The sequence below is a fragment of the Corynebacterium tuberculostearicum SK141 genome, from assembly GCF_000175635.1.
GTDB classification, from domain to species: Bacteria; Actinomycetota; Actinomycetes; order Mycobacteriales; family Mycobacteriaceae; genus Corynebacterium; species Corynebacterium tuberculostearicum_C.
On the sequence record NZ_ACVP01000004.1, the window covers coordinates 1 to 57174 of the forward strand.

Here is a 57174-nt window from a genome sequence, read left to right on the forward strand (position 1 = left end):
CTTTTCGAGACTGCCTTAGTGCTGTCTTCAACGATATCGTCCATCCAAACCTCAATTTTCGTCGACAGTTTTGCCGGTTTATATGGACGAAAATGGTGATCCGAGTGGAGCGCTCGCCATTGAGTCACTTCTCAGAGCGCTTGGGAATGAGCGCAGAAATGAAAAATGTCCGGCCCCTCCGAAGAGGAAGCCGGACTTCATGCTGTGGAGCATAGGAGAATCGAACTCCTGACCTTCTGCTTGCAAAGCAGATGCTCTACCAATTGAGCTAATGCCCCATTGTTCCGTGGTGGGCCTAGCTGGAATCGAACCAGCGACCTCATCGTTATCAGCGATGCGCTCTAACCGACTGAGCTATAGGCCCTTGTGCGGAACGAGAATTAACTCTACATACTATCCCCGGATTTACACAAATCGCCTGCTCAACAAATATTTCTTGCAACTCGAAAGAGGGGAAAGATTTGCACGGAAGAAAGAAAAATGCCGACACCCGAAGGTGCCGGCACCTTCCAGAACGAGAGAGGCGCTAGCGGTTGTCTAGGTCGACCCGCAGGCCGCCAAAGACGTCCACTATGGCGTTATAAATAACCGCCATCAGTGGTGCCAGCAACGTAAGGAGAACGGCGAAAATAACGCCGATGAGCGCGGAGGCGGAGATGACGACACCGAAGGTGACCTCGAATCCGCCGCCCACGCCGCCGACGAGGCTATTGAGCGATTCCCAGATGCCCACCTGGTTCAGGCCGATGTAGAGCAGGCATACGGCCAGCATCCAGGCAATGAGTCCGACGAGTGACAAGGCCAGACCAACGCGGAACGCGGAGGTGGGCGAGATTCGCGTAATCGTTACGTCTCGTCGTGCCATTAATTACTCCTCATCCTTGGAAGCATCGCCAGCCTTGTGCTCCTGCTGGACCTCATCCACGGTCTTTTCACCCTTGGCTACAGCCTGAGCGTCTTCCTCACCATCTTCTTCGACGTTGCGGTCGATGGCAAGCAGTTCGACGTCGTCGGCCAGGTTCACCAAGCGCACACCCATGGTCGCACGGGAGGACGGACGAATCTGGTCCACCTCGGTGCGGATGACGCCGCCGGCGGAGGTGATGGCGAAGATCTCGTCATCCTCATCGACGGAGATGGCGCCGATGAGCTTGCCGCGCTTCGGGGTGTACTTGAAGGTCATAACACCCAAGCCACCGCGGCCCTGCGGGGTGTATTCCTCGATGGCGGTGCGCTTGCCGTAGCCGCCAGAGGTGGCTACCAAAAGGAACTCGCCATCGTGGACCACGGACATGGATAGCAGCTGGTCATCGCCACGGAAGCGCATGCCCTTCACACCGGCGGTAGCGCGGCCCATGGGGCGCAGCTGGTCGTCGTCGGCAGTAAAGCGGATAGCTTGACCCTGCTCGGAGGTAAGCAGGATGTCATCGCCCTCAGAGACGAGCTGTGCGCCGATGAGCGCATCGCCCTCGTTGAGGTTGATGGCGATAAGGCCAGCGGAACGCGCGGACTCATAATCGGTCAGGCGGGACTTCTTTACGCGGCCCTGCTGGGTGGCGAGGACCAGGTAAGGAGCGTCCTCGTAGGACTGAATCTGGATGACCTGGGCAATCTTTTCCTCCGGCTGGAATTCCAGCAGGTTAGCCACGTGCTGGCCGCGTGCGGCGCGACCGCCCTCGGGCAGCTCATAGGCCTTAAGACGGTAGACACGGCCGAAGTTGGTAAAGAACAAGATCCAGTCGTGCGTGGAGCAGACGAAGAAGTTCTTCACAATATCGTCCTGCTTGAGCTCAGCGCCGCGCACGCCCTTGCCACCGCGCTTTTGCGCCTTATAGGAATCCACCTTGGTGCGCTTAGCGTAGCCGGTAGAGGTAATGGTGACCACGACGTTCTCGCGGGCGATGAGGTCCTCATCGGTGACGTCGCCGGTGGCAGGGATGATCTCGGTGCGGCGTTCATCGCCATACTTATCGACGATCTCTGCCAGCTCATCGTGAACAATCTGGCGCTGGCGCTCCTCGCGGGCGAGGATGTCCTTCAGGTCGGCGATCTCGCGCTCGATCTCGGCCAACTCGTCGATAATCTTCTGGCGCTCCAGTGCAGCCAGCTTGCGCAGCTGCATGGCCAGGATGGCATCAGCCTGGATATCGTCGACGTCGAGAAGCTCCTTCAAGCCTTCGCGCGCCTCGTCCACGGTGGGAGAACGGCGGATAAGGGCAATGACCTCATCCAGCATGTCCAGGGCCTTAACCAAACCGCGCAAGATGTGGGCGCGCTTCTCGGCCTCGTTCAGGCGGTACTGGGTACGGCGAACGATGACCTCGATCTGGTGCTCCACGTAGTAGCGCAGCATTTGATCCAGGCGGAGGGTGCGCGGCACGCCGTCAACAATGGAGAGCATGTTGGCGCCGAAGGAGGTCTGCAGCTGGGAGTGCTTGTAGAGGTTATTGAGCACCACGCGAGCCACGGCGTCGCGCTTCAGGGTGACCACGATGCGCATGCCCACGCGGTCGGAGGACTCATCCTCGATCTTGGAAATGCCCGCAATCTTGCCGCTGGCCACGGACTCCGCGATATTGGAGATGAGGTTATCCGGGTTGACCTGGAACGGCAGCTCGGTAATGACGATGGTCTGACGGGAGCCAGACTCCTCGATGGAGGTCACACCGCGCATGCGGATGGAGCCGCGGCCGGTGGTGTAGGCATCCTTGATGCCCTGATCGCCCACAATGAGGCCGGCGGTGGGGAAATCCGGGCCCTTGACGCGTTCCATGCAGGCTTCCAGCGCAGCCTCTTCATCGGCGTCTGGGTTATCCAGCATCCAGTAGATGGCCTCGGCCAGCTCGTTGAGGTTATGCGGCGGAATATTGGTGGCCATACCCACGGCAATGCCGCCAGAGCCGTTCATGAGCAGGTTCGGAACGCGGGACGGCAGGACGTCTGGCTCGCTGGTCTTGCCATCATAGTTGGGCGAGAAGTCCACGGTGTTCTCGCGGATATCGCGCACCATCTCCATGGCCAACGGGGTGAGCTTACACTCCGTATAACGCATTGCTGCCGGGCCGTCGTTGCCGCGGGAACCGAAGTTACCCTGGCCATCCACCAGCGGATAGCGCATGTTCCAGGACTGGGCCAGACGCACCAAGGTGTCATAGATGGCGGAGTCACCGTGCGGGTGGAACTGACCCATGGTGTCCGAGACCGGGCGGGCGGACTTCACGTAGCCGCGCTCCGGGCGGTAACCGGAATCGAACATCGCGTAGAGGATGCGGCGGTGCACCGGCTTCAGGCCATCGCGCACCTCCGGCAGGGCGCGGCCGACGATGACGGACATGGCGTAGTCGATGTAGCTCGACTCCATCTCCTCATTAATGTCAATGGGAAATATGCGATCAAAAAGATCGTCGTTATTGTCACTCATAGCCCCAAATTCTACCCTCTAGCGCTTTTCAGGACTCGAATTGCCGCACGGGTGGTATCACCATGGTATCACTTGGGGCATGGCGATGACATTGCGACTTACGGACGAACAGGATCACGCGCTGACGCTACTGGCCTCCGCGCAGGGCACCTCCAAGCACGAGGCGGTGGTACGCGCCATCGTTGCGGCGGCAGCCCGCACGCTTGCCGACGCCCACGTGCAATCCACCGCCCGCGCCCTCCTCCCCGGCCGCGCTGAGCTGGAGGCGGAAATCCGCCGTGCCCGGCCCGCACAGTCTTAGGCAAGCATGACTACTGAACAGCTCTACCTCTTGGCCCGCGAGTTTTGCGCTCGCTTTAACGTCCGCATCACCAACTTCGCCGCCCTGGCGGCCGCGGCGGCAGCCAGTACCGCCAAGGTGGAAGGAATTGCCATTCACGACAACCACCGCGATGCCGCCCGCGCAATGGCAGAGGTATTAGCCCGCGTGCCGGTGCTGAGCGGGTATAACGCAGAGTTCGCAAAGTTCAGCGCGCGCGTCTACCTTAGTGTTAAAGAAGTTACCTAAGTTACTGGGGATAGTGACCCAAGAAAGGAACTACCACCATGTCCCGCTGCAAGAAGATTGCCGCCTCGAGCCTGACCGCCGTAGCGCTAGCTATCACCGCCGTGACTGCTCCTACCGCTACCGCCGCTGATGCCGATTCCTGGAAAGAAACGGTAAATCCGGACTTTAAGCCAGGCGAGGCCGGTGGTTCCTCTACCGGTTCTTCCCAGCTGGACCTCACCCTGATTATCACCGCAGCGGCCGCCGGCGTCACCGCGCTGGCCAGCGCCGTGGCCCTGTACTCCCCTAACGTCGATCTGGAGAAAGCTGCCCGCGATGCCGGCTTGGGCCAGATCGCCGATCAGATTGCTGCCATTCAGGCCAACCTCCCTGGCCTGCCGGGCCAGCCCGCCTAACTCGCGTAAGGTGGTGCAGCATGGCACATCTTTCTGAACTTATGTCAGGTCCGCAGCGCACTGCGGTGATTAACGATTGCGGCGAGCTGGTTGAGGGGGTCGTCGCCAAGCAATCGGGCATTACCGGCATGGCGCTCAAGGGCGCCGTCGCCGCCGCGAAGAAGGTAGACTCCGCCATCATCACCAAGGCGCTAGGCCGCGTGTTGCCGGATATCCTCGACGCTTTAGATCCGCACTGGCAAGAGTTTGCACGCAGCTCCGAGCAGGATTTCGGTTCCTTCCTCGAGCCCCGCAGCACCCAGGTGAGCGATTCCATCATGTCGGTGGCCGATAAGCACGCCGAGCAGATTAACTCCCCCGCGCTGTCTAAGCCTTATAACTCCTTGCGCGGTAAGGCCTCGAAATTCCTCACCCCTGCGGTACCGGATTTCGGCCGCGTGCTGCAAAAACACATGTAATTTCCACGCGGTTGAACCTAGAACAAACCGCAGAGTATAAGTGTGGAAGTGACTACTTCCGCAGCTAACCAAACCGAGTACCCCGCCGGCCAGGATCCCGCCCGCTGGCGGGTACTTATCGTTTTGCTCACGGCACTCTTCATGTCCCTGCTGAGCGTGTCGATCGTGAACGTAGCCCTGCCCTCGATTCAATCGGGCCTGGGAGCCTCTGAATCCGATGTGCAATGGGTGCTCTCCGGCTATGCGCTCACCTTTGGCGTCATCCTTGTGGCGGCCGGCCGCGCGGGAGATCTCGTCGGCCGCGGCGGCATTTTTCTAGCGGGCATCGCTATTTATTCCATCAGTGCTGCGGTCGCCGGCTTTGCCCCCAACGCGGAAGCACTCAACGCCGCCCGCTTTATCCAAGGCATAGGCGCTGGCCTGCTCAACCCGCAGGGCGTGGGCATGATCCAGCAGTACTTCCGCGGTCCGGAACGCGCCCGCGCCTTCGGCTACTTCGGTTCCACGGTGGGCATCGCCGTGGCCATCGGTCCGGTACTGGGCGGCCTGCTCATTCGCCTCGGCGGCGCGGACCTAGGCTGGCGGCTGACCATACTGGTCAATTGCCCCGTCGGCCTTATTGCCATCATCTTAGGATTGCTGTGGTTTCCGCGGCCGCTGTTTTCCCGCGTGCGCGATGACAATGGCAATAAACTGGGCATCTTCAAGGCCCTCGCCACCCTGGATCCCATCGGTGCGGTGATTCTCGGTGCTGCGGTGTGGGCCATCCTCTTCCCCTTCATGGAATCGTCCGCCTCCCCGGCCGTGTGGTGGCTCCTTCTGCTGGGCGCCGTCCTCCTTGTGGGTTGGGTGCTATGGGAGCGCCGCCACAAGGCCACCGGCCATCCGCCAATGGTGGATCTCACTATCTTCGCCACCCCGAGTTTTCGCAATGGCACCATCATCGCCACCTTGTGGTTTATGGGCATTACCAGCATTTGGGTGCTCGTGGCGCTCTACTTCCAAAGCGGGCTCGGACACTCCGCCCTGGCTGCCGGCTCCGTAGGCATTCCGGCTGCCTTGTTGAGTTCCATATCTGCCACGCTGGCCGGCCGATCCGTATCCGTCCACGGCCGCAAAGTCGTGGTGCTGGGCATGCTCGTGACCATCTCCGGCCTCATTGCCACCATTGCGCTTATCTGGGCCACCGAGCAGTGGGGAGCCAGCGAATGGTGGATGGTCCTTTCGCTGGCCTTAGTTGGCGGCGGCCAAGGCTCGGTCATCTCCCCCAACCAAACGCTCACCTTGGCGCATGTTCCACAGGCCTACGCCGGATCGTCCGGCGCCGTCCTCCAAACCGGCCAGCGCATCGGTACGGCCATTGGGCTTGCCGTTATTACGGCCATCGTTTTTGCCACCTTGCACGGCACAAGCGCGGACTGGCCGCTGTCCATCATTGCCGGCTTCGGCGTCATCCTCGCCATGTGCCTCGCTTCCCTAGGATTCGCCGTAGCGGATCAGCACAGATCCCAGGCCTAGGCCCGGCGCTTTCCGACGCCACAATTAAAGCCCACCGCGGTAAATTCCACGGTGGGCTTCATGCTGCGCTCTAGATATCCAGGAAGCGGACGTCCTTCGCGCGGCGGGTAATGAAGGAGCGGCGAGCCGAGACATCATCACCCATGAGAATGGAGAAGAGCTCATCGGCGCGCTGCGCGTCTTCCAAGTCCACACGGCGCAGGATGCGGGTGCTCGGGTCAAGCGTGGTCTCCCACAGCTCGGCGGCGTTCATCTCGCCCAGACCCTTGTAGCGCTGGATGCCGTCATCCTTGTTGATCTTGCGGTTTTGCTCCAGGCCCTCGGCCAGAAGCTTATCGCGCTCGGCGTCGGAAAAAGCATAGCCCGGAGTACCCTTAGACCACTTGAGCTTGTACAGCGGCGGGTTAGCCAGGAACACGTGGCCGTCCTCAACCAGCTGCGGCATAAAGCGGAAGAGCAAGGTCAGAAGCAGCGTCGCAATGTGCTGGCCGTCCACGTCGGCATCGGCCATGAGCACGATCTTGTCGTAGCGCAGCTTCTTGATATCGAATTCCTCGTGAATGCCGGTACCCAGCGCGGTAATGATCGCCTGGACCTCGGCATTCTTGAGGACCTTATCCATGCGGGCCTTCTCCACGTTCAGGATCTTGCCGCGCAGCGGCAGGATGGCCTGGAACATGGAATCGCGGCCGCCCTTAGCGGAGCCACCTGCAGAGTCACCCTCCACGATGTAGAGCTCGGAAATCTTCGGATCCTTCGAGCGGCAATCGGCGAGCTTGCCTGGCAGGCCGCCGAGGTCGGTGGCGGACTTGCGGCGCACCATCTCGCGAGCCTTGCGGGCTGCCATGCGAGCATGCGCGGAGGACACGGCCTTATTGATAATGGCCTTGGCCTCTGCCGGGTTGGCATCGAACCAGTCATTGACGTGCTCGTTAACCGCGCGCTGGACAAAGCCCTTGATCTCGGAATTGCCCAGCTTGGTCTTGGTCTGGCCCTCGAACTGCGGATCGCCTACCTTGACGGAAATGACGGCCGCCAAGCCTTCGCGGCAGTCATCGCCGGAGAGATTGCCGTCCTTTTCCTTGAGGAGCTTATGCTCCTTGGCGTAGCGGTTCATTAGGGAGGTTAGGGCCGCACGGAAACCCTCTTCGTGCGTGCCGCCCTCGTGGGTGTTGATGGTATTGGCAAAGGTGTGAACGGACTGCTTATAGCCCTGGTTCCACTGCAGCGCTACCTCTACCTCGTGATCCTCGCCCTTCGCATCGAAGGAAACGATGGTCGGGTGGATCGCGGTCTTGGACTTATTGAGGTACTTGACGTAGTCGGTCAAGCCATCTGGGTAGTGGAAGGTTACCTTCTTGCGGCGCTTCTTCTCTGCCGCAGCGTCCTCCGCCTCGCCGGATTCTTCGTTGAAGGTATCGCCGGCGTCTGGGGCATCATCGAAGGAGGTTTCATCCGCGCTGGTCTCGCCGGATTCTGCATCGGCGATTTCCTCCAGCTCGATCTGCTCTTCGGTGACGCGCTCGTCAATGAGCTCAATGCTCAGGCCCTTGTTCAGGAAGGCCATTTCCTGCAGGCGGCGGGCGATGGTGTCGTAATCGTACTCGGTGGTTTCAAAAACTTCCGGGTCCGCCCAGAAACGAATCTTGGTGCCCGTGCCGCGGGCATTGCCACCCTCAACGAGCTCGTCTGGGATGGCGTTCTGGAAGTTTTGGTACCAGTGCTTGCCGTCGCGCTTAATCTCCGCCTCCACGCGGGTAGAAAGCGCGTTCACCACGGAAATGCCGACGCCGTGCAGGCCGCCGGAAACGGCGTAGGAGTCGGAGTCGAACTTACCGCCGGCGTGCAGCTGGGTCATGACCACCTGGACGGTAGGCGCGCCAGAGGCGTGCATTTCTACCGGGATGCCACGGCCATTATCGATGACCTCTACGCCGCCATCTTCCAGCAGCTTGACGGTAACCTTGTCGGCGTAGCCGGCCATGGCCTCATCGACGGAGTTATCAACGATCTCCCAAATGAGGTGGTGCAGGCCGCGCGAACCGGTCGAACCAATGTACATGCCGGGGCGCTTACGAACGGCCTCGAGGCCCTCCAGGATCGTAATTGACCCGGCATCATATGCGTGTTCTTCAGCCACGGATTCGTGCTCTCCTTTTGGCTATAGCTAATTCTAAGACCTTGACTATTCTACACGGATACCCCCTACTGAAAGACACCCCACACCCGTGAGAGATAGGAATCTGGCGCGCTCTGAGGTTATTTACATTGTGCAGGTCTGAGTAAACCTCAGCCTATTAGCCGTAGGTATCTTGTGATCCTTGCGGTTTGACCCACTGCCGCCCCTCATAATTGCGCCTTTGCTTCGGTCCGTGAATCCGCAGTTCCACAATGACATCGGGGCCTAGGCGGTCAGAGATTTTGCGCAGGATTTGCCGCTGCAGGTAGCGCAGCTCCGTTGCCCACGTGGAGTTATCGCAGGATACATAGACAATCTTGTCCTTAATCCGCTGCGGCTGCGTATGCGCGGCAATGCGCTCGCCCACCAGATGCTCCCAATTGCCCATCACCCAGCCATTAGCCAGATCATGCTCCCACCCACGATTGACCACCTCGCGGTTAATTTGGGACCCCAGGCTCGGCACGGCCAGCGTGCGCCGTTTCTTCCTGCCATCTGGTCCTGTGGGAATGCCCCGTTGATAGCCCATATACCCCTGCTTTTGCGCCTTCTCCAGCGAAGGCACCGGCATCTTCGGCACCGGGCGGGTCAGCTTCGGCGGGTTTTTGGAGGTGGACCGAACCAGCTTGAAGTACTGGGTGACGGGATCGATGCGCTGCTTGCCGACGCCCCCTTGATCCTCACTCATTCCCCTCACCTTCCTCAGCGGCATCTTGAGCACGATCTTCGGCAGAATCTTCGGCGCTGAGCTTGGAAATGCGGCCGGTCTCGGTATCTTCTACGCTCACGCGGTAGCGCACGATGGGTTCCAAGTTTCCGGGCAGATCCTCATCCACGGCCGCCGTAATGAGCACCTGTTCGGCCTCGGCGGCCAAGTGGACCAGCTGCTTGCGGCGCTTGGCATCGAGCTCGGCAAAGACATCATCCAAGATGAGCACCGGATCGGATCCTCCCTCCTGGCGCAGGAGGTTGAATTCCGCCAGGCGCAGCGCGATGGCATAAGACCACGTCTCGCCGTGGCTAGCAAAGCCCTTGGCCGGCTGATCGCCCAGGTTGAGCACCAGATCATCGCGGTGCGGACCCACCAGGGAAATGCCGCGTTCGATCTCGCGCTGCCGGGCGGCGGCCAACTCGGTGAGCAGCACGGCCTCTAGCACCTCGCGATCGGAGGTATCGATCGTGGACTTATACTCCACGTGCGCTGGTCGCGATTCTGGCGCCAGGCCGGAATAGGCGGCGGGGATGTGGTCCAAGAGGGCGTCGACAAGCGCAAGGCGTGCGGCGATCACCTGGGCGCCAAGCCGGGCAAGCTGCGCATCCCAGGTATCCAAGGTGGCCAACGCAGCGGCGCCATCGCTATTGGAATAGCCGCGGCGCAGGCTGGCGGAGGCCGATTTCAGCAGGGCATTGCGTTGCTTGAGCACCTTGTCGTAGTCGGCCTTCACACCCGCTAAGCGCGGAGTCCGCGAGGCAATGATGCTATCGAGGTAGGCGCGGCGCCCAGCCGGCTCCCCGCGCACCAGGGCCAAGTCCTCCGGGGAGAAGAGCACAGTTTTTACCACGCCCAGCAGCTCACGAGGGCTGCGCAGGCGGGTGCGATTAATCTGCGCCTGGTTGGCCGCATGGGGCTTAATCAGCAAATGGGTAGTAAGCTCGCGGCCCTGGTTCACCGCGGTAATGGATACCCGCGCGCTATCCGCGCCTTGGCGCACCAGCGGTGCATCGTAGGAAACGCGGTGGGAGGAAAGGTGAGCGGTATAGCCAATGGCCTCAACGATATTGGTCTTGCCAAAGCCATTGCGACCGACAAAAAGGGTGATCCCCGGCCCTAGCTGCACATTAAGTTCGGGCCACGAGCGAAAATCCCGAACATCGAGATCCCTGACGTACATTAGCCCGGCAGGCGAACCGGCATGAGCAGGTAGGTGAAGTTGGTCTCCGGCGTGGGGAAGTTGCCATCTTCATCGGCCTCAGGCAGCTCTTCCGGTTCTGGGATCATGATGGCTGGGCGCGAAGGCTCGGTAAAGCCGAAGACCACGCGGTCGGTATTGATGACGCCCAAGCCATCCTTGAGGTAGCCCGGATTGAAGGCGATGAGGAATTCATCGCGGCCATGGAACGCACACGGCAGGGTCTCGGTCGCGTTACCAGCATCCGCACCGGCGGAAAGGGTCACCTGGCCATCGGCGAATTCCATCCGAATCTGTGCGTTGCGATCCGTCAGCAAAGACACGCGGCGAATTGCTTCCTGCAGCGGGGCGACCTCAATGGAGGCAATATTGGTGTGATTCTTCGGCAGCAGGGGTTGCACATTAGGGAAGTCCGCATCCAGCATGCGCGTGGTGGTCTCGCGATTATCCGCGTGCAGGCCAAAGAGACCATCGGCACCAATATTGTCATCGGTTCCCACAGCGATTTCGACTGGGATATTCAGGTGCGGATCCAAGGAACGACCAGTTTCCTGCAGGGTCTTCGCAGGCACCAAGAGTTTCGCTTCTACATCCGGCGACTTCGGCTCCCATTCCAAGGTGCGCATGGCCAGGCGGAAGCGGTCCGTTGCCGTCATCTCAATGTCCTTGCCACGGATATCCATGTGCACACCGGTGAGCATGGGCAAGGTGTCATCCTTGCCGGCCGCAGCGGCGACCTGATGGATGGCCTCGACGAATAGCTGTGGCTGAATGGTGCCGGTAACCTCCGGCAGGACCGGGAGCTGCGGGTAATCATCCAGAGGAATCAGTGGCAGCTCAAAGCGGGAAGAACCACAAGTAACCAGAGCCTTGGAATCTACCTGGGAGATCTCCACTTCCTTGTTGGGCAGGGAAGCGACGATGTCAGAGAGGAGCTTGCCGGCTACCGCGATCTGTCCGGGCTCATCCACCATTCCGGCGATTCGGACGCGGGTGGACACCTCGTAATCGAAGCCAGTGAACTCAAGACCATTGTCATCCGCGGTGATCAGCATCGCGCGGAGCACAGGCTGGGTGACCTTGGACGGCAGGCTACGAGCAACCCACGCTACGGCGTTGGCAAGGTCATCTTTGGCCACGCGAAATGACACGGCTTCATCCATGGTGCGAAGAGCTCCTCTGGGGCAAGTAGGAAATTTGTTACTTACAAAAGACTGGCTTCCAACTTACCGCATCGGGCACGGTGCGCCACAACGTGTAATTCCATCTTTGCCTGTCCGATCCGCGCTTGGCCGAAGGCAGGCCGGGCCGAATTCCACACACCCTCTTTCTTCTATACAGATCAGAGAAATAATTTAGTAGTAGTAATAAGCGCTGTGGGATCTGTGGGTAACTAGGTAAACGACAAGTTCAGGACACAGATCCGGGGTGTGCCAATTCTTGTGATCTTGCTGTGATCAATCGGGGCGAAATGTGGACAACTAACGGGATCGCCGGTTTATCCACAGGTTTTGTCATTTGATCACCGATCTACACACAGTGCTGATCACAGGGTAGTTCTCCCAGCATAGAGCCTGTGGAATTTAAAACTGTGAGTAAGATCTACGAATTACAAAGATGGAATTACACAAGTGTGAATAACGCTGTGGATAACTCTTTTCGCAGTTAAGAGAGTACTTTTCGCGGACCTTCTGGGTTCTTTGTGGAATTACACGAAGGTGTAGGCGGCTGTGTGGACGGTTTGAACCAGGTTTCGGCGTCTCAGTCAAGAATCTCTGATCTGGTAGTTCTGGTCTCACCTTTAAGTAGTGCGAGCAGAATCCCCGAAGTGACAAAGGTCAGACAAAAGCGCCCTCCTTTATATAAGGAAGGCGCTGAACCAGCGGTAGAGAAATTTAGGCGCGGCCGCGATTCGTGATGCGCTGGGTAAGCGCCTGGATCTCGTCGTAGGTATTGCGCTTTTCAGTCATCTCTTTGCGGATCTTGCGATCCGCGTAAATGACGGTGGTGTGGTCTTTGCCGCCGAACTGTTCACCGATCTTGGGAAGGGATAGCTCCGTGAGCTCGCGGCACAGATACATAGCTAACTGGCGTGCATGTGCCACCGCACGCTTTTTGCCAGCGCCGCGCAGAGTCTCTACATCAATATCGAAGAATTCTGCAGTGACCTCCATGATCGAGGTAGCGGTGATTTGCCTATCGGCGGAATCTGGGGCCAAATCGCGCAACGCGATTTCTGCCATCTCCACGTTGATTGGCTCATTCACCAAGGAGGAATAGGCCGAAACGCGGATCAGTGCGCCCTCGAGCTCACGAATAGATGACTCAAAACGAGAGGCAATGAGCTCAAGCACGGAGCGATCCACTTCGGTGCCGTCATTGGCCGCCTTCTTCATCAAAATCGCGATACGCGTTTCTAGATCTGGCGGCTGAATATCGGTGATAAGACCGCCTTCAAAGCGGGTGCGGAGGCGATCTTCCAGCGTGGTTAGCTGCTTCGGTGGGCGGTCCGAAGACAAAATGATCTGCTTATTGGCTTGGTGCAGCGCATTGAAAGTATGGAAGAACTCTTCCTGGGTGGATTCTTTGCCTTCCAAGAACTGGATGTCATCGACCATCAAAATGTCGAGATTGCGGTAGCGCCGCTTGAATGATTCCTGACGGTCATCGCGCAGGGAATTAATATAGTCATTCGTGAATTCTTCCGAAGACACATACTTTACGCGCAGACCCGGATGCAGTACTTGGGCGTAGTTGCCGGCGGCATGCAAAAGATGCGTTTTACCCAGACCAGAGCCACCCCAGATAAATAGTGGGTTGTACGCACGGGCGGGATTCTCGGCCACAGCCACGGCGGCACCATTGGCAAAACGATTCGAAGAACCGATCACGAAGCTATCGAAGGTGTGCTTCGGATTGAGGGAAGTCTCACGGTTGGGATCGTGCGCCGGGGCCTCGCGCGGGATGCGGGCAGAATTGGTGGCAGCACCGGAGAAATTTCCCGCGGATTCTGCCTGCTGTTGGTTATAGTGCTGGGCCAGCTCATCCAGGCTTGCAGGGGCGTGACTCGACTGCCAATTGTTCTGGGAAGGGGCCTGCTGTGCAGCGGCATCCGTTTGCTGCGGGCGCGGAATGTAGTTCTGGGTAGCTTCCGTGTTCTGCGGCGGTTGCGCTTGAGGCGGTTGCTGTTGTTGAGGGGGCGTTGGCTGTGGTGCAGGCTCCGCGGCCGGCGGCTGTGGCTCTTGCGGGGTGGCAAGGGTAACAGCAAAGGAACACGGCCGGCCTAGGTGGCGGGTTAATGCCTTGGCAATGTGCTCGCCCAACTCATTTTCGACCACATTTTTGGCATCCAGGTTTTCGGCGGCAACGAGGGTGTAGCCCTCAACCATCATGATGGGGCGAACCAGTTGGAGGTAAAGGCGCTGTGAGTGCGAAAAACTGGGGACCTCGGAATTGGGTTGCTCGGATTGTGCGAGCAGGTCATCAACGACCGCGCGCCAAACGGCATGCAGGTTCGCTTGTGGGTCAGTCACAACAGGCTACCTTTGTGGAATTTAGTCGGGGACGGGTGGACATTGAATAACAATTTTCACTGCGGATTCCACCGTGGTTTTCACATCGGTTTTTATCGAGTCACCTCGATCTCCACAGAGTTATCCACAGGTGTGGATGAAATAGTTATTCACAGCTTAGTTCATGACTGTGGATAACTCTTCATTGGTCAATTTATGGCCCTATGCTGCGGAAACTGCAAAAGTCTCAAGCGTTGATTTAGAGTTATCCACATGACCGGTTGGGCTGTGGAATTTGATTCTTCTGTTCTACCGCCGAAATGGCGGGTGTGTCTAGCGAGAAAAATTCACCACTCGGGTGTGGGTTGGGGTGGGTCTTACTGCGTGATGGATTAGGTGCAGTAAGAGCGCAGAATCTGGCCCTCTAGCTGCAGGAAAAAACATTTATGTAATTTCGGGTGTACCCGGGTGTCGATTTGTTCCCAGCGGCAGAAATCACGTAATCTGGCATGGTCTATTGCAACAAAGAGTTGCGCGTGAAAGTGACAGCGTCACCTCGCACCGGCTGGGCCCGTCGGCTCGCCGTGCACCGGAGAGACTGTGATGCGTCAGGTTCATGGAATCTATTCATCAGTGGGCGTGCCGCTGCATTGCGGTGGTGTGCCTACGCACAACTTCAAGGAGAATTAACGTGGCAAAGGGTAAGCGCACGTTCCAGCCGAACAACCGTCGTCGTGCTCGCAAGCACGGCTTCCGCACCCGCATGAGCACCCGTGCAGGTCGCGCCATTGTTGCAGCTCGTCGCAAGAAGGGCCGCGCAAAGCTGACTGCATAAGTTATGCTTCCAGCCCAGCACAAGCTCACGTCGCCGACGCAATTTCGGCGCACGATGAAGGGTAGTCGCCGGGCGGGCACTCGTACGGTCGTCGTGCATGCGCGCGACAACGCAGGTACGGACAAAGCAGCCGATATCGCCGCCACTGGGCCGCGATTTGGGCTGATTGTTTCGAAAGCCGTCGGGAATGCAGTGGTTCGCCACCGCACCTCCCGGCGGCTTCGCCATGTGTGTATGACATTCATTCCCAAGCTGCCCGCCAGCGTGGACGTTGTTATCCGTGCCTTGCCCGCCAGCGCCACTGCTAGCAGTGAGCAATTAGAAAAAGATCTTGCCAAAGCACTGCGCAAGCAATGGGATATCTAAATTCCCGCGGGGAGGAAATTCCCCCAGCCAGAGGATTGGCCAAACCAATGGTCAAAGTGGTTCGTTTCTACCAAAAACATGTCTCTGGCCTTAAAATGGTATCGACCTGTCGGTTCGAGCCGACATGCAGTGCTTATGCCCTAGAGGCGCTTTCTCAACACGGCGCAATCAAGGGTACGGCGATGGCAATAGCCAGGGTCTGCAAATGCGGCCCCTGGCATCCGGGCGGATTCGATCCGGTCCCGGGTACCAACAACAATTGAGGATTAAACACTCGTGCTTAATTTCATTTACTGGCCAATTTCGGCCGTTTTGTGGTTCTGGCACTGGCTGCTGTCCCTCGTAATGGACCCTGCCTGGGGCATTACCTGGATTCTGGCCATTGTGCTGCTGACCTGGACGCTTAAGGCACTAATGGTCAAGCCGACCATTAGCCAGATTCGTTCCTCGCGCAAGATGCAGGAAATCCAGCCTAAGGTGCAGGAAATCCGCGCGAAGTACGGTAATGACCAAACCAAGGCCGCGCAGGAAATGCAGAAGGTCTACAAGGAGTCCGGCGTTCGTCCGATGGCCGGCTGCCTGCCGGTCTTCGTGCAGATTCCAATGTTCGTTGGTTTGTTCCACGTGCTGCGCTCCTTCGACCGCACCGTTGCGGTAGCCGGTGGTATTGGCCACCCCAGTGGTGACCCAATGTCCATTGAGGATAACGCCAATACCGCGAACTACATCTTTAAGCCGGACCTGGTCCAGCAGTTCTTGGATGCCAAGATTTTCGATGTCCCGTTGGTGACCAACCTGCGCTTGAACTCGCCGATTGTGGAGGGTGTTACTACCAGCCAGGCCGCCGTCATCATCGTTCCGATGATCGCCATCATTGCGGTCATGACGCACTTCAACGCCCGCATGAGCCTCAACCGCCAGGAAAAGCGCCGCGCTGCTGGCAAGACCCAAGCACCGCAGGGCCAGAACGCGGAAATGATGCAGCAGCAAATGGCCATGATGTCCAAGATGATGCTGTGGGTCATGCCGGCCATGCTGGTCTTCTCCGGCTCCATCTGGCCGATTGGTTTGCTGTTCTACATGATGGCCAATACGGTCTGGACCTTCTTCCAAACCCGCATCGTCTATGCCAAGATGGACCGCGAGGAAGAAGAAGAGGAAGCCGCTAAGGTTGAGGCCAAGCGCACTTCCGCGCCTAAGCCGGGTGCCCGCAAGAAGGACAACCGCACCAAGAAACAGCGCAAAAACAAATAAACACGGAGGAGAACCCCATCGTGTCCGAGATGGACCCGTCAGTAGTATTCGGCTCCCGCTTGCCCCTCGCGCAGGCTTACCATGATTCGCTCGCTACAGACGGGTCCACTCGTGGTTTTATAGGCCCCCGCGAGGTGCCACGCTTGTGGGAAAGGCACATTATTAACTGCGCCGTCGTCAAGCAAGCAATCCCGGAGGGCGCCACGGTTATCGACGTCGGCTCAGGGGCCGGATTGCCCGGCATTCCGCTGGCCATTGCGCGCCCGGACCTGCAGATCACCCTGATCGAGCCGCTGCTCAAGCGCTATAACTACCTCAACGAAGTCGTAGAAGAGCTTGGCCTAGACAACGTGACGGTCCTGCGTGGCCGTGCCGAGGAAGGCCCGATTAAAAAGGCCGTGGCGGGAGCAGACGTGGTCACCTCCCGCGCCGTCGCGCCCCTGGGCAAGCTGGCGAAATGGTCGCTGCCGCTCGTGCGCAAGGGTGGTGAAATGATCGCGCTGAAGGGTTCTTCGGTACACGAGGAACTGGAACGCGATGCCGCTGATATTAAGAAGGCCGGCGGTGGAAAGGCCGAGGTCAGCACCATCGAGGGAACCACGATCATTCGTGTCCCGCGCGTGAACTAAAGTAGACGGCATGACTAATCCGCGCCTTATCACCATTGCTAACCAGAAAGGCGGCGTAGGCAAAACCACCTCCGCCGCCAACTTGGCCGCAGCGCTAGCCACAGAGGGCAAAAAAGTGCTGGTGATCGACCTCGACCCGCAGGGAAACGCCTCCACGGCCATGGGCGCGGAACATAATTCCGGCACCGATTCCAGCTATGAGGTGCTCCTTGGTGATTGCACCGCCGAGAAGGCTATGCAGGCCTCCTCGCACAACGAGAATCTTTTTTGCATCCCCGCCACCATTGATCTGGCTGGTGCGGAGATTGAAATGGTCTCCTTGGTACGCCGAGAATTTCGGCTCTATGACGCCCTGCATAATGGCTTCCTTGAAGAGCATGGTTTTGAATATGTCTTCATTGATTGCCCGCCATCACTTGGCTTGCTCACCATCAATGCGATGACCTGCGCTGAAGAGGTCATCATCCCGATTCAATGCGAGTATTACGCGCTGGAAGGCGTGGGCCAGCTGCTAGGCAATATCTCCATGATTCGTGAGCATCTCAACGAGGATCTGCATATTTCCGCCGTGCTGCTGACCATGTATGACGCTCGTACACGTTTGGCCGAGGATGTGGCAGATAACGTCCGCGAACAGTTCGGAGCCGTGGTGCTGGCCAATGTTATCCCGCGCTCCGTGCGCGTTTCCGAGGCACCGGGGTACGGTACTACGGTTATTGATTACGCTCCCTCGTCCACCGGTGCCCGCGCGTACCTTGCGGCGGCGCGCGAACTTAACCGGCGTGGCGATTACCGCCCGCACCCGACCACCGGGGCGATTGGCGTGAGCCCAGAGATTTACGCGGAATTGGAAGGATAGGAACTCATGGCAGAACAGAAGCAAGGCGGCCTTGGCAAAGGCCTAGCCGCACTCATCCCGTCCGGTCCTGATGCCCCTACCCGCAAGCCGCGCTTGGGCGATTCCGCCGCGGATATCATCTTGGGAAATTCCACCCCGCAGCCGGGCCGGAAGGGTGGCGAAGGCAAGCGCGTAAAGGGCGCTCCCACCATTCAGCAGGGTTCTGGCTCTAAGTCCTCCAAGAAGCGCCAGGCCACCCCGGCTCCTATCGGTGCGACCTACCGCGAGATTTCCATTGGGGATATCATCCCCAACCCGAAGCAGCCGCGCACGGTCTTCGACGAGGATGAACTCGGCGAGCTCGTCCACTCGATCCGCGAGTTTGGCCTGTTGCAGCCTGTGGTCGTTCGTCCTTCCGAGGAAGGCGGCTTTGAGCTCATCATGGGTGAGCGTCGTTGGCGCGCTTCCTCCAAGGCGGGCCTGGCCACGATTCCGGCCATCGTGCGCGATACCAAGGACGACAACCTGTTGCGCGATGCCCTGCTGGAGAACATCCACCGCGTACAGCTCAACCCCTTGGAAGAGGCGCACGCCTACCAGCAGCTGCTGGAAGAATTCGGTGTTACCCAGAACGAGCTGGCGGACCGCATTGGCCGTTCGCGCCCACAGGTGACCAATATGTTGCGCCTGCTCAAGCTGCCGGTAGAGGTACAAAAGCGCGTAGCTGCTGGTACCTTATCTGCCGGCCACGCGCGTGCCCTATTGTCCTTGGATGACACCGAGGCCATGGAATACATTGCCAACCGCATCATCGCGGAGGGCCTGTCCGTACGCGCGACCGAGGAGGCAGTCACCCTCTACAAGCGCGATGGTAAGCCGGCCGAATCCAAGAAGAAGCAGCCGGCACCGCAGCCGCAGTACTTTACCGATTCCGCTGAGCGCCTGTCTGATCGTTTCGATACCAAGGTCACCGTGACCATGGGCAAGCGCAAGGGCAAGATGGTCGTGGAATTTGGTGACCAAGAAGATTTCGAGCGCATCATGGCGCTCATTGAGGGCCAGCACTAAACCGGGGCGATGATCCTCGAGCCGGTACGCGAAGGCGCGCGCATTCACCGCCAGGCCGCGCGCAGCACCTTTTGGGAGCTGGAGGCCGCCGTGGTCGATCCCGCCTTTGAAAAGGAAGCGTGGCTGGCCACTACCCTGCTCTCCTTTGGTCAGTGCGGCTTTACTGTGGGTGAGGACGCCACCATTCTCTTTTGCTCCCGCGAGGATGCTGCCGGCGCCGCCAAGCTTCCCACCGCCCCCATTTCAGACGATGCGGAGATCATTACCTCGCTCTTCGTCAAAGCACATTTAATGGGGCGTGGCATTGAAGCAGTGCTTGTCGACGCCGCCATTATGCACCTCACCAACCGCGGCAGCACCGCCGTGGAGGCCTTTGGCTATTACGGCGATCCAGCGGCAGCGGCGGATTTCTTGGGCCACAAACCGGCCTATATCGGGCTGATGTCTTATGAGACTTTGCGCTCCGCCGGCTTTGAGGTAGCCGCTGATCACCCAGTACTCCCCCGCTTGCGGCTCGAGCTGCCGCCCGAGCACGATATGCTCAGCGCGGCAGCGGCCGAAGATCTCCTAGCCCGCGCTTTGGCCTAGATTCGAGGCCTAGGACTGTTCGGCCTGGAGCAGCTCGGAGAACTTATAGGTGCCGGTTACGGCGGTGTCCTGCTCCATGAGGTACATGCGCTTTACGGCAATCACGATCGCCTCCGCAATGTCATCGCGGCGGGACGGGTTGGTGAGGATCTTTATGTCCTCTGGGTTGGTCAGGTAGCCCAGTACGATCTGGATGACCGGCATCTGGGTCAAGCGCAGCAGGTCCCAGGTGCGGCCGTGGTTGCCGCAGTCCAGCAGCTCAGTGCGCGCGACAATCTCGCGCTGGATGAAACCGGAAAGGGTCTCACCAATGAGTGAGGAGTTGCCGGATTCGGAACCGAAGTAGAAGGTGGCAACACCATTGGCCTTCTCATTGGGGTAGGAATCGCAGGCTAGGGAAATGACCATGTCCGCATCGAAGGCGTTTGCCAGTTCGGCGCGGGACTTGACGTCCGCATCGGAGGTCCGAGGACGGGAGATGATGGTTTCCATGCCCGCGGCAATCATGCGCCCCTCGATGCGCTGGGTGAGGTCCCACAGGATTTCCTGCTCGGAAATATCACCGAAGCGACCCTTGACCAGCTGGCCGGCTTCGCCGCCGCTCAAGGCGGGATCGATGACAACGCGCTTGCCCGCCAGCTTAGGGCCGGCATTGCGGACGCGCTCACGCTCTTGGATATTGTGCGCGGAACCACCGGTAATACGGCGGCCGAGCAGTCCAAGGGCGCGGATGGTGGCCGGGCCGCACACACCATCTTCTTGCAGGCCGCAGTTGTGCTGATATTCCTTCAGGGCCGCGTGGGTATTAGTACCGAAGTGGCCGTCCACGCGCTGCTGGTAGAAGCCGAGCTCCTGCAGTTGTTGCTGGAGCTGCGAGATATCGTCACCCACCAGCTCATTCGCAGGCTCGTAGCTAAGGACGCGGCTGCCGAGCGTGTATGAGGCTTGGCGCAGTTCGCGCAGGGTGAGATCGTCGATTTCGCCCGTGGGCACGATACCGCGGGATTGCTGGAAGGCCTTGAGGACCTCAGACAAATTGGCATCAAAGCTCTTGTCGCTCTCGGAGTACTTCTGCTTCTTCCACGCAGAAAGTTCCCCCTTGAAATCTGACAAGAGGCCGAGACGGGCCAAGGTAGCGCGAGCCTCAGCTACACGCACGCTTGTATCGCCGACTCGAAGAACGCGATTCACGCCTTATACCCCTTTCACAGCCCGCTTTAGTTAGGGCCGCATTCCAGAATTTCTACACGCTTAATCTAATAGGAATTAGATTAACAGTTAAAGCTGCTTTTTCACTTGCGCCACGATGTCATCTTTAGAACGCAGACCCACAAATTCGTCCACTTTCTCGCCGTGGTTGAAAATCAGCACATTGGGGATGGACATGATCTGGAACATGGCGCCTAGGTTGCGCTCTTCATCGACGTTAACCTTGGCGACGGTGACTTGGCCGTCCAACTCCTCCGCTACCTCTTCCAGGATGGGGGAAAGCTTCTTGCACGGGCCACACCACTCGGCCCAGAAGTCGACGATGACGGGCTTATCGGACTCGATGACGTCCTTACGGAACGTATCGGTGGTTACTTTCTTGACGTTGCTCATACTGAATTAACGGTTTTCTGCGAGGAAATGTTCCGCATCAATTGCCGCACGGCAACCGGAGCCGGCCGCGGTAATTGCCTGCTGGTAGTGGTCATCCACCAAGTCACCGCAGGCGAAAACGCCTGGCAGGGAGGTCTTGGTGGTGGGTTGTTCAACTACAACATAGCCGTTGTCATTGAGCTTGACCTGATCATTGAGGAAGGAAGAGCGCGGATCATGGCCAATTGCTACGAACATGGCAGTGACGTCCAAAGTGGAAGTCTCGCCGTTGGTGACGTCCTTGAGTTTGAGTCCGCCGACCTTGCCATCGGCTTCAATAACTTCTTCGACGACCTTATTGGTCTCCCACTTGATCTTTTCGTTGGCCTGGGCGCGCTCCAGCATGATCTTGGAGGCGCGGAAGTTCTCGGAGCGGTTCACAATGGTGACAGAGTCCGCGAACTTGGTGAGGAAGGTAGCCTCCTCCATGGCAGAGTCGCCGCCGCCGATAACGGCAATATTGTGGCCCTTGAAGAAGAAGCCATCGCACGTAGCGCAGGTGGATACACCGCGGCCGGAGAGTTCTTCCTCACCGGGAACGCCGAGGTGGCGCGGGGCGGCACCGGTGGCGAGGATAACGGTGCGGGCCTCAAAGAGCTCGTCACCCACGTGCAGCTTTTTAATATCGCCTTCCAGCTCTACGGAGTCAACGACTTCCATGCGCAAATCCGCACCGAAGCGGATGGCCTGGGCGCGCATTTCTTCCATGAGCTCTGGGCCCATGATGCCCTTTTGGAAGCCGGGGTAGTTTTCTACCTCGGTGGTATTCATAAGCTCGCCGCCGTACTCGAAGCCCTCGAAGACAATCGGGTTGAGCTCGGCGCGTGCCGCGTACAGCGCGGCGGTGTAACCGGCAGGGCCGGAACCTACGATGGCAACATCGTGGACGGTCATTGCTAACTCCCTTAAATCAGAGTGTGGTTTCGCGTAACGCCCTGAGTCTACCCGCCGCGCTGACAAACGTCGGTATTAGCAAACTCACCCCATGGCGGCGCGTAGGACTTCCCTCGCTCGGGCGCGGCGGGATTTGATGGTGCCGGGCTTTACCCCTTGGGCGGTGGCAACTTCGCCGACGCGGAACCCGGCGACGTCGGTAAGCACCAGCGCCTCGCGCTGATCCTCCCGCAGCAACTGCATTGCCTCGCGCACCACCAGCTGCTCCGCTAGGTTTTCGGAAGGGTTATGCGCGAGCAGCGGGTTGCGATCGTCATCAAAGTCCTCCGCATCTAATGAAGCATTTTCCCTGTTAGAACGGTGGTTCAAGTAGTCATAGCCAGAGTTTTTCACCAGCCGGTGCAGCCAGGTCGATAGCGCAGACTCGCGGCGATAGGAGTGCAGGTTGCAGCTGGCGCGCAGGAAGGCTTCCTGGACCACATCTTGGGCATCGTGATCGTTTCTGGTGTAGCGCCGCGCTACCGTGGTCAGCCGCGTGCGGTGGCGTTCCACGATGGCGGAAAAGGCCTTATTGTCCCCCTCAATAAAAGCATCAACTAGTTCTTCGTCACTGCGGTCATGACTGAGCGTCATATGTAGATTCCCCCCGGATCAACAACTGTTATACACAGTGTGACCCGAGGGGAACTAGGGCGCGAGCGCTAGGCTGTACAGTTTATTGACCAGCCCGCACGCGGAGGGTGCGCCGCAGGTTATCGCGGCATTCCAGCAGGATACGGCGCAGCGCTCCTGGCAGCTTTCGGTGCAGCAGGCGCGTGGTGGCGGCATCGGCCATCGGCAACTCCGGGTAGAAGCCGCGGATGAGGCGGTTAGCAATCTCAATCGGGTGCGCGGCCCAGATGTCTTCCACGCGGGAGAAGAACTCCTCCGCAAAGGCCTCCTGCAGGCTAGCTGAGCGCGGGGCATTGAAACCGGCGACCAGTGCGTCCACCTCGGCATTGGAATATGCGCCGGGCGTAAGTGCCTTATCGAACGCGGAGCGCTTGGTCTCCGGCGTGGGGAAGGCGTGGCTGGCGCCGAGGAATTCGGTAGCGCCGGTCAGCGTATTATCGCGCTGCTTTTCCTCTTCGAGCTCGGCCGGGGTTACGGCATTGCGGGCCGCGAGGGCGCGCAAGATCGACCAGCGGATTTCGGGGTCCACGCGAAGGCCGGCAATGCCACCGGAGAGCAGGGCCTTAAGGCGCGCGGTACCTGATTCCTCCGGCGTTGCGGCGAGTGCGCGGATGGCGGCGCGAGCGAGCACAAGCTGCGCGTCCGAGGCTGGTTCGGCCTCGTCCAGGTGGCCCCAGATCGCCTCGGCATAGTCGGTGCGGACCTGCTCGCGGTCGGCGTCTGCAACATAGTGGGCAATCGCAAAGTTGGCATTGGCGCAGGCAGCAGCCAGCAGCGTCGTGTTGGTCTCGTAGGCTTCGTGCTTGACGACGACCCCCACATAGTCAATCGCCGACATTTCCCCATCGCGGGTGAGGTTCCACAGGGCGGTCCAGATTACCGCGCGGGTCAATTCATCCTCGATGTCGGTCAGGCGCTCACTCGCTGTGTCTAGGGAGGCCTCGTCGAAGCGGATCTTGGCGTAGGTATGGTCGGCGTCGTTAAGCAGCAGCAATGCCGGGGCCGGAAGACCGGCCGCTTCATCGATGATGGTGCGGGTGGTGCCATCGCCGGCGGGGAGATCGATGTCGATCTCGCGGTACTTGTGCAGGGATGCATCAAAGAGCGAAGCGGTCAGGCGGTGCGGTCGGGTGACGTCCTCGGCGTCTGCACTGATTGCCAGCTCCGCAATTTTCTCGCCTTCGGTGTGCAACTCCGGGGTGAGGGTGTCCGGGCCCCAGGTGCGCAGCCAGGCCTGCGACCAGGCATCAAGATCGCGGTCCGTGTGCTTCTTGAGCGCCTGCAGGAGGTCATCAAAGGTGGCGGCGGCAAAGGCGTGTTCCTGGAAGTAGTCGCGCGCACCGGCGTAGAAATTATCGCGACCGACATAGTGCACCAGTTGCTTGAGCACCGCCGCGCCCTTGGCATAGGTGATGCCGTCGAAATTTTGGCGCGCGGCATCTACGTCCGGGATCTCCGCCTTAATTGGGTGCGTGGTGGGCAGCTGATCCTGCAGGTAGGCCCAGTTCTTGCGGGCGCCGGCAAAATTGGCCCAGGCCGCGGCGTAGTCGGTGCCGTGGACGGAAGAATCCGCGCCCATAAATTCCGCGAAGGACTCCTTGAGCCACAGGTCATCCCACCACTGCGGAGTGACCAGATCACCGAACCACATATGGGACATCTCGTGCAGGATGGTATTTGCACGGCCGGCATGCTGCGCGCGGGTAGCGCGGGAGCGGAAGATGTAGTTCTCCGTAAACGTCACCAGGCCGGGATTTTCCATCGCGCCGAGGTTGTATTCGGGTACAAAGATGGAATCGTACTTGCCCCACGGATAGGGATAGCCAAAGTTCTGGTGGAAAAAGTCCATGCCTTGGGCGGTAAGTTCTAGGATTTCCTCGTCCAGGTGCTCAAACATGGACGCGCGCGCAAAGGCGCGCAGCTGTGCCGAGTGGCTGCCATCCGGGGAGGTCCAGGTGCGCTCTTGGTACTGGTAGGGGCCGGCGGCGAAAGAAGTCAGGTACGTCGACAGCGGCGGGGTCGGCGCAAAAGTAACGGTGGCGAGCTCCCCCTCCTCGTGGCGTTCGACTTCCGGTTGGTTGGAAAGGATCTGCCACTTTTTCGGTGCGGTCATGCGCACGTGGAAGACGGCCTTGAGATCCGGCTGCTCTAGGCAGGGGAAGATGCGGCGGGCATCGGAAGGCTCGAGGTGTGAATACAGGTAGGTCGCGTCATCGGCCTGATCGTGCATCCGATGCAGACCCTGGCCGGTGCGCGAATAGCGCGAGTGGCTGGTGACCTCGATAGCGAGCTCCTCCCCTACCGGCAGGCCGTGCAGCCGGATGATGCTGCCATCAAAATCCACCTCCTGCGGGGTGCCATTGACCTTGACCTCCGCGACGGATTCGCCCAGGTAATCAAGGAAAAGCTCGGGTTCGCTGCTGCTGAGCTCGAGGCGGGTAGTCACGCGGTAGGTGGGGCTATCGAGTACCTCCGAGAGATCGAGGTGGAGGTGATAGGCGCGCAGGTCCACTGCCGCTGCGCGTTCTTGGAGCAACTCGTGCTGCGTCTTATTTTGTGGTGCGGTCATGTCTACGAACTATAGTTACCGCCGTCACGTAGGGTGCGGGGTTGGGGTCTAAGTTCCGCTGCCTTTTAGAGGCAAACTACCCAGCGGGTATTGGGACCTCGCTGTGGACCAGTTGGATTAGTTTTTGCCGTCTCACACTCTTCAAGTGGCGCAAGATGTCAGTGACCATCAGCAAGCGTCACACCACACTGAGGGATGCAACCTATGGAAACCGTCAGGCGATAACACCACACTCACCACTTTCTGTAAACATAAGGTGCTGTTGCAAAGTTGGGGCAGTAGAAAGACCGGCGTGAAATAATCAGAGCCATGGGCATCTTCTCCGGTCGCCATTTCCCCCGTGACATCATCCTGTGGGCAGTGCGGTGGTACTGCCGCTACGGCGTGAGCTACCGCGACCTCGAAGAAATGATGACCGAGCGGGGTGTGCCAGTCGATCACACCACGATCTACCGCTGGGTGCAGAAATACGCCCCTGAGCTGGATAAGCACACTCGCTGGTACCGGCAGGTACCCGACTGGCAGGCCCGGTCCTGGCGGGTGGATGAGACCTATATCCGGGTCGGCGGCACGTGGTGCTATCTCTACCGGGCTATTACCGCCGGTGGGCAGACCTTAGACTTCTACCTCTCACCAAAACGGAATGTGGCTGCGGCCAAGCGTTTCCTGGCCAAGACGCTGCGATCGAATACGACAGCCGGGTCCCCGCGGGTCATCAACACCGACAAGGCACCAGCTCTGGCCAAGGCAATATCCGAGCTGAAGGCGGAGGGAATCTGCCCTCAGACGGTGGAGCACCGGCAGGTGAAATACCTGAACAACGTTCTCGAGGGAGATCATGGCCGACTTAAAAGAATCCTGGGACCGAAGGGGGCGTTCAAAAACCGAATTTCCGCCTACCGGACGTTGAAAGGGATGGAAGCGATGCATTCATTACGGAAAGGTCAGGGCACGATGTTTGCTTATGGGCACCCCAATCCGGACGCGGTGATCGTCAACCGGGTCTTCGAGACGGCCTGAGAACGCCGGCACGCAGCGGCCATCAGGAAATGAGAAACTGGGTCGTCTCGGCTCTCCGCCCAACTTTGCAACAGCACCAAGAAAAAGCCCACAGCCAAAGGTGGCTGCGGGCTTGGGGAAGCTCAATGCTTCTAGTGTGTCTGGGGTTATGGGTCTACTGCTTGATAGCGGAGACCTCGAGCTCAATCTTGATCTCCTCGGAGACCAGCACGCCGCCGGTCTTCAGCGGCGCGTTGAAGTCGATGCCGAAGTCCTTGCGGTTGATCTTGGTGGTTGCCTCGAAGCCCAAGCGGGTATTGCCAAAGGGGTCCTCAGCGGTAGCAACGTCTTCAACGTCGAGGTCAACGGACTTGGTGGTGTCCTTAATGGTGAGGTCACCGGTGACGGTGCCGTTGCCATTCTCATCAACGTTGAGGTTGGTGGCCTTGAAGGTGATTTCCGGGTACTGCTCTACTGCGAAGAAGTCCTCGTTCTTTACGTGTGCATCGCGGTCATCGTTGCCGGTGGTGATGGAAGCGGTGCGGATAGTGGCCTTAGCAGCGGACTCAGCGATGTTCTCGGCCACGGTAATGGTGCCTTCGAAGTCTGCGAAGTTACCGCGAACCTTGGTGACCATTGCATGCTTGGCGACGAATCCGATAGCGGTGTGGGTTGTGCCTAGGGCTGCCCGACGAGACCAATGTCTGCGATGGTTGCCTTATCGGACTTGGGCAGCTCGGTGATCATGAGGAGGAGGCCGTCGAATTGCTCGGTGGTTTCCTCCAGCTCGATATCTTCCTTGCCGCTTTCGAACTTGCCCCTGGCCAGTTGGTGCAGGGAGCCAGCTTGTGGATTCTCCGGATTGAAGCTGTCCTGATTTACGCCATAGACGGCGTACTTCGCCCCAGTGGAGTTGGACTGCACCACCGGCAGGACCGCAAGGTGCGTTGGCGTATCCAAGGTGACGAGGACGCCGGTGTCCTCCTCTTCGGTGGACCAAGTGGTGGCCGTTTTGCCGTCGATAAGCGCTGCATAGTCTTTGTTATCAGGGACGGTAACCGCAGAGGAAGGCTGGAGACGCACCGGCGGGGTATCCGGAATGTCCGTGCTGCCGTGGATGGTCTCGCTGACCGGGTTGGATGCCTCCACATTGCTGAGCAAGGACATGATCCAGGTGGTGAGCGCGGCCATTGCGACGACGAAGATGGTGGCGAAGATGCCGATGACGATGACGCCGGAACCGGAATAACCGCGGCCGCCGAAGCCGGGTTCTTGCGCCGGGTCATCCTCTTCGTCCGGTTCTACCTGTGCCTTCACCGGCAGGGCTTCAGGTGCTTCTTCTGGTTCATCCGGTGCGAAGTCGCGCAGGCGCTGGGCGATGCCGGCCAAGGTTAGCGCCTGTGCCTCTTGCAGCTCCTCCATCTTTTCCTCGCGGCTGTCCTCATCAGCACTATCGAGCGCGTAGTGCGCATCTTCGACGCGCTGGGCGGCCTCGTCCGCGGGGAGGTTGGCGTCCTCAGAAATATCGCGCAGCTTCTTCGGTGAAGGTTCCGTGGACTCCACAAGCAGCTCGAGGGCGGAGCTCAAAGCCTCGCGGTCGGTGGCTGCGGAGGTGCCGTCCAGCACGGCGGGGAAGGCAACCTTGACCACGCCATCGGTAGAGACGCGGAAACGGTCGCGGTGTTCCACGCCGAGGATGAGGCCGGCATCGTGGGCAGCGGCGGCGTCAGCAAATAGCGGTGCAGTAGCACGAGCCACGGAATGGGGATCGAGGTTATCGGCCTCAGCCACCTGCTTAAGGGAGGTGCCCTCAAACCAATCCGCCACTACCAGGCAGCCAGTGCGATAAGACAGAACTTGGATATTATCCGCCACGGTATCGAGCTCCAGCTCGGCAAGGCGGCGGGTATTGCGCGAAATCTCTGCGGAGCGGCGGGCGGCAACTCCTGGCGTCGCCGGCGCAATTGGCGCCAGGCTATTGGTATCGACGAACGTCAAGGCGACCAGTCGGCCGGTGGACTGTTCGCGTGCCTGCCAGAACTGCGCACCAGTGACCGCACCGTGATCTTGGAGCAGGCGGAAGCGGCCATCCGATACCGGGGCGCCCGGCACGAGGCGTGGTCCGCGGACGATACCGGCGGACATCGGTGGCGGTACCAGGGTGGCGTTGAAGGCGTCCTGGGAGAATACCGGTTGAATTTCCGGCACGTCGGGCTCTTCCAACTCGATGGCCTTGGAAGAATCGACCTTGATGAAGCGGGACATGCCCGGGATGCGCTGTAGGGCACGGGCCAGGTTCTGGACCTCCGGCAAGGAGGACTTGGACAGCACCAGGCCGGTGGCGATGAGGAAGATGATGCCAAGCACCGCGACCTTGATCAGCGAGACGATGGACGGCAGATTCTCCGGGAGGAGGTAATTCACGCCCCAATACAGCACCCAGGAGACAACCAAGCCCACTAGGCCGGAACCGGAAGCCCACAGCACGGTCTGCGTGACGGCCTTGCCGCCGAGGCTGCCGAGCTTGCGCTTGAGTAGGAAGCCGCCAATGACCGCACCGGAGACGAAGCCAAAGCCATTGGCCGTACCGAGCAGAATCACCACGCGGTCCGGGTTGGACGTCATCAATGGTGCCAAGAGAGTGAGGACGATCTTGGTCAGCGTGATGCCGGCGATGATGAAGGTTGGCGTCCAGGCTTCCTCGCGGGCATAGAACACGCGCAGGTGCAGCAGCACCAAGGCATACGGGATGAGTGTGAAGGCGGAGAAGCTGATGGTCAGGCCGAGCTGCTCGGCGCTCTCGGCGCCGTAGGCACCGTACTGGAAGAGGGCGCGGGCGATAGGAACGCCGAAGCCGGTCATGAAGATGACGATGGGGATAAGCGCGATGAAGGTCAGCTTGGAGCCCAAGGTGAGATCGCGGACCACGGCATCTACATCGCCGTCGGCGGCGTTGCGGGACAGGCGCGGCATAATCGCCGTCAGGAGCGTCACGCCGATAACGCCATAAGGCACCTGCAGCATGAGCCAGGCATTCTGATAGACCAGCGGGGCGCCGGCATCCGCATAGGCGGCCACGCGAGAGGTGACCACGTAGCCCAGCTGGGAGATGGCCACATAAGTAATAATGGCCAAAGCCATGCCGCCGAATTGCTTGATGCGGGCATCCAAGCCCCACTTAGGGCGCAGATTAATTCCGGCCTTCTTGAGATACGGCAATAGGATGAGGCACTGCACCATGACCGCTGTGGTGGTGCCCAAGCCCAAGAGCATGACGTGTGGATCGGCCACCGGCGTGGGTTCATGCGGGTCGAGCTCGCCTGGCAGGAAGCGATAAGCCAGCAGCACGCTAATGGAGATGAAGTTATTGATCACCGGCGCCCAGGCGCCCGGACCAAAGACATTCTTGGTATTAAGGACGGCCTGGAAGAGGGCGAAGAGGCCGTAGAAAAGAATCTGCGGCAGCAGCAAGAAGGCCAAGGAAGTTGCCTGTACGGCATTGGCCTTGGAATCTTCCGGCAGCATCATCCTGGTTAAGAAGGGTGCTAGCACCACTGAGGCGATGGTAACTATGCCCAGGATGGAAAAGGCCAGGGTAAATAGCCGCCGGACAAAGGTCTCACCGCGGTCCGTGTCTTCCTTTTCGGCCCGCACGAGGACGGGCACGACCAGAGAGGTCAGCACCGCACCCAAAACGATCTCGGTGACGAGGTTGGGGATCTGGTTGGCGCTACTAAACGCAGTTCCCACCGTGGCGCCGAGCGTGGCGCCGATGAGCATCTGGCGCAAGAAGCCAGTGATGCGGGACAGCAGCGTCGCGATGGCCATCGTGCCTGTTGCGCGGATGACATCCTGATTGGATGATTCATTGTCCGCGTTGCGTCCAGTGAGCGCGGACTTATCCTCCTCAGGAGGAACGGTGGTGTCCTTCACCGCTGGGGTGGGGCGCTTTTCTGGTACCGGAGCGGGAGGAGAGGCCTGGACGATGCGGCCGCGGGCACCCGCCGGGGCGGGGTGCTCTGCCGGCACGGCGGCATCCTTCGGGTCAACTACACCCGCAGGTGACTTCTCCACGTGTTCGGCCTCGCGGCCAGTCTTATCAGTCATAGAGGATACAACTTCAACTTACTTTTTAAGCCTTTGTGATTTTTTGCGCCGATGGCGGCCTAGCCGGAAGAGCGTGGCTAAGACCAGCGCAAGGGCGCCGGCTATGCCGACGCCATACACGCCTACGATACCGGCACGCGTTTGCACAGCGATATTGATGGGCTCGGAGATGGTTTGCTTTTCTGGGGTAGCAAGCCATAGGCCAATGTCCGTGCGATCGGCGTCCTTAGGCATATCGGCGGTCATGGATACAGTAATAGAGCCCTTGGCCGGAATACGGACGCTCTTGGGTGTGTTGAGGCGCGCGCCATCGGGGGCATCGTATTGCAGCTTGGCCTCCACCGGTAGTGGCAGGCCATTTTCTGCCACGATGAGCAGCGGCGATGACTCGGATACGCGGGTATAGACATTGCCCGGTGGGATAAGCGCCACAGAAGAACGCAGGTCCCGCAGCGTATCCGAATGCACGTCCATCGTGTCAGTGAACCGGCGCTGCGCCTCCGCATTGGCGCCCAAGCTATCGCGGTTGGTCAGCGAGAGGGCGGCGAGCAGATCCCGGCGCAAAGGCAAGACAAATTCATAGCGAGTGAGTGCGATATCTGGATCATCGACCATGATATTCATCAGCTCATCGGTATAGCGGGCTTGCTGCTCCACGCGGACGATGTCGGATTCGGCAAAGGCGGCGGGATCGCTAAAGGGGCTGCCAGGTAGTGAACCGGGCTCCGCGGTCTCCTGCTTCAGGCTGCCGACGGTGCGCGGATGGGACTTACCGGAAGCGATGAGCGCCTCGGCAGAGTCGAGTGCGTACTCGGCCGCGCTGGGATCCAAGTAATTGGGCAAGCGCGCCACGGTGTCATCGCTTGCGGCCAAGCTCAACGCGGCGCCGCCGGTGATGGCACGAGAAAGATCGGAATCGAGCGAGTAATCGTAGCGCAACTCCGGGTTGGAATATCCCACCGTCTGTGGCTTGGAGCCGGTTTGGGCGAGGAGGGCGCCCAGGGAGGCGTCGAAAGTCACGGCGCGGCCGGGCCACGAAGTATTATCCGCCACCAACGCGGGCAGGGGCAGTTGCTGATCCACATAGCCGGAGCCGACCGCGAGCACGGTGGTGGCCGGCTTGGCACCGAGGATTCGCTCGATGGTGTGATTGCCGCGTTGTAGCCCCTCATAAGTAAGGAAGGGATTATTCGCCTTGGCCACGGAGGAAGCATTGGCGTTCGCCCACGGCATAGACATAAAGCAATCGAGCTCGCGCAGGCGCTTGAGCCAGCGGGCAGCATCCTCTTTCCCCGTGCCGGGTTCGAGGTGCACATCGTCCTCGTTAGTAAACCACGAATCGCGCAGGCGCTTAGGGCGCTCGGCTTGAGGTGGGCGGGCCGAACCTACCTTATAGCCCTCCGCCATGCGGTTGACCGTATCCAAAAGGGCGGGATCGATGGCTACGCAGCCTGCCCCGCGCAGATCATGGTTGGCATACGTGCTGACCAAGCGATCGAGCCGGCCACCCTCCGCCAGCTCACCGGCCAGCTCATCAGAGGAGAGGATAAGGTCCTCTCCCCCAGCGCCGCCTGGTACCGAGTCAATATCGGCGCTGATGGGATAGACCACGGTGAGATCGTGGGGTGTGGGATCCGAGGGGGCATCGCCAAGCGCCTGCTCCTTCCCCTTCACCTGGCCTACGAGGCGTTCCTCCGCAAAGCTGACCGCCTCGCCGCCTACGGTGCCGGTGAGGGTAAAGAGCAGCGGATAGGAGCCAGGCTCTTCGATGGCCAGGGTCTGCTCGCCGTGCAGGGAGGTAGGAACCTGGAAGGTGACCTCCCGGGATTCGCCCGGCTGCAGGGGCGCGGTGGAAGTGCTGGGACCGTAATACGGGAATTCGCCGGTGGCCAGCTGCGTGCGTGCCTGCGCGGTGTCCTCCACGGCATCGCCGCGGCGGCTCGTGAGCTGGAGATCCTCCATGGCTTCATCGGTAGGATTGTGCAGCCGGAAGGTCAGTTTCAGGTCCTTGCCCACGGAAAAAGGCTCAGCCGCAAGGAGATCAAGGTTGGCCCGCTCCGGCCCGCGCGCACCCAACCATGCCTGGATATCCTGCTGCTTTTCGGCGGCCGCGTCCATCTGCGCGGCGGCTTCTGGTAGCGGCAGGCACAAGCCCCACCCCGCTACCGCCATGCAGCCGCCCACGGCGGCCCAAGACTTCAGGCGTAGGCGCATTACCGTGGGGTCACTTTCCCCGCCGCGGCTTCCTTTCGTGCGAGATCGGGAAGGAGATCATGCGCGATGCGCGCCAGCTTGCGCTCATCGGCGTAGGCCAAGTGCTCGATGAGTTCAGAGACGGGGATCCACGAGACCTCAGTGACCTCTGGATCCTCATCGTTCATAATGCCGTCTACAAAACGCAGCAAGTGGTGGTGCACGGTCTTATGGATGCGCACCCCATCAGAGACGAACCAGTAATCAATCATGCCGAGGTCCGCAAAAACCTCACCAGAAATGCCGGTTTCTTCCCATACCTCGCGTTCAGCGGTAACCTCCTTGGCCTCGCCATTTTCCACGTGGCCCTTGGGCATGGACCACAGCAGGCGCCCGCGGCGGTCAAGGCGGCCAATGAGCGCCACATAGAGCCGGGAAAGGTCGACATTGCCATTGGCATCGACGCACTCCGCCAAGCCGGAGACAACGAGGCCGCCCGCGGAGGTTTCATCGCGGGTTTCCATGGCCGTGGATTGGCCATTGCCACCGCGGTAGGGCTTGCGCTGCTGAGTGGTGCGGCGCGCGCGATTATCCGGCCGGCGGCGCCGCCTGCGCCGAGACCGGTTGCGGTTGCGGCCGCCTCCCTTGGAGGGGCCCTGTTCTTGGTTAGTCATCCCTGCCAATCGTAGTAGACTCTCACCCGTGAATTTTCAGGACACTCAGCTAATCGGCGTTCTTGCCCGCGCGGAATCCACCGTCTCCTCCCTCAGCAGCCTGCTGGGCGGACTGGTGGAGAAATTTGCCGCGCGGGGCTACTCGCTCTACCTCGTGGGCGGCTCTGTGCGCGATGCGCTTTTGGGTCGCTTGGGAAATGACCTGGACTTTACTACCCCGGCCCGCCCCGAGGTGGTCAAGGAGATCCTCGATGAGTGGGCCGAAACCGTGTGGGATACCGGCATAGACTTCGGTACCGTCTCCGCGGCCTACAAGGGCCAGCAGATTGAGATCACTACCTTCCGTTCCGATTCTTATGACGGCCAGTCCCGCAATCCTGAGGTGGTTTACGGTGACACCTTGGAAGGTGATCTTGTCCGGCGCGACTTCAAGGCCAATGCGATGGCCATTGAGCTGCTTGCCGACGCCTCCTTTAAGTTCCACGATCCCCTCCACGGCCTCCACGACATAGCTGACCGGGTGCTCGATACCCCGGATAAGCCGGAGATCTCCTTCCATGATGATCCGCTCCGCATGCTGCGTGCGGCTCGGTTTGCCTCTCAGCTAGAATTTCGCGTGGCCGATCGCGTCGTGGAGGCCATGCGGGATATGGCTGGCGAGATCCAGCGCATCACCGTCGAGCGCGTGCAGGTGGAGCTGGATAAGCTCATCTGCGGCACGGCCCCGTGGGATGGCATTGATCTACTGGTATCTACGGGAATCGCGGACTATATCTTCCCGGAGATCCCCGCGCTACGCATGACCGCGGACGAACACGCGCAGCACAAGGACGTCTATGCCCACTCGCTCAAGGTGCTAAGCCAGGCCATGGATCAAGAGGAAGATGGTCCTGATCTTGTCCTGCGCTGGGCGGCGCTGCTGCACGATATTGGCAAGCCGGATACCTTTGATAACACCGATGGCAAGGTCTCCTTCCACCACCACGAGGTGGTGGGCGCCAAGCTCGCCCGCAAGCGCCTGCGGAAGTTGAAATACCCCAAGGCCACCACGGAGTCCATCGGCCAGTTGGTTTATTTGCACATGCGCTTCCATGGGTTTGGGGAAAATCAGTGGACTGATTCCGCCGTGCGCCGCTATGTCACCGACGCCGGCGATCTCCTTCCCCGATTGCACAAGCTGGTGCGCGCCGATTGCACCACCCGCAATGCCAAGAAGGCCCGTCGCCTCCAGCGCACCTACGATCAGCTGGAAGAGCGCATCGAAGAGATCGGCCGCAAGGAGGACCTGGCGCGCGTGCGTCCAGACCTCGACGGCAACGAGATCATGGAGATCTTAGGCCTCCAGCCCGGCCCTGAGGTGGGCCAGGCGTGGTCCTATCTCAAGGAGCTGCGCCTCGAGCATGGACCCCTCGAGCGCGAGGACGCGATTGCGAAGTTGCGCGAGTGGTGGGATTCTAAACAGTGATGTTTGCCGATAGATTATTCAACGCCCTCGAGCGCAATGACCCCGCCCCCGGCCAGCTGCTCATCGCCGCTCCGGGCATGCTTTCGCCGGAATTCGCCCGTTCCGTCATTCTCGTCATTGAGCACAATGACATGATGACCTTCGGCGTGGATCTGACCAAGCGCTCCGAGGTGGCGATTTTCAATGTGCTGCCAGAATGGCTTCCCGTTGTGGCCAAGCCGCAGGCGCTGTACATCGGCGGCCCGCTCAATCAGCAATCCGTCGTAGGGCTCGCGCAGACCAACCAGGGCGTCGATCCGGACAAGCACGACCGACTCACCCGCCTCGCCCCGCGCCTCGCGCATGTGGATCTGCGCGCGGAGCCGGAAGAGATAGAGCCCTTGGTCTCGGGTATGCGCATGTTTGCCGGCTACGCCGAGTGGGGCCCGGGCCAGCTAGAAGAGGAAATCGAGGCCGGCGAATGGTTCGTCTCCCCTGCCCTGGCCCAAGACGTTATTACGCCGGGCCCGGCCGACCTCTGGTCCGATGTTATGAAGCGCCAACCCATGCCGTTGCCGTTGTACTCCACCTATCCTGTCAACGTGGAAGACAATTAATTCCTATCGAGCTGCAGGCAGTGGGCTACACTAGCCCGCATGCGTGAGGATATTGCACAAGGCTTGCGGGATACCTGGGCCGCCGCCATCGGCCTTATTCCCCTCGGCCTAGCCTTCGGCCTGCTCATGGTCCAATCTGGCTTCAGTTGGTGGTGGACGCCTATTTTCTCCATCGTCATTTACGCCGGCTCGATGGAGTTCCTCGCCATTTCCATGGTCACCGGCGGCGCCACAGCCGTGGCTTCTCTAGTCACCGGTTTCATGGTGAACTTCCGCCATATTTTCTATGGCCTCACCTTTCCCCGCCACCGCATTCGCTCGCGCCTAGGCAGGGCTTATTCCACCTACGCGCTTACCGACGAAACCTATGCCATCGTCTCCTCCCTCCCCACCGATGACCGTCCGACCGGGGCCCGGATCCTCACCATCCAAATTTTTTGTCAGGCCCTGTGGGTAGGCGGTGGCATTGTCGGTGCTCTCGCCGGCCAGGTCATTCCCTCTACCGTGCAGGGCATGGAATTCGCCCTAGTGGCGCTGTTCGTCGTGCTGGCTATGGATTCCTTCCGCAATAACCAGGACCTTTCTTTACCCCTAAGCGCGGCGATGGTGCGGATCCTCGCGGCCGCCTTCGCCCCTGGACAACTCCTCATGGTGGCCCTGAGCGCCTACTTCATCCTGCTCATTATTCGGTACCTATCCCCACGCGTCGATGCGGCTTTTACCTTGCGTAGACGAGGCGACGTTAAGAGATTCCGTGAGGAGTACTAATGCCCGCTGGAATCACCCTTGCTTCCATCGCGGCCGTCCTAGTTCCCGTCGGCCTCATTACCGTTGTACTACGCCAACTTCCTTTCTCCTTTGTGAAATGGATGAAGGATAGTCAGTTCTTTTCCTTGCTCGGCATGATGATGCCTGTCGGAGTGATGACCATCTTGGTGGTGTATACCGTCCACGGGCAGTCCAGCGCCCCCGGTGGCATCTGGGCGGCTCTCCTCGGAGTGGTGGTCACTTTCCTGCTGCATCTGTGGAAGCGGGAGTCTGCGCTGTCCATCTTCGGCGGAACCGCCTTCTATATGCTCCTCGTCAACGTAGTCTTTTAGCCCTTGCGATTCTTATAGGCCGAACTTGGCGGTGGCTTCGGACCACAGGGCGTCGAACCGAGACTGGTCCACGTACTGCGCGCTGATGTCCGGAAAATCGTCGTAGGTGTCCGGGTGAGGGACAACCTCTTGCGGCTGATCCACGTTTCCCGTGGAACTGGTAGGTGTTGCTACCCCGACGATGGCATCCGAGGGATCAAGCGCAATCATGCGCACCATGCGGCAGCTGCTTGCGTCGCGCTCTTCCATTTCCGCCATGTGAATTGCTGAGCCGACGCCGGGCACATTCAGTTCGGTTCGTACGTAAAGGTAATTCGTCATGGCACTTAAGTGTAGTTACGTGCCGGGGTGCTGCGCGTAACGGGCCGCTAGCCACGAACACATCATCAACTGAACCTGGTGGTAAATCATCAACGGGAGGATCAGTAGACCAAGAGACGCGCCGCCAGAAGCAAAGATAACCGAGGCCATGGGGAGTCCCGTGGCCAATGATTTTTTCGATCCACAGAACTCGATAGCGATGGTATCGGCGCGGTTGAATCCCATCTTTTGGCTCGCCTTTCTGGTGAGCCACAGCATGAAGGCAACGAAGATTGCGGCGAAGACGACCAGGAACGCCAGGTCCCACAGAGAAATAGAGGACCAAATTCCGTCCACCACACCCTTAGAAAAAGCGGAATACACCACCATCGCGATTGAGCCGCGGTCCACGACTTTAGTGGCCTTGCTTTGTGCAACCTTGCCTACCCAGCGCCGAGTAAGCTGACCTAAAACAAATGGCGCTAACAATAGAAGGGCGATTTCGCCGAATACTGACGTATCGATGTGAACTCCTCCCCCAGTTCCCATGAGGAACATGACGAGCAATGGAGTGATGATCACTCCCACTAAGTTTGAGGCAGAAGCCGATACGATTGCGCCCGCCACGTTTCCCTTCGCGATTGAGGTGAAGGCAACCGACGACTGCACCGTGGATGGAACCAGCGTGAGGAATAAGATGCCCAGGTACATGTCGTGCGATATGACAGCGGTGAGTGGGCGCAGAGCTATGCCTATAAGCGGGTAAACCACAAAGGTGAAAGCGAGAATTGTGAGGTGTAGCCGCCAGTGCTTGAGCCCGTTGAGGGCTTCTTGAGTGGAAAGCCTCGCGCCATACAAGAAGAAGAGTAGCGCGATGGCCACGTTTGTTAATTGGCCGACAATGTCGGCAAAGTTCCCGCGGGCTGGTGCGATTATCGCAATGATGACCGCCAGGATAATGAGGACAATAAGCGGGTCGGGCTTTTTCAAACGCTGCAGCATGCTAAGAGTTTAAACCCGGTTCGTATTCACATGCTGCAGATACTCGAGCCGAGAAAACACAACCCGTGTAGTTTCACGTGAAACCACACGGGAAATGCTCTTTAGGCCGTGGTGACGTTAGAGCCGTCTTGTTTAACTTCGTATTCTTCCAATGGATCGCGCCCCGGGCCGGAGATTACGCTTCCATCGCTGAGATTGTAGGAGGTGTTGTGCGCCGTGCAGGTGGCCGTCATGCCATCGATCTCGGTGATTGGATTGTGCTGGTGGGGACAGGTTTGGGAGTAGGCCTTAAACTCGCCTTCTTTGGGCTGGGTGAAGATCACGCCATCAACAATCTTCGCGGAGCCAATTGGAATCTCGGTAGCCGCAATTTCCGCGGACGGAGAGGAGCCACAGGCTGCGGCGTAGGCGCCTGCAAATGTGGTGGCGGTTCCAAGCAAGAACATTCGACGGGAGCACTTAATCATGTCTCTACTCTAGTCCGTTGGTCTTGCGTAATGTGCCATACCCGTTTGGCCGGTTGCAATCAGAGTTTCACGTGAAACATTGTAGTTAGTTAGCTAGGAGTCCTTCCCAAGTCTCCGGAGAGCCCTCGGAAGTAGCGATAAGTTCATAGGTGCCAGACTCGATGCCTAAATCATCTACGATGCTCTGTGCAGATTGCTGTTCGTGTGCTTCTGCTACGGACGTCGTTACCTTGTGGTCTTGCTCAGCGTAAGCGCCGATAACAAAAGTTGAAGCGGCGATGGCCGCCAGGGCGGTACTTTTCTTCATGGACTATATTCTGCCCTTTAGGGAACTGATTACGCCCTTGGCCGCCGGGGTTCCATGGCAGTTTTACGCAACCTCTACCCTCCCTCGCAGGAACAGAATGGGACGATGGACCTACTGTAGGTGCGGTCAAGTATGGGTTAGGGCCAGAAGATATCCAGAGTTATAATATCGGCTGTTACTAAAATCGAGTAAACAACTGCTCCGGAAATTAACGTCACTGTGACTAGTCTGAAGTGCATGGCGATAATTCAATGCGAAAGGCATAGCTACAAAAATTCCCCTTCTGGATGAAATGTGATGTTCTTCCAGAAGGGGTTGGTTGCGCAGCAGTGCGTGCCTACCTGTCGGATTCGCGAGCGGCGTGACGGAGCGCGTCTACATCAACTTGGGGAGCGGATGCTGCGGTGACCTCTTCCCCACCGCAACCGTCGGAACCACAATTACAGGATTCTCCGCAACCCTCCTCATCCGCGTGTGCTTGTTCGTAGAGGAACGCGGCACGTGAGCCGAGGTTAGAACCGATGGAGAGGGCTAGAACAGCGGCCACAAAAGTAAGAACCGGGATGAGCCACATCCAGCCCTCAGCGCGGAGCGCGACGATGCCGCCAAAAACTAGGCAGACGCCGCTGAGTATCCAGAATGGGCCGGCGACGCGATGGGCATTGTCCCATGCTTCACGAGACTTGCGAATTTCCTGTAGGCGCAAGCCGATATAGCTGTTTCCAGGTAGGCGCTTGGTTGAGGCCAAGGCTCCCACGACGATAAGAAAGACGGCGAGGATTAAAAAGATGATTCCCACAGCGATCATGTACTTAGTTTAACCTTGTAGCGCCAAGATGAAAATCGTCGCTGGGGTGAGTGTTCTGACTATGCCTCCAGTCGGGTAGTATGCCTTTAAGGTCGATCGATAGATATTGAAGCGGCCGTTGCCTCTGTACCGCGCTGTTTCACTCTGGAACTTTTACCAAGGGGCGAAACACCCGATTTGATTGTAAGTACATGAATTTCAAGAAACTCTCGGAATCTCTGTTGTTCCGCATCATCGTCGCCATCATCCTTGGCGTGGTGGTGAGCCAATTCGCGCCAGAATGGTTTGGCCGCGTATTCGCCACCTTCAATGGACTCTTTAGTAACTTCCTCAATTTCTTTATTCCGGTCCTCATCTTCGCGCTTATCGCCCCGTCGATTGCTGGTCTGGGACGAGGGGCCGGAAAATGGTTGGGTATTACTGCAGGCATTGCCTACGGCTCAACGATTGTTGCGGGTCTTCTTGCCTACGTACTTGCGCACTGGCTCTACCCCACCATACTCAGTGGTCAGGATCTGATTACAAATGTCTCCGATATTGATGAGGGGGCACTCACTCCGTACTTCGAGGTGGAAATGGCGCCGCCTTTTGAGGTTATGACGGCTCTCTTGTTGTCATTCTGCATCGGTGTAGCGATGACTACAGTGAAGTCCGATACCTTGTATGCGGTCACAAAGGAATTGGAGAGCGTAGTAGTCAAGGTCATTTGGGGCTTTGTAGTGCCAATTCTGCCCTTCTATATCTTCGGCATGTTCTTGGGCTTGGGCATGAATGGCAATTTGGGCTCAGTACTCTCGGCCTTCGCGAAGGTCCTGATCCTGGCGGTTGTCATGACTCTGGTTTACCTGGTGCTCCAGTACATCATCGCTGGTGCCATCACCGGTAAGAATCCTTTCAAGGCATTGCGCAATATGGTGCCGGCATATTTCACCGCACTGGGAACCTCTTCTTCTGCCGCCACCATCCCGGTGTCTATGGAGTCCACCTTGAAGAATGGCATTTCGAAGCCGGTGGCAAGCTTCGTTATCCCACTGTGTGCGACCATTCACCTCTCTGGTTCCATGATTAAGCTGACGCTCTATGCCTTTGCGATTGTGTACATGGCGAACCTGGATATTAGTACGAGCACCGGCCTTGGTTTCATCTTCCTGTTGGGAATCATGATGATTGCGGCACCAGGTGTGCCTGGCGGCGCGGTTATGGTCGCAGCTGGACTACTGGCGGATATGATGGGCTTTGACGATGGCATGGTGGCGCTGATGATCGCGGCCTACATCGCCATTGACTCGGTCGGCACGGCTGCCAACGTTACTGGCGACGGCGCTATCGCGATGATCGTGGATAAGTTCGCGGGCTCCAAGAAGGACCACACCGAAGAGGAATCTGCAGAAGCAACCGCGTAGAGGCTTTTTATAGGGAACCCTCCTCAGCTGCCGAGAGCTGAGGAGGGTTCTTCGCGTCTTCAGGACTACTCTTGAGTCGCTGCCTTCATGCGAGTTACATACTCGGCGAGTTCCTTATGCAATGCTCTCTCGTCGGAAATGCGGCCTGGAGTTCCTTCCACTGGCCTGCCTTCCGCGTCTGTTTCACGTGAAACGTGGCGATCGATAATCTTGGTGATTGCGGATCCTGTAATGGCCCCCGCTGCCCCAGCGGCTACGGCATCGCGCACGTGTTCAGGCTCGGAAATGCCGAATCCGAGCAGTACCGGAGGTCCGTCAAACTTCTTGATGTTAGCGACGACTTCTTCGAGGCCAATTGTTTCTGATTGCTTTTCGGCACCGGTAACTCCATCTCTCGATACTGCGTAGATGTAGCCGCGTGAGCTTTGAGCGACGCCCTCGAGGGTGTGCGCAGTCGCGCGGGCCGGGGCGATAAAGATTGGGTCAATACCGGCTTTCTCTGCTGCGGTGATAAATGGAGCGCCTTCGCGCACAGGGACGTCGGGAAGCAAGATGCTGTCCGCACCCGCTTCTGCAAACTCGGCGTAGAACCGGTCGAAACCGCGAGTGAACGCCACATTGCCGTAGATGAGCATGCCGATGGGAAGCTCGGGAAATTCCGCGCGTATTGTTCGCACCTGTTCCAAGGCGGAATCTACGGTGGCGCCGCCATCGATCGCGCGAAGGTGGGAGGCCTGAATGGTGGGGCCGTCGGCCACTGGGTCAGAAAATGGAACACCGAGCTCCAATGCATCGGCTCCGGCCGCGACGACGGTTCGCACGATGGCCAGCGTGTGCTCTGGCGTGGGATCGCCCAACATGAGGAATGGGACGAAAGCACCCTCTCCCCTGTTGCGTAGTGAGCGGAATAGGTCTTCGTATCGGGTGCTCATTAGTTCTTCTCCTGGAGCTTAAATTCTGGGTGGTTCTCAAGGGTGTGGCGAACGTGGTCGATATCCTTATCGCCGCGGCCGGAAAGGGAGACCAAGATGTTGATGTCCTCATCCTTCCGCTTCAAGGCGTAGGCCAACGCGTGAGAGGATTCGAGAGCGGGAATGATGCCTTCCTTAGTGGAAAGAAGCTGGAATGCTTCGAGTGCTTCGACGTCAGTAATGCCGACATATTGCGCGCGGCCACTGGCGTGTAAGTGCGCGTGCTGTGGTCCTACATCTGGGTAGTCGAGTCCGGCGGAAATAGAATAGGATTCTTCCACTTGGCCGTCCGCGTTGCGCATGAGGTAGCTGCGCGCGCCGTGGAGGATGCCAACCGTACCGTTGTTGATGGTGGCACCGTGCTTGCCGGAGTCTAGACCTTCGCCGCCAGGTTCGGCGCCGACGAGTTCCACTTCCTCTTCCTCAATGAAGTCTGCGAACATGCCGATTGCATTGGAGCCGCCTCCGACACACGCTACGACTACATCCGGTAGCCCACCGGTGCGCTCAAGCATTTGCGCTTTAGCCTCTTCGGAGATGACCTTGTGGAACTCTCGGACGATGGTTGGGAATGGATGAGGTCCGGCCGCGGTACCGAGGAGATAGTGGGATTCATGGAAAGTGGCGGTCCAATCACGGAGGGCTTCATTCACCGCGTCCTTAAGAGTTCCGGATCCGGTGTCGACGGCGACGACCTTCGCTCCCATCAGCTCCATACGGAATACGTTTGGCTGCTGTCGGGCCACATCTTTCGCACCCATGTAGATCACACACTCGAGATCCAGCAATGCGCACGCAAGTGCAGTAGCGGTGCCGTGCTGGCCCGCTCCGGTCTCCGCAATAATGCGTGTCTTCCCCATCCGCTTTGCTAGCAGTGCCTGACCAAGGACCTGGTTCGTCTTGTGTGCCCCACCGTGTACGAGGTCCTCACGCTTGAGGAAAATGCGCGCTTTACCCCCGAGGTTCTTCGCCTCTGTAATTGGTGTGGGACGGCCGAGATAATCACGCAATAGCGTGCTTAGCTCTTTGCGAAATGCGGGGTCGTTTTGTGCGTCGACAAAGGCCTCCTCAAGTTGGTCGAGCGCCGGGATGAGGGATTCGGGGACGAACTGTCCGCCGAATTCGCCAAAGTATGCCGGAAGGAGCGTTTCACGTGAAACTGTCATCGTTCTCTTCTTTCTATGGGTGTGTGTAGTTCCGGATGGTGCTAAAGGCTTGGGCGATCAGTGAGGAGTCCTTGCGCCCAGGTGCATATTCCAGACCTGAATTGAGGTCGAGTCCCGCCGTGCCGATTGACAGTGCCTCTTCGAGGTTGTCAAGCCGGAGCCCTCCGGCGAGGAGGGATTTCTCCTTCACTTCATCGGGGATCGTCCGCCATTCAAAAGTGGTTCCCGTCCCTCCACTGCCGGAGTCGAGGACGAGGGCCTCTACTTCTGGTACTAGGTCCGGCGTTAAGGCAGCGAATTCAGAGTTATTCATGTCGATGGCTCGCCAAAGGTGAAGACCGTCAGCGACGCCCCGAACATCGTGAAGGAATTCCAGCTCTGCTTCCCTACTCCCTTGGAATGGGGCGTGAAGCTGGAGAACTTTGAGGCCGGGGATCCTGGCTAGGCTTCCTAGCGTCTCCAAATCCGTAGACCGCGTCACGGCTACGTACTCCAACTCTGGTTCCGCGGAGATAATGCTTTGTGCGGTTTCACGTGAAACATTGCGGGGCGAATTCGGCGCGAAGATGAGTCCCCCGTATCGGGCTCCAGCAGCGCGCGCTGCTTGTGCGGAGGAGGCGGTGGTAAGGCCGCATACTTTGTTGGCACCATAGACGAGGTCGCGCGCCGCCCGATCGATGTCCTCCTGGGAGGTGAGCTGGGAGCCTACAAGGAAGGCATGAGCGTGGGCTCCTAACCGGCGGACGGTGGCATTATCGCGGATCCCAGATTCGGAAACGATCACCTTTCCGTCTGGAACATGGCGGGCTAGACGTTCGGTGCGGCCTAGATCAATGCTGAGATCGTGGAGATTGCGGTTGTTGATGCCGATGATATCCACGCCAAAATTCACCGCGCGATCCACCTCGTCCTCGGTGATGGCTTCGGTCAAGACGTCTAGGCCGAGTTCGTCTGCCAGTGCCTTGAGCTCACCGTAGGTGTTATCGTCCACGATAGACATCATGAGCAAGATGGCATCGGCGCCGTAATAGCGCGCGGCATAAACCTGAATGGGATCGACAATAAAGTCCTTGCACAGCACCGGCACATGCGTTGATAGCGCGACGGTCTGCAAGTGGTCGTAGTCGCCGCCAAACCGATCGGGCTCGCATAACACTGAGATGGCGGAGGCGTAACGGGAGTAGATCCGTGCGATATCACCGGGCCGATAGTCTTCACGGATCATGCCGAGGGACGGCGAGGCGGACTTGCACTCTAAGATGAAGCGGTTGGTTCCACGGAGGGCGTCGGCAAGCGAACGCTCCGAGCGTGGTACGCGAGCCAAGTCCACGTGGGACAGTCGCTCCCGGAGTGCGGGCAGGTGAGTGCGGCGCTGGGCGACGATCTCCTCGAGCACCGTGGGTAAAGTATTCTCCGACATCAACTCTCCTCCCTTACGGCATAGTTGGTGTTCTCGTGGAGCGCGAGCCAATCTTCAACAGTGCCGCTGCTGATCAGCTCCTTGGCATGAGTGACTCCCGCCGCGATAGTCTCCGTGGTCCCGTTGAGGTAAAACATGGCGCCGGCGGTGGCGGCAATGGCGTCACAATGAGCAGGCTCGCCACGGCCGGCAAAGACCGCACGAAGGGCTCGGGCATTCGCGGCTCCGTCGCCTCCGGTCAGGTCCTTCAGCTCGTGGCGCTCGATGCCGAGGTCTTCTGGAGTGAGCTCATAAGTGACAATCTCTCCGTCGTTGAGCTCCCAGGCCTGCGTCGTGCCGTGGGTAGCAATCTCATCGGTGCCAGCACCATGGACGACCAAGGCGCGCTCCCGGCCGAGCTTCCGGAATGCTTCCGCGATGAGTTGGCCTTGGGCCGGGTTGGCGATGCCCATGATTTGCAGTGACGGGCGTCCTGGGGACAGGAGCGGTCCTAGCGTATTGAAGATGGTGGGGATACCTAGCGCCTTTCGCACCGGTTGTACGTGGGCGACGGCTGGGTTGTAGGCCGGGGCGAATAGGAACGTGAAGTTGGAAGCTTTAAATTGGCGCACTGCTCGGGCGGCGTCTAGGTCCAGTGGGATATTCAGGGCTTCGAGAACATCGGCCGACCCGGACTTGGAAGAGACCGAGCGGTTGCCATGCTTGATCATCTTCACTCCCCCGGCGGCGGCAACGAGGGAGGCACCCGTAGTGATATTGATGGTATTCGCGCCATCGCCACCAGTGCCGGCCGAATCCATGAGTCCGTTTCCAGTGATGGGGAATGGATAGCCCACCTTTAAGAATGCTTTGGCCGCGCCGGCAATGTCTGCGAAAGTCTCGCCGCGGGTGCGGATATGGGTAAGCAGCGCCGCGATATGAATATCGTCGTAGTCGCCCACGGCCAAGGGGGTAAATACCTCCATGGCTTCTTCGATGGTGGGCTGCGGGTTATTCAGGAAGGTCTGCAAGGTACGTAGGGGTGTGTGATTCATTTTAGTGCTCCGTATCCATAGTGGTGTGCGTATATAATTGATTAATGCAACGCTCAAGCATGAGGGGGCCGCGGGGAGTGAGGATGGACTCGGGGTGGAACTGCACGCCGAGGGCCCTACCATCGTCCGTTTCGGCAGCCATGGCTACCTCTCCGATGTCCGTGGATGTACGCGCGAGACACCGCATCCCCCGAGGGAGATCCGTACAGCCAAGGGAGTGATAGCGCGCCACCGGAACTTGCGTACCAAGGTGACCCGGTTGGTCCGGCTCGGTATCAGTGGCAAGGCCCTGAAAGGCGGGGTGCGTAACGCCGGCCTCGGTCAGGGTCATCGGGAGGGACTTTCCGTGCACGGGGCCGCACGGTTCGACCGCGCCGCCGTGGTGCTCGAGGACCGCTTGGAAGCCGAGGCACACGCCGAGGATGGGGATGGTGCCTAGGGTGGCGTCGATAAGCTCCATCATGCAGCCGGCGTCCCGTGGATGGCCGGGGCCCGGGGAAAGCACAATAATGTCGGGCTGCGCGCGCAGCACGTCGTGCACCGCTACGGTATTGCGAAACACGCTGGTATCGAACCCAGCGAGGGCATCGACGAGGTTGTAGACAAAAGAATCGTGGTTATCCAGAAGGACAATATGCGGCGAGCTCATCGCTGCACCTCCAGTTCGGCTCCGTGTGCCATGGCGATGGCATGGAGCACGGCGTAGGCCTTGTGCACCGTTTCATCGGCCTCGGCTTGCGGCACGGAATCCTTGACCACGCCGGCGCCGGCCTGCACCACTGCGGTGCCGTCCTGGACGTAGGCCGAGCGGATGACGATGCAGTTATCCATGGCTCCATCGCCGCGCAGGTATCCCACCGCCCCGCCATAGGATCCGCGGCGCTTTCCCTCCGTGCGGCGCACCAGTTCGGTGGCGCGCAGTTTGGGTGCTCCCGTAAGCGTTCCCATATTCATGCACGCACGGTAGGCATCGAGCGCATCGAAGTCTGGGTGGAGCGTCGCCGTGACGCCGGAGACCAAGTGCATCACCCGCGAGTAGCGGTCAACGTGCAGGAGTTCTGCTACCTGCCGGCTGCGGGGCACGGCCACGCGGGCAAGGTCATTGCGTGCAAGATCAACCAGCATCGTGTGTTCCGCAATCTCCTTCTGGTCTATACGCATGTCCAGCTCGTTGCGAATATCCAGTTCATGGTTGATGCTGCCATCCGGGTTGAGCCCGCGCGGACGCGTCCCCGCGATGGGATAGAGCTGGACCTGCCTATCTTTCGGCGCGAATTTGAGGTTTGATTCCGGCGAGGCGCCGAAGAGCTCATAGTCGGCACCGCGGAGGTAGAACATATAGGGCGAGGGGTTGGTCTCGCGCAGTGCCCGGTAGGTAGCCAGGGCGTTGGGGCATTCCACGGTGAAGGCGCGCGCGGGCACTACTTGGTAGATATCACCGGCGTGAATATTGCCTTTAAGCTTGTCGACGCCCGCCCGAAACCCTGCATCATCCACATCCGCCACCGCCCGGATCTTTTCCTTTTGGGGCGCCGCGGGACGAGCGGCGGCCGGCAGTGAGGCAAGAGAATCCAACTCTTCCCGCAGGCGCCCGTCGTCGATGTCCCAGCCTTCTAGGTGCGCAGTCCCTTGCAGGTGGTCCACTGCCAGGACCGTTTGGGCTACCAAGAATTCATAGTCCGGGTAAGTGTTGGCCCCCGGTTTAACCTCGGGCAGTTCCTCGAAAGTAGCGAGGTAGTCATAAGCGAATCCGCCCCCAAGGAACGGCAATATTGGAGAGGAATAGTTGGCTTCTAATTGCAGGAACCGCAAAATATCGGCGGTAGATTCGGCAAGAAGCCGCTCCCGCTCGTCGGGCTGTGTGGACAGCGAGAACTCGAAAACCGCGGTGGTAGTTTCACGTGAAACTAGGCGATCGTGGAACCGCTCCTCCAGGGAAGGAAGGAGCGACTCCCCCGCTTCCGTGAGAGCGCGTACCTCGACCCTCTGGCCGTGGCACGTTACTTTCAGGGCCGCCTTGAGTACGGCAAGGCAATTGAGATTCTTCTTGGTCTCAATGTCCGCGCTTTCAAGAAGTAGAGAGTCGTGCGGTTGTGCGAGGGCGTCAAAGATTGCGGCTGCATCGTTGCCGTAGGAGATGTTGCGAGTGGCGGTGTATGGCATTGCAGTGCCCTTTCGATGGGTGTGGGGAACGGGGAAACGGATAATGGGCTTCCGCGAGCAGAGGCACTAAAACGCCAAAAGGCCCGCAGAATGCGAGCCTAAAAATGGGAGGTGGAATAAGGCCCGCGGGTTACGCGCGCCACCACCAAGCAGTAGTCATCTTCTTCATATCGGTCATACTAACCTACATTTCTATAGCTTGGAAGATAATCGTTAAAAATATTCGCCCACTCTCCTGTGCTGCCGTGCCTGGCGCAAAACCAAGAAGACCGGCTATCGATTCGCGGTACTGTGGGGTGCATTCACGCAATGGAGAAAGGTGATGAATATGAGCATCGACCAGAAGGAACTACTAGCGAAGGTCCCCACTCAGCTTTTGATTGGCGGGCAGTGGCGCGAGGCGTCTTCCGGCGAGACTTTTGACGTAGAAAATCCGGCGACGGGCGCGACCATCGCCACGCTGTCTTCCGCTAATTCTGACGATGCGGTGGCTGCCCTTGATGCTGCCTGTGCGGTCCAAGATGAGTGGGCGCGCACCACCCCGCGCGAGCGCGCCGATATTCTCCGCCGCGCCTTTGAATTGGTACACGAGCGCGCCGATGAGTTCGCCACCCTGATGACCCTTGAAATGGGAAAGCCCTTTGCCGAGTCGCAAGGTGAGGTCACCTATGGCGCGGAATATTTGCGGTGGTTTAGTGAGGAAGCCACGCGTGATTACGGCCGCTACTCCCCTGTCCCGGAAGGCACCTTGCGCATGGTTACCCGCCGCAAGCCCGTGGGTCCGTGCCTGTTGATCACTCCGTGGAACTTCCCCCTCGCCATGGCCACCCGAAAGGTTGCCCCGGCCGTTGCCGCGGGCTGCACCATGGTCCTGAAGCCGGCCAAGCTGACGCCGCTCACCGCGCAGTACTTCGCGCAGACCATGCTCGATGCCGGCCTGCCGCAGGGCGTGCTCAATGTTGTCTCCGGCAGCTCCGCTTCGGCCATTTCGGAGCCCTTGCTTGCCGACGCCCGCTTGCGCAAGCTCTCCTTCACCGGTTCTACCCCAGTGGGCAAAACCCTTCTAAAGGGTGCCGCGGACAATGTCTTGCGCACCTCCATGGAGCTAGGCGGTAATGCACCGTTCATTGTTTTCGAGGACGCGGATATCGACCAAGCGGTTGCGGGAGCCATGGGCGCGAAGATGCGCAATATTGGCGAGGCTTGCACAGCGGCTAATCGCTTCGTGGTGCACGAGTCCGTGGCGGAGGAGTTTACGCAGAAGCTGGCAACAGAGTTTGAGAAGCTCGTCGTCGGCAATGGCATGGACGAAGGTGTGACGTGTGGTCCGCTGATTGAGGCTAAGGCACTCGACAATATCGCAGCCCTGGTTGAGGATGCGGTGGACAAGGGCGCGACCGTTGTCACCGGCGGCTCTCGCGGCGAGGGCGCGGGCCACTTCTATGCGCCCACAATCCTGAGCAATGTTTCACGTGAAACTCGCGTGGCTCAGGAAGAAATTTTTGGACCGGTTGCTCCTATCCTTACCTTTAAGGATGAATCGGAAGCGCTAGAGATTGCAAACGATACGGAGTACGGACTTGCCTCCTATGTATATACGGAGGATTCCGATCGCCTCTGGCGCGTTGCCGACGGCCTCGAGTTTGGCTTGATGGGATTCAATGCCGGCGTCATTTCCAATGCCGCTGCCCCATTCGGTGGAGTCAAGCAATCTGGTTTAGGACGCGAAGGCGGCGCCGAAGGTATTGAGGAATATACCTCGGTGCAGTACTTGGGTATCCGTGATCCTTATGCCGGTGCCTAGAGATTTGAGCGCTTAACAAAGCGGGGGAACCAGCCGGGTCTCCTTTTCGCGACCCGGCTCAAGTTACGGCGATTGCCGGTAGCCATCTGCACGAGGGCGGCGTCGATAAGAGTCTGGAAAGCTTTTCAATTAACTTTTGCAGGCTGCGGGGCGTATAGTGCCTCTCCGTATAATTCAATTTCTATTTCCTTCGTCTGCGATGCGCGGCCTTATGGCCAGCGCGTGGAGAAGGAATTTTCTTTTTGTTATTTGGAGTGAGTATATGACGTCTACAGAATCTGCAGCGGCTAAGCCGCCGCTGATTACGCCTACGTTTGTCCTCGCGTGGGTGGCTAATTTTTGTCAGTTCTTGGTCTTTTACCTGTTCGTAACCACCATGGCCCTCTACGCGGTAGAGAGTTTCGGGGCATCGGATACCGTGGGCGGTTTCGCCTCCAGTGCCTTTGTTCTGGGCGCGACGTGCATGCGCGTGTTCTCCGGCTGGATCGTGGACCGCGTGGGCCACAAGAAGGCGGCCTTGACCTCCCTGGCCTTCGTCACACTTGTAGCTGTGGCGTACTTTTTTGCGCATAATGTTGCGGTCTTGATTATCGTGCGAATGGTGCACGGCGCGGCCTATGCCTTGACCTCCACCGCACTTATGGCGGTGGCGCAGTCCGTTATCCCACACGAACGCCGTGCGGAAGGCACCGGATACTTCGCCCTGGGCACTACCCTGGCAACCGCGTTTGGTCCAGCTATCGGCCTGTTATTGGCTAATAACATCGGCTACACCACGCTTTTTGCTGTCGCCCTTGGTGCAAATATTGTTTCCCTGATCCTGGCCTTGGTGCTGCGCTATCCGGCCGAGGTTTCCTCCGAAAAGCCGGCCTTTAGTCTGCGCAATGCCGTGCATCCCAATGTGGTTCCTATCGGTCTATTCATGCTCCTAGTCGGCATCGCCTACTCCGGCGTGGTGACCTACCTCAACGCCTACGCCCGCAAGGAAGACCTGGCCACCGGCGCAGGGCTCTTCTTTATCGGCTATGCGGTCACGATGCTCATCATGCGCTTCTTCTTGGGCCGTATCCAGGACCATAAGGGTGATAATGCCGTAATGTACCTCGGCTTGGCCGCCTTTGTCGTGGCCCTGCTGATCATGGGCTTCCCCACCAATGACGTCATGCTGGTAGTCGCGGGCGCCTGCACCGGCTTGGGTTTCGGCACCCTCAGCCCCGCCTGCCAAGCCATCTCCGTGCGCTCGGTGTCTGCCGCGCAGTTGGGCGCCGGTATCTCCACCATGTTCCTGCTCATGGACCTCGGCATTGGCCTGGCCCCGTTCGGCCTGGGCCCCATTGTCGGGGCAACGGGCTTTGACACGATGTATCTCATTCTCGCGAGTCTCGTGGTCATCGCCGCTATCTACTACTTCTTCGTGCACGGCCGCTTCCCTAAGGCGAAGGGGCACCATCTGAGCTTTGAAGCGGGCAAGTAACACAGCCACTGCCCCTCCTTCGCACTCAGCATGAAGAGCACGCCAGCGCTTAGCGCTGGCGTGCTTTTGTTTTGCGCGCACTCCGGGCAAGAAGAGCGTGCTGGCCTCGCCGGTAAGCTAAAGGCGCTGACACCGCCTGTGGTTCCGGAAGTAGAGTATGCGTCGACATCCGCTGCGCACGGATGTGCTGATTAACGGTCCCATTCCCCTATTGGATGTTTGGGCTCATCGAGTGCGGGTGCGACAACGGGACATTGATGAGCTCGACATAGCGGGCTAAGAGCGCTTGTGTAACTAGGTGCGAAGCGAGTTCTGTTGGTGGGTGGGCAGGCAGCCAGCATCGATAACGCGCCTGGCAAGGGCGCGGTCGCCCATCTTGGCGGCAAAGGCCATGCGCATGGTGATGCCGTGGCTGGGTGGGGTATCCAGCTCAATGGCGTCGCCGGGGCGAATGCGGCCGGGGGAAATGATGCGCAGGTAGGTGCCGCAGTCGCCACGCGCGGTCCAGCGCTTGAGCCAGCCGCGCTCCCCTAGCCAGCCGGCGAAGGTGGCACACGGTTGGCGGGGCACGGATACCTCAAGCACGGCGGTGCCAATGCACACGCGCTGATTGATGAGCAGAGCAGACAGATCGATGCCCTGCGTGGTGAGATTTTCGCCAAAGCCGCCGGAGGCCAGCGGGCGGGAAAGTTCAGATTGCCAGTAATCCAGTTCCTCGCGGGAGTAAGCGTAGACGGCCTTATCGTTGCCGCCGTGATGTTGGGTGTCACCAATTATATCGCCGCGCACGCCGGACCCATCGCCGTAATGGGGTCCGGGCGCTGCCAGATCGATAAAGTCCTGCGGCTGCTTGTCGATGCCCGAGAACTCATGCCGCCCGCTCGGGTCCGGCCGGCGGACGGCGACATTGGTAGAGATGACCTGCATGCCTGCCACCCTAGCTGAGCGTGAGCGCCTCCGCGGTGAGAATATCGCGGTAGAACAGCTGCGGGGCGAGGGAGACGGCCTCGGCGAGCTGTGGGAGGGCGTCGTCAAGCGTGGCGGCGAAAGCAGGGTCCGCCAGCTTGCCATTGGCCACGCCGCGCGCCGTGATGGCAAAGACATAGGAAATAAACGGCATCCAGGCGGAATCGCCGAGCTCCGAATTGCCATCGCCAAAGGCGTCCAGCGCGAGCAGGGTATGCAGGACGGACTTATCGACGCCCAGCTGTTGCAGCGTTACCCGCAGCTGCATTGCGGTGCTACGCAGGTTGGAAATGGTGCCCAAGCGGGTGAGCGCAAGGTCATTGGCAAAGCACTCGCGCAGTGCGGCGATGCGGTGGGCATCATCGCAGAGCTGGTCGCTGTCCGTTGCTGGCGTAGGTGCCTCGCCCGTGGCGCTCATCAACAGCATGGGGCGGGTGACATCGTCGACGCCGGTGGACGGCACGCGCGCGAGGGAGGCGGAGCCGTGGGCTTCGACGTAGTCCTGGGCGGCGTCGGCAAGCGCGGCCAACAGCGAGGAAGGCTCGCCGGCCGGCTCCTCGCGGCGGAAGGTGCGGGAGACCAGGCCGGTGCGGACAAAGGCGCGCATGCGCTGCCCCGGCTCAAAGTCCGCGGCCATAAGGGCATCCATGCTGGCGCGCGGATCGGCCTCAATCTCCTTGATGATTCCCTCGAAGGTTTCCTTGGCCTTGGGCGCGAGGCGGCGCATGGCCGCGTAGGTAGGCCACAGGCCCTCGGTGTTTTCGGTTTCACCGTCGTGGAAGATGATGAGTGCGCTCGCCGGCGGGTACTGCGGCGCGGCCAAGTCGCTGGCCGGCTCATCCTCGCGGAAGTCCACGATGAGGTGGCCGGCGTCCAGCAGCTCCTCGGGCAGCTCAAAGCCTTCCTCAGTGGGCTCCAGCGGCAGCGGCTCACCTGCAGGATTGCCCAGCGGCCACGCCCAAGCCAATAGCTCTACCTCTTCCTCGTGTGCCTGCTCGGGGATGAGGATGCCGTCCTCAATGGTTGCGCGGGCGACCAACGGTGCCTTGCGCACGGTGGCGATGGCGGCATAAATGAGGTCGCTGGCCGCGGTGGCCTCATATTCCATGACGCGACGCTCAAAGCTGCGCTTTTGGTGCGCTGCGCGCTCCTTTTCCGGCAGTCCTTCGAGGTATTCCTCATAGGACAACGTGGACCACAGGAGGTAGAGCTCCAGCGAGGTCTTCTTCGTCAGCGCCGACTTCAGCGCGCGGTTTGGTACGGACAGGCTGGTGGCCGCTTCCGTCGAGCCATTGGCGGTGACCAGGTCCCTAATCTTCTGGTTCTTGTCAATGACCACGAACTTTGCCAGCGGCAGTGGCTCCGGTGAGTGGATGGTAAAAAGTGCATCCGCATCGAGCTGGTCCGCCAGGATGACCTGCTTATCCAGGTAATCCACGGGCTCGGCCGCGGTGCGCTTCACGCGAGTACGAATCGTCGCCGGTTCCACCTGGAAGGTCAGCTCATAGCCGGCCTCACTGCCGACGGTCTCCTCGCGCACGCTTTCGTCCTCGCCAAAGACGCGCTGGCCCTTTTCCATCTGGATAGCCTTGCCCGGCGCAGAAGCCAAGGCATAGCTAAACGGCGAAAGGTTGCCCAGGGCATCGATAAAGCGGAAGTTGGTGCCGCGCGGGCCCTCGTTCTTGGCACGCATGTGCAGCGACTCCGCAAAATTGAGGTACTGGATATCCACCAGTTCCTCGTCCTTGTACAGGGTGAAGCGGTAGCGGCCTACCCAGGGATCCTCGAAGGCGTCTGCGGGAAGCACCTCGTGAATACCCTCCGGCAGCTCGTCCTCCAGCACGGCCTCCTCTTCCCCACCAATGGGGACATAGGCCAGCTCCATGCTGAGTTCCGTATTGGCGATGACCCGCGGGGACTGGGTATAGACCAGTTCGCCATCGAGGCCATGGGCATTGGGTAGCGTCTTGACGGCCATGTCCCAGGCAAAATCAGGGCTGCCGGACACCTTGATGGTCGCGGATTCTTGGCGCGGAACCTCCACGGTGAAAGACTGGCTGACCTCTATTGGGGTGATGGTCCAGCCCTCCCATGCGCCGTGGGGACGGGACTCGCCGACCTTGGCCTTGGCCAGCTCCGTGCCGGCCGGGGCGATAAAGGTATAAGAACCCTTAGCCACCGCGGTGGTGGTATCGATTGGGCGATGGGTGGAATCCAGCAGCAGGCCGCCATTGGCCACGCCGGCAAATTCCACGGTGTGCTCCTCAAAGGAGACGCTGAGGTGGCTAAAGGCACGCGGCATGCTGATCCACAAGCCGGGCTCCTCGCCTTCCACGTAGTAGAACTTGCGGGTGTCCTCGCTGCCGTCGAGCAGCTGTGCGGTCACGGTCCACTGGGGATCTTCTGGCTCATAACCTGCGGTTACGGCCGGTAGGTACAGCTCCAATGTGTCGGTAGCTGGAGAGAGGCGCAGGTGCGGGATCCCCTGAAATACCGCTGCGTCTGCAAAAGATGAAAGCTGGCTGCGAAACTTCTCCTGGCTCATTTACCCCAGCCTAGATCATTTTCATGCAGATCTGCATTTTGGCTGCGAGCGGCGGAAATGACGCGAAAACCGGGGGCGATCACGGCGAGGATTTTGGGTGTGCGTGCCGGAAAGCATAGCGAACTACCCCGCGCCGGGATGTGGCTATTACACTGTGTGATTATGACTACCCAGAGCGATTCCACTTCGTACCGCTATACCCCGGAGCTGGCGAACCAGATCGAGAAGACCTGGCAGCAGTACTGGAAAGACAATGGCACCTTTAACGCCCCGAACCCGGTAGGCGAGCTCGCCACCGATGCGGGCGAGTTGCCTAAGGAAAAGCTCAATGTGCAGGATATGTTCCCCTACCCTTCCGGTGCGGGCCTGCACGTGGGACACCCACTGGGATATATCGCCACCGATACTTACGCCCGCTATAACCGCATGCTGGGCAAGAACGTGCTGCACACCTTGGGCTACGACGCCTTCGGCCTGCCGGCCGAGCAGTACGCCATTCAGACCGGTACCCACCCGCGCACCACCACCGAGGCGAATATTGAAAACATGCGCCGCCAGCTGGACATGTTGGGCCTGGGCCACGATCCGCGCCGCTCTGTGGAATCAACCGATCCGGAGTTCTTCAAGTGGACGCAGTGGATCTTCCTGCAGATTTATAACTCTTGGTTCGATGAGGAGCAGCAGAAGGCGCGTCCCATTGCAGAGCTCATCAAGGAACTAGAGGCCAATAAGCGCACCACTAAGGACGGCCGCTACTACGAGGACCTCACCGAAGAGGAAAAGGCCGCGGCCATCGATGAATTCCGCTTGGTCTACCTGTCTAATTCCACGGTGAACTGGTGCCCGGGCTTGGGTACCGTGCTGGCAAACGAGGAGGTCACCGCTGAGGGTAAGTCCGAGCGCGGCAATTTCCCGGTCTTCCGCAAGAACCTCTCGCAGTGGATGATGCGCATTACCGCCTACTCCGATCGCTTGCTGGATGACCTGGAGCTTTTGGATTGGCCGGACAAGGTTAAGTCCATGCAGCGCAATTGGATCGGTCGTTCCCGCGGCGCAGAGGTCTCCTTCCCCGCCGAGGGCTACGAGATTGAGGTCTTTACCACCCGCCCGGATACCCTCTTCGGCGCCGAGTACGTGGTGCTGGCGCCAGAGCATGAGCTTGTCGACGCCCTCCTCTCCCCCATCCCTTATGACGATGACGTGGATGAGCGTTGGACCTATGGCCACGATGATCCGAAGGAGGCCGTGGAGTCCTACCGCACCGATATTGCCGCCAAGTCCGACCTAGAGCGCCAGGAGAACAAGGAAAAGACCGGCGTCTTCCTGGGTACTTATGCCACCAACCCGGTCTCTGGCAAGAAGGTCCCGATCTTCATCGCGGACTATGTGCTGACCGGCTACGGCACTGGCGCCATCATGGCAGTTCCGGCGCACGACACCCGTGACTACGAGTTTGCCCGGGCCTTCGGCCTACCTATTACGGAGGTTGTCTCTGGCGGAAACGTGGAGGAAGAAGCCTGGACCGAGGACGGCGCGCTGGTTAATTCCTCCAACGACAAGGGCCTGGATCTCAACGGCCTGAACAAGGCTGAGGCCATTGCCACGGCCATCGAATGGCTGGAAAAGGACGGCTCCGGCCGCGAAAAGGTGCAGTACAAGCTGCGCGATTGGCTCTTCGCCCGCCAGCGTTACTGGGGCGAGCCCTTCCCCATCGTCTATGACAAGGACGGTTTTGCCCACGCCCTGCCGGAATCCATGTTGCCGGTAGAGCTGCCAGAGGTAGAAGATTATAAGCCCGTTTCCTTTGATCCAGAGGACAAGGACTCCGAGCCACAACCACCGCTGGCAAAGGTGCGCGATTGGGTAGAGGTCGAGCTGGATCTGGGCGACGGCCCACAGACCTATTTCCGCGATACCAACGTTATGCCGCAGTGGGCGGGTTCTTCCTGGTACCAGCTGCGCTATATCGATCCCCGCAATGATGAGGCATTCTGCGATATCGAGAACGAGCGCTACTGGACCGGCCCGCGTCCGGAGCAGCATGGCCCGCAGGACCCGGGCGGCGTGGACCTCTACGTCGGCGGCGTCGAGCACGCGGTGCTGCACCTGCTCTACTCCCGCTTCTGGCATAAGGTGCTCTTTGACCTGGGCTTTGTTAGCTCCCAAGAGCCTTACCGCCGCCTGTACAACCAGGGTTATATCCAGGCCTATGCCTACACGGATTCCCGCGGCGTGTACGTGCCGGCCGCTGAAGTAGAGGAAAAGGACGGCAAGTTCTACTACAACGGCGAAGAGGTCAATCAGGAGTACGGCAAAATGGGCAAGTCCCTGAAGAATGCCGTTGCTCCGGACGATATTTGCCGCGACTTCGGTGCCGATACACTGCGCGTTTATGAGATGTCCATGGGTCCGCTGGATACGTCTCGCCCGTGGGCTACCAAGGATGTCGTAGGCTCCCAGCGCTTCTTGCAGCGCCTGTGGCGCCTGGCCGTCAACGAGGACACCGGCGAGCTGGCGACTACCGACGCCGCCCTGAGCGAGAATGACCTCAAGCAGCTCCACCGCACCATCGCAGGCGTGCGCGATGATTACGAGAACCTGCGTCTCAATACCGTGGTGGCCAAGCTTATCGAGTACGTCAATTACCTGACCAAGACCTACCGCACCGAGGCCCCGCGCGCCGCCGTGGAGCCGATCGCACAGTTGGTCTCCCCCATTGCCCCGCATATCGCGGAGGAATTGTGGCAGCGCTTCGGCCATGACGAGACCATCACCTACCAGCCCTTCCCCACTTTTGAGGAAAAGTACCTGGTAGACGATGAAATCGAGGTGCCGGTTCAGATCAATGGCAAGGTCAAGGCCCGGATCAACGTGGCCGCTGATGCGGACCAGGAT

At 59.4% G+C, this 57174-nt stretch carries 49 protein-coding genes, 2 tRNA genes and 2 pseudogenes (1 of these 53 only partly in view); 22 read left to right on the forward strand and 31 right to left on the reverse strand.

Features of this window, described 5'->3' with window-relative positions; all coding sequences use genetic code 11:
- Positions 1–205: 205 nt before the first annotated feature.
- The 4 genes from CORTU0001_RS01545 to gyrA all read right to left on the reverse strand — a co-directional run bounded on the left by CORTU0001_RS01545 (position 206) and on the right by gyrA (position 3421).
- Positions 206–278: transfer RNA gene (locus CORTU0001_RS01545), tRNA-Ala, on the reverse strand.
- Positions 279–287: 9 nt separating this feature from the next.
- Positions 288–364 (reverse strand) — tRNA-Ile (locus tag CORTU0001_RS01550).
- Between the two features lie 162 nt (positions 365–526).
- Positions 527–865 (reverse strand): DUF3566 domain-containing protein, encoded by a 339-nt coding sequence (locus tag CORTU0001_RS01555; protein ID WP_034667939.1) that lies wholly within the window; start codon positions 863–865, stop codon positions 527–529.
- 3 nt (positions 866–868) lie between these two features.
- Complete coding sequence (gene gyrA / locus CORTU0001_RS01560) at positions 869–3421, reverse strand: DNA gyrase subunit A (protein WP_005326873.1); 2553 nt, start codon at positions 3419–3421, stop codon at positions 869–871.
- A 79-nt stretch (positions 3422–3500) separates the two neighbouring features.
- On the opposite strand from gyrA, the gene CORTU0001_RS01565 reads away from it, so the two are divergent.
- Genes CORTU0001_RS01565 through CORTU0001_RS01585 form a run of 5 tightly spaced genes read left to right on the forward strand, consistent with a single transcriptional unit; the run spans position 3501 to position 6360 of the window.
- Positions 3501–3722, forward strand: coding sequence for a CopG family transcriptional regulator (locus CORTU0001_RS01565; protein ID WP_005325982.1), 222 nt, complete (start codon positions 3501–3503; stop codon positions 3720–3722).
- A gap of 6 nt (positions 3723–3728) precedes the next feature.
- A complete protein-coding gene (locus CORTU0001_RS01570; RefSeq protein ID WP_005326874.1) occupies positions 3729–3989 on the forward strand; it encodes a hypothetical protein in 261 nt (86 codons plus the stop codon).
- 38 nt (positions 3990–4027) lie between these two features.
- Positions 4028–4384 (forward strand): hypothetical protein, encoded by a 357-nt coding sequence (locus tag CORTU0001_RS01575; RefSeq protein ID WP_005326875.1) that lies wholly within the window; start codon positions 4028–4030, stop codon positions 4382–4384.
- 20 nt (positions 4385–4404) lie between these two features.
- Positions 4405–4842: a DUF6918 family protein gene (locus tag CORTU0001_RS01580; protein ID WP_005326876.1), complete on the forward strand. Its 438-nt coding sequence runs from the start codon at positions 4405–4407 to the stop codon at positions 4840–4842.
- Positions 4843–4884: 42 nt separating this feature from the next.
- Positions 4885–6360 (forward strand): MFS transporter, encoded by a 1476-nt coding sequence (locus tag CORTU0001_RS01585; protein WP_005326877.1) that lies wholly within the window; start codon positions 4885–4887, stop codon positions 6358–6360.
- Positions 6361–6430: 70 nt separating this feature from the next.
- Here the strand turns inward: CORTU0001_RS01585 and gyrB are convergent, their stop codons facing one another.
- From gyrB to dnaA, 5 genes are all read right to left on the reverse strand, one after another.
- Complete coding sequence (gene gyrB / locus CORTU0001_RS01590; RefSeq protein WP_005326878.1) at positions 6431–8500, reverse strand: DNA topoisomerase (ATP-hydrolyzing) subunit B; 2070 nt, start codon at positions 8498–8500, stop codon at positions 6431–6433.
- Between the two features lie 157 nt (positions 8501–8657).
- Positions 8658–9227 (reverse strand): DciA family protein, encoded by a 570-nt coding sequence (locus CORTU0001_RS01595; protein WP_005326879.1) that lies wholly within the window; start codon positions 9225–9227, stop codon positions 8658–8660.
- Positions 9220–10431, reverse strand: coding sequence for a DNA replication/repair protein RecF (gene recF / locus CORTU0001_RS01600; protein ID WP_005326880.1), 1212 nt, complete (start codon positions 10429–10431; stop codon positions 9220–9222). Before recF ends, CORTU0001_RS01595 begins: the two co-directional genes overlap by 8 nt.
- On the reverse strand, positions 10431–11612 hold the full coding sequence (gene dnaN / locus CORTU0001_RS01605; protein ID WP_005325994.1) for a DNA polymerase III subunit beta: 1182 nt from the start codon (positions 11610–11612) through the stop codon (positions 10431–10433). The genes recF and dnaN overlap by 1 nt, the downstream gene beginning before the upstream one ends.
- Before the next feature lie 732 nt (positions 11613–12344).
- Positions 12345–13982: a chromosomal replication initiator protein DnaA gene (gene dnaA / locus CORTU0001_RS01610; protein WP_005326881.1), complete on the reverse strand. Its 1638-nt coding sequence runs from the start codon at positions 13980–13982 to the stop codon at positions 12345–12347.
- 670 nt (positions 13983–14652) lie between these two features.
- Here dnaA and rpmH point away from each other — a divergent pair.
- The 8 genes from rpmH to CORTU0001_RS01645 are packed head-to-tail and all read left to right on the forward strand — an operon-like array spanning position 14653 to position 19539.
- Positions 14653–14796 (forward strand): 50S ribosomal protein L34, encoded by a 144-nt coding sequence (rpmH, locus tag CORTU0001_RS01615; RefSeq protein ID WP_003847033.1) that lies wholly within the window; start codon positions 14653–14655, stop codon positions 14794–14796.
- Between the two features lie 3 nt (positions 14797–14799).
- The gene (gene rnpA, locus CORTU0001_RS01620) at positions 14800–15162 is read left to right on the forward strand and encodes a ribonuclease P protein component (protein WP_005326013.1); all 363 of its coding nucleotides are present in this window, start codon (positions 14800–14802) and stop codon (positions 15160–15162) included.
- 47 nt (positions 15163–15209) lie between these two features.
- Positions 15210–15425, forward strand: a complete 216-nt coding sequence (gene yidD, locus CORTU0001_RS11350; RefSeq protein ID WP_005326014.1) for a membrane protein insertion efficiency factor YidD — start codon at positions 15210–15212, stop codon at positions 15423–15425.
- A 13-nt stretch (positions 15426–15438) separates the two neighbouring features.
- A complete protein-coding gene (gene yidC / locus CORTU0001_RS01625) occupies positions 15439–16416 on the forward strand; it encodes a membrane protein insertase YidC (RefSeq protein ID WP_005326885.1) in 978 nt (325 codons plus the stop codon).
- A gap of 29 nt (positions 16417–16445) precedes the next feature.
- Positions 16446–17045, forward strand: coding sequence for a 16S rRNA (guanine(527)-N(7))-methyltransferase RsmG (rsmG, locus tag CORTU0001_RS01630; protein WP_225747357.1), 600 nt, complete (start codon positions 16446–16448; stop codon positions 17043–17045).
- A 10-nt stretch (positions 17046–17055) separates the two neighbouring features.
- The gene (locus CORTU0001_RS01635; RefSeq protein ID WP_005326889.1) at positions 17056–17904 is read left to right on the forward strand and encodes a ParA family protein; all 849 of its coding nucleotides are present in this window, start codon (positions 17056–17058) and stop codon (positions 17902–17904) included.
- A 6-nt stretch (positions 17905–17910) separates the two neighbouring features.
- A complete protein-coding gene (locus CORTU0001_RS01640) occupies positions 17911–18951 on the forward strand; it encodes a ParB/RepB/Spo0J family partition protein (RefSeq protein ID WP_005326890.1) in 1041 nt (346 codons plus the stop codon).
- A 9-nt stretch (positions 18952–18960) separates the two neighbouring features.
- On the forward strand, positions 18961–19539 hold the full coding sequence (locus tag CORTU0001_RS01645; RefSeq protein ID WP_005326892.1) for a 2-methylaconitate cis-trans isomerase PrpF family protein: 579 nt from the start codon (positions 18961–18963) through the stop codon (positions 19537–19539).
- Positions 19540–19548: 9 nt separating this feature from the next.
- On the opposite strand, the gene CORTU0001_RS01650 is transcribed toward CORTU0001_RS01645, so the two are convergent.
- The 5 genes from CORTU0001_RS01650 to pepN all read right to left on the reverse strand — a co-directional run bounded on the left by CORTU0001_RS01650 (position 19549) and on the right by pepN (position 25315).
- A complete protein-coding gene (locus CORTU0001_RS01650; protein WP_005326895.1) occupies positions 19549–20730 on the reverse strand; it encodes an N-acetylmuramoyl-L-alanine amidase in 1182 nt (393 codons plus the stop codon).
- 87 nt (positions 20731–20817) lie between these two features.
- Positions 20818–21141, reverse strand: a complete 324-nt coding sequence (gene trxA / locus CORTU0001_RS01655) for a thioredoxin (protein ID WP_005326021.1) — start codon at positions 21139–21141, stop codon at positions 20818–20820.
- A 6-nt stretch (positions 21142–21147) separates the two neighbouring features.
- Positions 21148–22074 (reverse strand): thioredoxin-disulfide reductase, encoded by a 927-nt coding sequence (trxB, locus tag CORTU0001_RS01660; protein ID WP_005326896.1) that lies wholly within the window; start codon positions 22072–22074, stop codon positions 21148–21150.
- Between the two features lie 84 nt (positions 22075–22158).
- Entirely contained in the window at positions 22159–22707 is a 549-nt protein-coding gene (locus CORTU0001_RS01665; protein WP_005326897.1) for an RNA polymerase sigma factor, read from the reverse strand.
- A gap of 82 nt (positions 22708–22789) precedes the next feature.
- The gene (pepN, locus tag CORTU0001_RS01670; protein WP_005326898.1) at positions 22790–25315 is read right to left on the reverse strand and encodes an aminopeptidase N; all 2526 of its coding nucleotides are present in this window, start codon (positions 25313–25315) and stop codon (positions 22790–22792) included.
- Positions 25316–25624: 309 nt separating this feature from the next.
- Here pepN and CORTU0001_RS01675 point away from each other — a divergent pair, with 309 nt between their 5' ends.
- On the forward strand, positions 25625–26335 hold the full coding sequence (locus CORTU0001_RS01675) for an IS6 family transposase (protein WP_005326899.1): 711 nt from the start codon (positions 25625–25627) through the stop codon (positions 26333–26335).
- Positions 26336–26489: 154 nt separating this feature from the next.
- On the opposite strand, the pseudogene CORTU0001_RS01680 reads toward CORTU0001_RS01675, so the two are convergent.
- From CORTU0001_RS01680 to CORTU0001_RS01695, 4 genes and pseudogenes are all read right to left on the reverse strand, one after another.
- Positions 26490–26996: pseudogene (locus tag CORTU0001_RS01680) on the reverse strand (YceI family protein); the annotation flags it as partial.
- Positions 26993–30421, reverse strand: coding sequence for a murein biosynthesis integral membrane protein MurJ (gene murJ, locus CORTU0001_RS01685; protein ID WP_005326911.1), 3429 nt, complete (start codon positions 30419–30421; stop codon positions 26993–26995). The gene murJ and the pseudogene CORTU0001_RS01680, both read right to left, overlap by 4 nt.
- An 18-nt stretch (positions 30422–30439) precedes the next feature.
- The gene (locus CORTU0001_RS01690) at positions 30440–32635 is read right to left on the reverse strand and encodes a DUF6049 family protein (RefSeq protein ID WP_005326915.1); all 2196 of its coding nucleotides are present in this window, start codon (positions 32633–32635) and stop codon (positions 30440–30442) included.
- Positions 32635–33138 (reverse strand): annotated as a pseudogene (locus tag CORTU0001_RS01695) (NUDIX hydrolase); the annotation flags it as partial. The pseudogene CORTU0001_RS01695 and the gene CORTU0001_RS01690, both read right to left, overlap by 1 nt.
- A 178-nt stretch (positions 33139–33316) precedes the next feature.
- On the opposite strand from CORTU0001_RS01695, the gene CORTU0001_RS01700 reads away from it, so the two are divergent.
- The 4 genes from CORTU0001_RS01700 to CORTU0001_RS01715 are packed head-to-tail and all read left to right on the forward strand — an operon-like array spanning position 33317 to position 36449.
- Positions 33317–34753: a CCA tRNA nucleotidyltransferase gene (locus CORTU0001_RS01700; RefSeq protein ID WP_005326917.1), complete on the forward strand. Its 1437-nt coding sequence runs from the start codon at positions 33317–33319 to the stop codon at positions 34751–34753.
- A complete protein-coding gene (locus CORTU0001_RS01705; protein ID WP_005325866.1) occupies positions 34753–35349 on the forward strand; it encodes a YqgE/AlgH family protein in 597 nt (198 codons plus the stop codon). The genes CORTU0001_RS01700 and CORTU0001_RS01705 overlap by 1 nt, the downstream gene beginning before the upstream one ends.
- A gap of 39 nt (positions 35350–35388) precedes the next feature.
- Positions 35389–36117, forward strand: coding sequence for an AzlC family ABC transporter permease (locus CORTU0001_RS01710; RefSeq protein ID WP_005326920.1), 729 nt, complete (start codon positions 35389–35391; stop codon positions 36115–36117).
- On the forward strand, positions 36117–36449 hold the full coding sequence (locus CORTU0001_RS01715) for a branched-chain amino acid transporter permease (RefSeq protein WP_005326921.1): 333 nt from the start codon (positions 36117–36119) through the stop codon (positions 36447–36449). Before CORTU0001_RS01710 ends, CORTU0001_RS01715 begins: the two co-directional genes overlap by 1 nt.
- A gap of 12 nt (positions 36450–36461) precedes the next feature.
- Here the strand turns inward: CORTU0001_RS01715 and CORTU0001_RS01720 are convergent, their stop codons facing one another.
- The 5 genes from CORTU0001_RS01720 to CORTU0001_RS01740 all read right to left on the reverse strand — a co-directional run bounded on the left by CORTU0001_RS01720 (position 36462) and on the right by CORTU0001_RS01740 (position 39333).
- Positions 36462–36770, reverse strand: a complete 309-nt coding sequence (locus tag CORTU0001_RS01720) for a hypothetical protein (protein WP_034667948.1) — start codon at positions 36768–36770, stop codon at positions 36462–36464.
- 15 nt (positions 36771–36785) lie between these two features.
- The gene (locus CORTU0001_RS01725) at positions 36786–37751 is read right to left on the reverse strand and encodes a bile acid:sodium symporter family protein (protein WP_005326924.1); all 966 of its coding nucleotides are present in this window, start codon (positions 37749–37751) and stop codon (positions 36786–36788) included.
- 101 nt (positions 37752–37852) lie between these two features.
- The gene (locus CORTU0001_RS01730) at positions 37853–38218 is read right to left on the reverse strand and encodes a Rieske (2Fe-2S) protein (RefSeq protein ID WP_005326925.1); all 366 of its coding nucleotides are present in this window, start codon (positions 38216–38218) and stop codon (positions 37853–37855) included.
- A gap of 85 nt (positions 38219–38303) precedes the next feature.
- Entirely contained in the window at positions 38304–38525 is a 222-nt protein-coding gene (locus tag CORTU0001_RS01735; RefSeq protein ID WP_005326926.1) for a hypothetical protein, read from the reverse strand.
- A gap of 337 nt (positions 38526–38862) precedes the next feature.
- Positions 38863–39333, reverse strand: a complete 471-nt coding sequence (locus CORTU0001_RS01740; RefSeq protein ID WP_005326927.1) for an SdpI family protein — start codon at positions 39331–39333, stop codon at positions 38863–38865.
- Positions 39334–39524: 191 nt separating this feature from the next.
- On the opposite strand from CORTU0001_RS01740, the gene CORTU0001_RS01745 reads away from it, so the two are divergent.
- Complete coding sequence (locus CORTU0001_RS01745) at positions 39525–40736, forward strand: dicarboxylate/amino acid:cation symporter (RefSeq protein ID WP_005326930.1); 1212 nt, start codon at positions 39525–39527, stop codon at positions 40734–40736.
- Positions 40737–40801: 65 nt separating this feature from the next.
- Here CORTU0001_RS01745 and trpA read toward each other — a convergent pair whose 3' ends face one another.
- The 6 genes from trpA to CORTU0001_RS01775 are packed head-to-tail and all read right to left on the reverse strand — an operon-like array spanning position 40802 to position 47490.
- A complete protein-coding gene (gene trpA / locus CORTU0001_RS01750) occupies positions 40802–41668 on the reverse strand; it encodes a tryptophan synthase subunit alpha (RefSeq protein WP_005326932.1) in 867 nt (288 codons plus the stop codon).
- On the reverse strand, positions 41668–42873 hold the full coding sequence (gene trpB, locus CORTU0001_RS01755) for a tryptophan synthase subunit beta (protein ID WP_005326934.1): 1206 nt from the start codon (positions 42871–42873) through the stop codon (positions 41668–41670). Before trpB ends, trpA begins: the two co-directional genes overlap by 1 nt.
- 13 nt (positions 42874–42886) lie before the next feature.
- Positions 42887–44293, reverse strand: coding sequence for a bifunctional indole-3-glycerol-phosphate synthase TrpC/phosphoribosylanthranilate isomerase TrpF (trpCF, locus tag CORTU0001_RS01760; RefSeq protein WP_005326935.1), 1407 nt, complete (start codon positions 44291–44293; stop codon positions 42887–42889).
- On the reverse strand, positions 44293–45327 hold the full coding sequence (gene trpD / locus CORTU0001_RS01765; RefSeq protein ID WP_005326936.1) for an anthranilate phosphoribosyltransferase: 1035 nt from the start codon (positions 45325–45327) through the stop codon (positions 44293–44295). The genes trpCF and trpD overlap by 1 nt, the downstream gene beginning before the upstream one ends.
- Position 45328: 1 nt before the next feature.
- Positions 45329–45976, reverse strand: coding sequence for an anthranilate synthase component II (locus tag CORTU0001_RS01770; RefSeq protein WP_005326937.1), 648 nt, complete (start codon positions 45974–45976; stop codon positions 45329–45331).
- Complete coding sequence (locus tag CORTU0001_RS01775; protein ID WP_005326938.1) at positions 45973–47490, reverse strand: anthranilate synthase component 1; 1518 nt, start codon at positions 47488–47490, stop codon at positions 45973–45975. The genes CORTU0001_RS01770 and CORTU0001_RS01775 overlap by 4 nt, the downstream gene beginning before the upstream one ends.
- Before the next feature lie 322 nt (positions 47491–47812).
- Between CORTU0001_RS01775 and CORTU0001_RS01780 the strand changes: the two genes are divergently transcribed.
- Both CORTU0001_RS01780 and CORTU0001_RS01785 read left to right on the forward strand, forming a co-directional pair.
- Positions 47813–49294 (forward strand): NAD-dependent succinate-semialdehyde dehydrogenase, encoded by a 1482-nt coding sequence (locus CORTU0001_RS01780; protein WP_034667951.1) that lies wholly within the window; start codon positions 47813–47815, stop codon positions 49292–49294.
- A gap of 262 nt (positions 49295–49556) precedes the next feature.
- On the forward strand, positions 49557–50768 hold the full coding sequence (locus CORTU0001_RS01785; protein ID WP_005326942.1) for an MFS transporter: 1212 nt from the start codon (positions 49557–49559) through the stop codon (positions 50766–50768).
- A gap of 294 nt (positions 50769–51062) precedes the next feature.
- Here CORTU0001_RS01785 and CORTU0001_RS01790 read toward each other — a convergent pair whose 3' ends face one another.
- Together CORTU0001_RS01790 and CORTU0001_RS01795 are read right to left on the reverse strand one after the other, a co-directional pair.
- Positions 51063–51695 carry an MOSC domain-containing protein gene (locus CORTU0001_RS01790; RefSeq protein WP_005326944.1) on the reverse strand — a complete coding sequence of 211 codons (633 nt, stop codon included), beginning with the start codon at positions 51693–51695 and terminating at the stop codon, positions 51063–51065.
- A gap of 10 nt (positions 51696–51705) precedes the next feature.
- The gene (locus CORTU0001_RS01795; RefSeq protein WP_005326946.1) at positions 51706–54279 is read right to left on the reverse strand and encodes a hypothetical protein; all 2574 of its coding nucleotides are present in this window, start codon (positions 54277–54279) and stop codon (positions 51706–51708) included.
- A 162-nt stretch (positions 54280–54441) separates the two neighbouring features.
- Here CORTU0001_RS01795 and leuS point away from each other — a divergent pair, with 162 nt between their 5' ends.
- Positions 54442–57174 carry the 5' portion of a leucine--tRNA ligase gene (gene leuS, locus CORTU0001_RS01800; protein WP_034667963.1) on the forward strand. Its footprint extends 114 nt past the window's final position, so only the first 2733 of its 2847 coding nucleotides appear in the window; it begins with the start codon at positions 54442–54444; the stop codon falls past the right edge of the window.

What these genes read in the sequence shown, in the direction of transcription:
- rnpA (WP_005326013.1), top strand. Translation starts at nt 14,800, where the DNA reads ATGCTTCCAGCCCAGCACAAGCTCACGTCGCCGACGCAATTTCGGCGC.
- gyrA (WP_005326873.1), bottom strand. Translation starts at nt 3,421, where the DNA reads ATGAGTGACAATAACGACGATCTTTTTGATCGCATATTTCCCATTGAC.
- trpA (WP_005326932.1), bottom strand. Translation starts at nt 41,668, where the DNA reads ATGAGCACCCGATACGAAGACCTATTCCGCTCACTACGCAACAGGGGA.
- CORTU0001_RS01580 (WP_005326876.1), top strand. Translation starts at nt 4,405, where the DNA reads ATGGCACATCTTTCTGAACTTATGTCAGGTCCGCAGCGCACTGCGGTG.
- dnaN (WP_005325994.1), bottom strand. Translation starts at nt 11,612, where the DNA reads ATGGATGAAGCCGTGTCATTTCGCGTGGCCAAAGATGACCTTGCCAAC.
- CORTU0001_RS01740 (WP_005326927.1), bottom strand. Translation starts at nt 39,333, where the DNA reads ATGATCGCTGTGGGAATCATCTTTTTAATCCTCGCCGTCTTTCTTATC.
- murJ (WP_005326911.1), bottom strand. Translation starts at nt 30,421, where the DNA reads ATGACTGATAAGACTGGCCGCGAGGCCGAACACGTGGAGAAGTCACCT.
- trpCF (WP_005326935.1), bottom strand. Translation starts at nt 44,293, where the DNA reads ATGTCGGAGAATACTTTACCCACGGTGCTCGAGGAGATCGTCGCCCAG.
- CORTU0001_RS01725 (WP_005326924.1), bottom strand. Translation starts at nt 37,751, where the DNA reads ATGCTGCAGCGTTTGAAAAAGCCCGACCCGCTTATTGTCCTCATTATC.
- CORTU0001_RS01555 (WP_034667939.1), bottom strand. Translation starts at nt 865, where the DNA reads ATGGCACGACGAGACGTAACGATTACGCGAATCTCGCCCACCTCCGCG.
- CORTU0001_RS01635 (WP_005326889.1), top strand. Translation starts at nt 17,056, where the DNA reads ATGACTAATCCGCGCCTTATCACCATTGCTAACCAGAAAGGCGGCGTA.
- yidD (WP_005326014.1), top strand. Translation starts at nt 15,210, where the DNA reads ATGGTCAAAGTGGTTCGTTTCTACCAAAAACATGTCTCTGGCCTTAAA.
- CORTU0001_RS01720 (WP_034667948.1), bottom strand. Translation starts at nt 36,770, where the DNA reads ATGACGAATTACCTTTACGTACGAACCGAACTGAATGTGCCCGGCGTC.
- CORTU0001_RS01780 (WP_034667951.1), top strand. Translation starts at nt 47,813, where the DNA reads ATGAATATGAGCATCGACCAGAAGGAACTACTAGCGAAGGTCCCCACT.
- CORTU0001_RS01595 (WP_005326879.1), bottom strand. Translation starts at nt 9,227, where the DNA reads ATGAGTGAGGATCAAGGGGGCGTCGGCAAGCAGCGCATCGATCCCGTC.
- CORTU0001_RS01575 (WP_005326875.1), top strand. Translation starts at nt 4,028, where the DNA reads ATGTCCCGCTGCAAGAAGATTGCCGCCTCGAGCCTGACCGCCGTAGCG.
- trxB (WP_005326896.1), bottom strand. Translation starts at nt 22,074, where the DNA reads ATGACCGTCCACGATGTTGCCATCGTAGGTTCCGGCCCTGCCGGTTAC.
- CORTU0001_RS01785 (WP_005326942.1), top strand. Translation starts at nt 49,557, where the DNA reads ATGACGTCTACAGAATCTGCAGCGGCTAAGCCGCCGCTGATTACGCCT.
- CORTU0001_RS01735 (WP_005326926.1), bottom strand. Translation starts at nt 38,525, where the DNA reads ATGAAGAAAAGTACCGCCCTGGCGGCCATCGCCGCTTCAACTTTTGTT.
- CORTU0001_RS01770 (WP_005326937.1), bottom strand. Translation starts at nt 45,976, where the DNA reads ATGAGCTCGCCGCATATTGTCCTTCTGGATAACCACGATTCTTTTGTC.
- CORTU0001_RS01675 (WP_005326899.1), top strand. Translation starts at nt 25,625, where the DNA reads ATGGGCATCTTCTCCGGTCGCCATTTCCCCCGTGACATCATCCTGTGG.
- CORTU0001_RS01745 (WP_005326930.1), top strand. Translation starts at nt 39,525, where the DNA reads ATGAATTTCAAGAAACTCTCGGAATCTCTGTTGTTCCGCATCATCGTC.
- CORTU0001_RS01645 (WP_005326892.1), top strand. Translation starts at nt 18,961, where the DNA reads ATGATCCTCGAGCCGGTACGCGAAGGCGCGCGCATTCACCGCCAGGCC.
- pepN (WP_005326898.1), bottom strand. Translation starts at nt 25,315, where the DNA reads ATGACCGCACCACAAAATAAGACGCAGCACGAGTTGCTCCAAGAACGC.
- CORTU0001_RS01775 (WP_005326938.1), bottom strand. Translation starts at nt 47,490, where the DNA reads ATGCCATACACCGCCACTCGCAACATCTCCTACGGCAACGATGCAGCC.
- trpD (WP_005326936.1), bottom strand. Translation starts at nt 45,327, where the DNA reads ATGAATCACACACCCCTACGTACCTTGCAGACCTTCCTGAATAACCCG.
- trxA (WP_005326021.1), bottom strand. Translation starts at nt 21,141, where the DNA reads ATGAGCAACGTCAAGAAAGTAACCACCGATACGTTCCGTAAGGACGTC.
- recF (WP_005326880.1), bottom strand. Translation starts at nt 10,431, where the DNA reads ATGTACGTCAGGGATCTCGATGTTCGGGATTTTCGCTCGTGGCCCGAA.
- CORTU0001_RS01710 (WP_005326920.1), top strand. Translation starts at nt 35,389, where the DNA reads ATGCGTGAGGATATTGCACAAGGCTTGCGGGATACCTGGGCCGCCGCC.
- CORTU0001_RS01790 (WP_005326944.1), bottom strand. Translation starts at nt 51,695, where the DNA reads ATGCAGGTCATCTCTACCAATGTCGCCGTCCGCCGGCCGGACCCGAGC.
- CORTU0001_RS01730 (WP_005326925.1), bottom strand. Translation starts at nt 38,218, where the DNA reads ATGATTAAGTGCTCCCGTCGAATGTTCTTGCTTGGAACCGCCACCACA.
- CORTU0001_RS01705 (WP_005325866.1), top strand. Translation starts at nt 34,753, where the DNA reads ATGTTTGCCGATAGATTATTCAACGCCCTCGAGCGCAATGACCCCGCC.
- CORTU0001_RS01570 (WP_005326874.1), top strand. Translation starts at nt 3,729, where the DNA reads ATGACTACTGAACAGCTCTACCTCTTGGCCCGCGAGTTTTGCGCTCGC.
- CORTU0001_RS01665 (WP_005326897.1), bottom strand. Translation starts at nt 22,707, where the DNA reads ATGACGCTCAGTCATGACCGCAGTGACGAAGAACTAGTTGATGCTTTT.
- rsmG (WP_225747357.1), top strand. Translation starts at nt 16,446, where the DNA reads ATGGACCCGTCAGTAGTATTCGGCTCCCGCTTGCCCCTCGCGCAGGCT.
- CORTU0001_RS01565 (WP_005325982.1), top strand. Translation starts at nt 3,501, where the DNA reads ATGGCGATGACATTGCGACTTACGGACGAACAGGATCACGCGCTGACG.
- CORTU0001_RS01640 (WP_005326890.1), top strand. Translation starts at nt 17,911, where the DNA reads ATGGCAGAACAGAAGCAAGGCGGCCTTGGCAAAGGCCTAGCCGCACTC.
- trpB (WP_005326934.1), bottom strand. Translation starts at nt 42,873, where the DNA reads ATGACAGTTTCACGTGAAACGCTCCTTCCGGCATACTTTGGCGAATTC.
- CORTU0001_RS01690 (WP_005326915.1), bottom strand. Translation starts at nt 32,635, where the DNA reads ATGCGCCTACGCCTGAAGTCTTGGGCCGCCGTGGGCGGCTGCATGGCG.
- CORTU0001_RS01795 (WP_005326946.1), bottom strand. Translation starts at nt 54,279, where the DNA reads ATGAGCCAGGAGAAGTTTCGCAGCCAGCTTTCATCTTTTGCAGACGCA.
- CORTU0001_RS01715 (WP_005326921.1), top strand. Translation starts at nt 36,117, where the DNA reads ATGCCCGCTGGAATCACCCTTGCTTCCATCGCGGCCGTCCTAGTTCCC.